This is a genomic window from Streptomyces sp. NPDC017246 (assembly GCF_044331325.1).
Classification (GTDB): Bacteria; Actinomycetota; Actinomycetes; order Streptomycetales; family Streptomycetaceae; genus Streptomyces.
Window position 1 is genome coordinate 1 of the sequence record NZ_JBIRMW010000028.1, and the last position, 41,236, is coordinate 41,236.

34 protein-coding genes and 5 pseudogenes are annotated in these 41,236 nt (G+C 70.3%); 20 read left to right on the forward strand and 19 right to left on the reverse strand.

All coding sequences use genetic code 11. The annotated features are described in order from the left end of the window. Positions 1 to 580 precede the first annotated feature (580 nt). Both ACH4MY_RS37140 and ACH4MY_RS37145 read left to right on the forward strand, forming a co-directional pair. A complete protein-coding gene (locus ACH4MY_RS37140; RefSeq protein WP_398009131.1) occupies positions 581 to 2,824 on the forward strand; it encodes a BTAD domain-containing putative transcriptional regulator in 2,244 nt (747 codons plus the stop codon). A 348-nt stretch (positions 2,825 to 3,172) separates the two neighbouring features. Further along, on the forward strand, positions 3,173 to 3,586 hold the full coding sequence (locus tag ACH4MY_RS37145; protein ID WP_398009132.1) for a transposase: 414 nt from the start codon (positions 3,173 to 3,175) through the stop codon (positions 3,584 to 3,586). Here ACH4MY_RS37145 and ACH4MY_RS37150 read toward each other — a convergent pair. The 5 genes from ACH4MY_RS37150 to ACH4MY_RS37170 form a co-directional block, all read right to left on the reverse strand. Beyond that, positions 3,577 to 3,915: a hypothetical protein gene (locus tag ACH4MY_RS37150; RefSeq protein WP_398009135.1), complete on the reverse strand. Its 339-nt coding sequence runs from the start codon at positions 3,913 to 3,915 to the stop codon at positions 3,577 to 3,579. The two genes, ACH4MY_RS37145 and ACH4MY_RS37150, sit on opposite strands and share 10 nt — an antisense overlap. Positions 3,916 to 4,022: 107 nt before the next feature. Beyond that, a complete protein-coding gene (locus ACH4MY_RS37155) occupies positions 4,023 to 4,301 on the reverse strand; it encodes a hypothetical protein (RefSeq protein WP_398009138.1) in 279 nt (92 codons plus the stop codon). Between the two features lie 1,680 nt (positions 4,302 to 5,981). Further along, a complete protein-coding gene (locus ACH4MY_RS37160; protein ID WP_398009140.1) occupies positions 5,982 to 6,824 on the reverse strand; it encodes an NAD(P)H-binding protein in 843 nt (280 codons plus the stop codon). A gap of 1,007 nt (positions 6,825 to 7,831) precedes the next feature. Continuing rightward, positions 7,832 to 9,013, reverse strand: coding sequence for an acyl-CoA dehydrogenase family protein (locus tag ACH4MY_RS37165; protein WP_398009142.1), 1,182 nt, complete (start codon positions 9,011 to 9,013; stop codon positions 7,832 to 7,834). Positions 9,014 to 9,673: 660 nt separating this feature from the next. Beyond that, positions 9,674 to 11,104, reverse strand: coding sequence for an MFS transporter (locus ACH4MY_RS37170; RefSeq protein WP_398009190.1), 1,431 nt, complete (start codon positions 11,102 to 11,104; stop codon positions 9,674 to 9,676). A gap of 265 nt (positions 11,105 to 11,369) precedes the next feature. Here ACH4MY_RS37170 and ACH4MY_RS37175 point away from each other — a divergent pair, with 265 nt between their 5' ends. Together ACH4MY_RS37175 and ACH4MY_RS37180 are read left to right on the forward strand one after the other, a co-directional pair. Further along, positions 11,370 to 11,801: a winged helix-turn-helix transcriptional regulator gene (locus ACH4MY_RS37175; RefSeq protein ID WP_398009143.1), complete on the forward strand. Its 432-nt coding sequence runs from the start codon at positions 11,370 to 11,372 to the stop codon at positions 11,799 to 11,801. A 628-nt stretch (positions 11,802 to 12,429) separates the two neighbouring features. Next, positions 12,430 to 12,618 carry a hypothetical protein gene (locus tag ACH4MY_RS37180; RefSeq protein ID WP_398009145.1) on the forward strand — a complete coding sequence of 63 codons (189 nt, stop codon included), beginning with the start codon at positions 12,430 to 12,432 and terminating at the stop codon, positions 12,616 to 12,618. A gap of 1,226 nt (positions 12,619 to 13,844) precedes the next feature. On the opposite strand, the gene ACH4MY_RS37185 is transcribed toward ACH4MY_RS37180, so the two are convergent. Next, positions 13,845 to 14,633, reverse strand: a complete 789-nt coding sequence (locus tag ACH4MY_RS37185) for an alpha/beta fold hydrolase (RefSeq protein WP_398009146.1) — start codon at positions 14,631 to 14,633, stop codon at positions 13,845 to 13,847. 301 nt (positions 14,634 to 14,934) lie between these two features. Between ACH4MY_RS37185 and ACH4MY_RS37190 the strand changes: the two are divergent. From ACH4MY_RS37190 to ACH4MY_RS37220, 7 genes and pseudogenes are all read left to right on the forward strand, one after another. After that, positions 14,935 to 15,387: pseudogene (locus tag ACH4MY_RS37190) on the forward strand (transposase); the annotation flags it as partial. A gap of 930 nt (positions 15,388 to 16,317) precedes the next feature. Continuing rightward, positions 16,318 to 16,605, forward strand: coding sequence for a hypothetical protein (locus tag ACH4MY_RS37195; RefSeq protein ID WP_398009148.1), 288 nt, complete (start codon positions 16,318 to 16,320; stop codon positions 16,603 to 16,605). A gap of 2 nt (positions 16,606 to 16,607) precedes the next feature. Continuing rightward, positions 16,608 to 16,817 (forward strand): annotated as a pseudogene (locus tag ACH4MY_RS37200) (TetR/AcrR family transcriptional regulator); the annotation flags it as partial. Positions 16,818 to 16,875: 58 nt separating this feature from the next. Further along, positions 16,876 to 17,295, forward strand: coding sequence for a TetR/AcrR family transcriptional regulator C-terminal domain-containing protein (locus ACH4MY_RS37205; protein ID WP_398009150.1), 420 nt, complete (start codon positions 16,876 to 16,878; stop codon positions 17,293 to 17,295). 384 nt (positions 17,296 to 17,679) lie between these two features. Continuing rightward, complete coding sequence (locus ACH4MY_RS37210; protein WP_398009152.1) at positions 17,680 to 18,240, forward strand: GNAT family N-acetyltransferase; 561 nt, start codon at positions 17,680 to 17,682, stop codon at positions 18,238 to 18,240. 54 nt (positions 18,241 to 18,294) lie between these two features. Next, the gene (locus tag ACH4MY_RS37215; protein ID WP_398009153.1) at positions 18,295 to 19,164 is read left to right on the forward strand and encodes an IS5 family transposase; all 870 of its coding nucleotides are present in this window, start codon (positions 18,295 to 18,297) and stop codon (positions 19,162 to 19,164) included. A gap of 70 nt (positions 19,165 to 19,234) precedes the next feature. Next, the gene (locus ACH4MY_RS37220; protein ID WP_398009155.1) at positions 19,235 to 19,531 is read left to right on the forward strand and encodes a hypothetical protein; all 297 of its coding nucleotides are present in this window, start codon (positions 19,235 to 19,237) and stop codon (positions 19,529 to 19,531) included. 37 nt (positions 19,532 to 19,568) lie between these two features. Here ACH4MY_RS37220 and ACH4MY_RS37225 read toward each other — a convergent pair whose 3' ends face one another. Continuing rightward, positions 19,569 to 20,123: an ArsR/SmtB family transcription factor gene (locus ACH4MY_RS37225; RefSeq protein ID WP_398009157.1), complete on the reverse strand. Its 555-nt coding sequence runs from the start codon at positions 20,121 to 20,123 to the stop codon at positions 19,569 to 19,571. Between the two features lie 57 nt (positions 20,124 to 20,180). Between ACH4MY_RS37225 and ACH4MY_RS37230 the strand changes: the two genes are divergently transcribed. Beyond that, entirely contained in the window at positions 20,181 to 21,086 is a 906-nt protein-coding gene (locus ACH4MY_RS37230) for a S41 family peptidase (protein WP_398009158.1), read from the forward strand. A gap of 343 nt (positions 21,087 to 21,429) precedes the next feature. On the opposite strand, the gene ACH4MY_RS37235 is transcribed toward ACH4MY_RS37230, so the two are convergent. The 3 genes and pseudogenes from ACH4MY_RS37235 to ACH4MY_RS37245 form a co-directional block, all read right to left on the reverse strand. Next, positions 21,430 to 23,391: an NAD-binding lipoprotein gene (locus ACH4MY_RS37235; protein ID WP_398009160.1), complete on the reverse strand. Its 1,962-nt coding sequence runs from the start codon at positions 23,389 to 23,391 to the stop codon at positions 21,430 to 21,432. 1,011 nt (positions 23,392 to 24,402) lie between these two features. Continuing rightward, positions 24,403 to 25,506, reverse strand: a pseudogene (locus tag ACH4MY_RS37240) (SpoIIE family protein phosphatase); the annotation flags it as partial. A 222-nt stretch (positions 25,507 to 25,728) separates the two neighbouring features. After that, positions 25,729 to 26,391, reverse strand: a pseudogene (locus ACH4MY_RS37245) (ATP-binding cassette domain-containing protein); the annotation flags it as partial. A 554-nt stretch (positions 26,392 to 26,945) separates the two neighbouring features. On the opposite strand from ACH4MY_RS37245, the gene ACH4MY_RS37250 reads away from it, so the two are divergent. Both ACH4MY_RS37250 and ACH4MY_RS37255 read left to right on the forward strand, forming a co-directional pair. Next, entirely contained in the window at positions 26,946 to 28,994 is a 2,049-nt protein-coding gene (locus tag ACH4MY_RS37250) for an RICIN domain-containing protein (protein ID WP_398009162.1), read from the forward strand. Positions 28,995 to 29,197: 203 nt separating this feature from the next. After that, the gene (locus tag ACH4MY_RS37255; protein WP_398009164.1) at positions 29,198 to 29,821 is read left to right on the forward strand and encodes a hypothetical protein; all 624 of its coding nucleotides are present in this window, start codon (positions 29,198 to 29,200) and stop codon (positions 29,819 to 29,821) included. A gap of 179 nt (positions 29,822 to 30,000) precedes the next feature. On the opposite strand, the gene ACH4MY_RS37260 is transcribed toward ACH4MY_RS37255, so the two are convergent. The 4 genes from ACH4MY_RS37260 to ACH4MY_RS37275 all read right to left on the reverse strand — a co-directional run bounded on the left by ACH4MY_RS37260 (position 30,001) and on the right by ACH4MY_RS37275 (position 31,024). Further along, positions 30,001 to 30,156 (reverse strand): hypothetical protein, encoded by a 156-nt coding sequence (locus ACH4MY_RS37260; protein WP_398009166.1) that lies wholly within the window; start codon positions 30,154 to 30,156, stop codon positions 30,001 to 30,003. Between the two features lie 152 nt (positions 30,157 to 30,308). Beyond that, a complete protein-coding gene (locus ACH4MY_RS37265) occupies positions 30,309 to 30,566 on the reverse strand; it encodes a hypothetical protein (RefSeq protein ID WP_398009167.1) in 258 nt (85 codons plus the stop codon). Between the two features lie 2 nt (positions 30,567 to 30,568). Beyond that, positions 30,569 to 30,787 carry a hypothetical protein gene (locus tag ACH4MY_RS37270; RefSeq protein WP_398009168.1) on the reverse strand — a complete coding sequence of 73 codons (219 nt, stop codon included), beginning with the start codon at positions 30,785 to 30,787 and terminating at the stop codon, positions 30,569 to 30,571. A gap of 9 nt (positions 30,788 to 30,796) precedes the next feature. Continuing rightward, the gene (locus ACH4MY_RS37275) at positions 30,797 to 31,024 is read right to left on the reverse strand and encodes a hypothetical protein (protein ID WP_398009170.1); all 228 of its coding nucleotides are present in this window, start codon (positions 31,022 to 31,024) and stop codon (positions 30,797 to 30,799) included. Between the two features lie 314 nt (positions 31,025 to 31,338). Here ACH4MY_RS37275 and ACH4MY_RS37280 point away from each other — a divergent pair, with 314 nt between their 5' ends. Continuing rightward, positions 31,339 to 31,842 carry an N-acetyltransferase gene (locus tag ACH4MY_RS37280; protein WP_398009172.1) on the forward strand — a complete coding sequence of 168 codons (504 nt, stop codon included), beginning with the start codon at positions 31,339 to 31,341 and terminating at the stop codon, positions 31,840 to 31,842. Between the two features lie 116 nt (positions 31,843 to 31,958). Here the strand turns inward: ACH4MY_RS37280 and ACH4MY_RS37285 are convergent, their stop codons facing one another. Then, positions 31,959 to 32,354, reverse strand: coding sequence for a DUF4118 domain-containing protein (locus ACH4MY_RS37285; protein WP_398009174.1), 396 nt, complete (start codon positions 32,352 to 32,354; stop codon positions 31,959 to 31,961). A 280-nt stretch (positions 32,355 to 32,634) separates the two neighbouring features. Here ACH4MY_RS37285 and ACH4MY_RS37290 point away from each other — a divergent pair, with 280 nt between their 5' ends. Next, positions 32,635 to 33,351, forward strand: a complete 717-nt coding sequence (locus ACH4MY_RS37290) for a GNAT family N-acetyltransferase (protein WP_398009175.1) — start codon at positions 32,635 to 32,637, stop codon at positions 33,349 to 33,351. 46 nt (positions 33,352 to 33,397) lie between these two features. Here ACH4MY_RS37290 and ACH4MY_RS37295 read toward each other — a convergent pair whose 3' ends face one another. Beyond that, a complete protein-coding gene (locus ACH4MY_RS37295) occupies positions 33,398 to 33,931 on the reverse strand; it encodes a hypothetical protein (protein ID WP_398009177.1) in 534 nt (177 codons plus the stop codon). Positions 33,932 to 34,600: 669 nt separating this feature from the next. Here ACH4MY_RS37295 and ACH4MY_RS37300 point away from each other — a divergent pair. Next, the gene (locus tag ACH4MY_RS37300) at positions 34,601 to 34,990 is read left to right on the forward strand and encodes a DUF427 domain-containing protein (RefSeq protein ID WP_398009179.1); all 390 of its coding nucleotides are present in this window, start codon (positions 34,601 to 34,603) and stop codon (positions 34,988 to 34,990) included. 226 nt (positions 34,991 to 35,216) lie between these two features. Here ACH4MY_RS37300 and ACH4MY_RS37305 read toward each other — a convergent pair whose 3' ends face one another. After that, complete coding sequence (locus ACH4MY_RS37305; protein ID WP_398009181.1) at positions 35,217 to 35,486, reverse strand: hypothetical protein; 270 nt, start codon at positions 35,484 to 35,486, stop codon at positions 35,217 to 35,219. 629 nt (positions 35,487 to 36,115) lie between these two features. Between ACH4MY_RS37305 and ACH4MY_RS37310 the strand changes: the two genes are divergently transcribed. Both ACH4MY_RS37310 and ACH4MY_RS37315 read left to right on the forward strand, forming a co-directional pair. Further along, complete coding sequence (locus ACH4MY_RS37310) at positions 36,116 to 36,721, forward strand: hypothetical protein (protein ID WP_398009182.1); 606 nt, start codon at positions 36,116 to 36,118, stop codon at positions 36,719 to 36,721. A 1,165-nt stretch (positions 36,722 to 37,886) separates the two neighbouring features. After that, positions 37,887 to 39,116 (forward strand): PP2C family protein-serine/threonine phosphatase, encoded by a 1,230-nt coding sequence (locus ACH4MY_RS37315; protein ID WP_398009184.1) that lies wholly within the window; start codon positions 37,887 to 37,889, stop codon positions 39,114 to 39,116. 141 nt (positions 39,117 to 39,257) lie between these two features. Here ACH4MY_RS37315 and ACH4MY_RS37320 read toward each other — a convergent pair. Both ACH4MY_RS37320 and ACH4MY_RS37325 read right to left on the reverse strand, forming a co-directional pair. Further along, positions 39,258 to 39,676: pseudogene (locus ACH4MY_RS37320) on the reverse strand (glyoxalase). A 56-nt stretch (positions 39,677 to 39,732) separates the two neighbouring features. Further along, positions 39,733 to 40,422 carry a DUF4328 domain-containing protein gene (locus ACH4MY_RS37325; RefSeq protein WP_398009186.1) on the reverse strand — a complete coding sequence of 230 codons (690 nt, stop codon included), beginning with the start codon at positions 40,420 to 40,422 and terminating at the stop codon, positions 39,733 to 39,735. Between the two features lie 336 nt (positions 40,423 to 40,758). Between ACH4MY_RS37325 and ACH4MY_RS37330 the strand changes: the two genes are divergently transcribed. Then, positions 40,759 to 41,022: a hypothetical protein gene (locus ACH4MY_RS37330; RefSeq protein ID WP_398009188.1), complete on the forward strand. Its 264-nt coding sequence runs from the start codon at positions 40,759 to 40,761 to the stop codon at positions 41,020 to 41,022. Positions 41,023 to 41,236 lie beyond the last annotated feature (214 nt).

Genomic DNA, 41,236 nt, shown 5'->3' on the forward strand with positions numbered 1-41,236 from the left:
TGGGGGGGGGGGGGGGGGGGGGCGGCGGGGGGGGGGGGGGGGGGCGGGGGGGGCCCCCCCCCCCCCCCCCCCGGGGGGGGGCGCGGGGGGGGCGGGGGGGGGGGGGGGGGGGGGGGGGGGGGGGGGGGGGGGGGGCGCCCCCCCGGCCCCGGGGGGGGGGGGGGGGGGGGCGGGGGGCGGCCGGCCGGCCGCCGGGAGTACGACGGCGGCCGTCCGCCTTGTCGGGCCGGGCCGGCCGCCTTGTCGGGCGAGGGCGGCCGGGGAATTGCCGTGGCGGCGTCGGCTTGTTGTCTTCGGTGTGCTGTCGGCCGACTTCGTTGTCGACCATGGGTTTCACGTTCTTTTTCTTTCCGGGCTTCCCCTTGTGCGGGTGAGGATATTCCTGTCACGCGCTGCTCAAGACTGTTTCAAGGGGCTGGTGAGAGGGTGGGGGAAATCTGCGGGAGTGCCACAGGCCTTCCGGCGCGTCAAGGATCGGCGGCCTGGTTCGGCCCGTGGGTGTTCTTTTCGAATGCACGTCAAACCTTGGAGCGGGGGGGCAATGAGGTTCAGGTTGCTGGGGCCGTTGGAAGCGATATCGGTGGACGGGCCTGTTGCCCTGGGGGGTACGAAACAGCGTGCGACGCTCGGCTATCTGCTGCTGAATTCCAACCGGGTGGTGGCCACGAGTGAGCTCGTGGACGCCCTGTGGGAATCGGAGGATGTGCCGGCCACGGCCCGGAAGATCCTGCACAACGCGATATGGGGACTGCGGACGATTCTGGCCGAGAACGCCGGTCCGGGGGCTTCGGGTGCGCCGGAACTGGTGACGAAGGCGCCCGGTTACATGCTGCGGGTCGACCCCGATGCCGTGGATCTGATGGTTTTCCGTGCGTGGGTGGCCGCGGGCAGGGCCGAACTCGCGGCGGGTGCGCCGGAGGAGGCGTCGCGGCTGCTGCGGAAGGGGCTGGACTTGTGGGGAGGCCCGCTCCTGGCCGATCTCGCGGAGTCGGGTATCGCCTGGCCGGAGCTCGACGCGGCCCGCCGGGACCGCCTCGATGTCCTTGAGGACCTTTTCGAAGCCGAACTGGAGTGCGGTCGCCATCATTCCATCCTCGGTGAGCTGACGATGATGGCCGAGGCGGAGCCCTGGCGTGAGCGGGCCCGCGGGCAGCTGATGCTGGCGCTGTACCGCTGCGGGCGGCAGGCCGATGCCCTGGGGGTGTACGAACGGGTGCGTTCTTCCCTGGTGGAGAACCTCGGCCTGGAACCGGGCCACGGTCTTCGTACCCTGCAGCACGCGATCTTGACCCACGACCCCGCGCTGGCCGCGGAGGCCACCACTCCCCCACGCGAACCCGCCACGACGCCTGCCGCGCCGCGGGCCGGCGCGCCGGGAGCGTCCGGCGCGGGTGGGGGCGTACCAGGAACCCTCACGCCGGGCGCGGCCGGACCGCGCGCCGGGATGCCGCAGACGGCCGGGACGGGGGCCGGGATGCCGGGGACGGCCGGGACGGGGGCCGGGGTGCCGGGGACGGCCTGGGCGGGGGCCGGGGGTGGGCAGTCCGCGGCCCCCGTGCCGGTCGTGGTGCCGCGTCAGGGCGGTGTGGCCGCGGGTGAGCGGATTCCGGTGAGCGCGTTGCTGGTGGGGCTGCGGCTGGGCAGTCTGGACGAGGTGGCGGCCGGGGAGATCGAGACGGCGTTGCTCACGGTCGAGGATGTCATCACCCGGTTCGGCGGCACTGTGGTCGCCGCGATCGGCTCGCTCACGCTGGCGCTGTTCGGTGTCGAGGGGCCCAGGGAGGACGATCCCGAGCGGGCGGTACGGGCGGCGCTGGCGTTGCGGGAGCGGTTCTCGGTCGGTACGCAGAGTGCGCTCCGGGCGGCGGTGACCACCGGCAGGGCGCTGGTGCGGCTGCGTCCGGGGGTGGAGGCCGGGCGGCCCTCCGCCGTGGGGAGTCTGCTGGACGACGGGCGGGCGATGCTGGGGCGGGTACCGGACGGTGAGGTGTGGATGAGCGGTGCGGCGCGGCTGGCGACCGCGGCGTCGGTGGCGGCGAAGTCGGCGGACGACTCCTCCGAGGCGTGGCAGGTTCTGGGGGTGCTGGGGGACGAAGCGGCGTTCCGTACCGATCGTGAGCACGAGCTGGGGGTGCTCAACGGGCTGCTCGACTGGGCCCGGCACAGTTCCGTTCCGCATCTGGTGACGGTCCTGGGGGCGCCGGGGGTGGGCAAGTCCCATCTGCTGGCGGAGTTCGAGCGCAGTATCGCCGTGCAGTCGCCGGCGCCCGTGCGGGTGCTGACGGCCCGGGCCACCGGCGTGGGTGAGCCGCTGTCGGTGGCCGCGGTGATCCTGTCGCGGTACTGCGGTGTGCTGGCCGAGGACGCGGTCGCGGTGTGCCGGGCGAAGCTGGCCACGGCTGTCTGGCGGCTGCCGATGGCCAAGGCGCGGCGTGCGCAGATGTACCGGCGGCTGCTGCCGTTGCTGCCGGCGAGCGGGGCTGTGGTGGAAGCGGGTGAGCGGGAGGAGGTGCTGCATGTGTGGGGGGAGCTGCTGACGGCGGCGGCGGCGCTCGAACCGGTCGTGGTCGTCGTCGACGATGCCCACCGGGCGCCGGATGTGGTGCTGGACCGGCTGGAGTCGCTGTCCGACGGTGCGGGTACGGCGCCGCTGCTGACCGTGGCCACGGCGCGGCCCGAACTCCTCGACCGGCGTCCCGGCTGGGGCGGGGGGAAGCACCGGGCGTCGACTCTGACGCTGCTGCCCCCGCAGACGGACCGCCTGGGAACGGCGGCGCCGGTCCGGCCCCCGGCATCCGCGCGCAGGCGCAGTATCGCCGTGTGAGGCGGACGCCGCGGAGGGGGCCGCCCTGCCGGTGACCGGGCGGGGGCCCCTTCGTCGTATCACCGCCCGTTCCCCGGCAAGCCCGGGATACCGGCCCGGACACGGGCCCGGGCGCGGGCCCGGACACGGGCCGGGGCAGCGGGCAGCGGGCGCGGGCCGGGGCACGGGCAGCGGGCAGCGGGCAGCGGGCAGCGGGCAGCGGGCAGCGGGCAGCGGGCAGGGGTAACGGGCAGCGGGAAAGGGGTAACGGGCCGGGTCCTGTTCCCCTCGTCCTGGGCGCGGTCGCCGGTTTATGGGAAGAGACCAAGGCACAGGGCTGCCCAGACGGCTACGGCAGCGTCCGTACCTGTGTCAGCCGGAACCTACGCGGTGAGCCCCAGCCGGTCGGCCCCGGCCGCCATCCGCCCACGCATCACCCGCTGGACCTCACCCGCCCCGACGCCCCGGCCGAGAGTGGCCGGCTGGCCTGAACTGGACGCGCTCACCGAGCATGTGCGCTCTTTCGCCCACATGCTCACCCAGCCGCAAGGCCACCAGCTGCCGGCATGGATCGAAGCGGCAACCTCCACCGGCCTGCCCGGCCTCCAGCGATTCGCCCGGCATCTGGAACGCGACCTCGACGCCGTCACTGCCGGACTCTCGCAGCCGTGGAACTCCGAAGTCGTCGAAGGCCGTGTCAACCGGATCAAGATGCTGAAGCGTCAGATGTTCGGCCGAGCCGGCTTCGAACTCCTCTACAGGCGCGTCCTGCTCTACTCCTGAGCCTGCCGTTTACCCTTCGGCTCCGGCAAGGGCGGTTCGTCATCGGCGGCGAGGGTGACCTGGGCGGTCCATGACCAGGGCTCCCGGGGCGGATCCCAGCTCACCTCCACGTCGGTGTCGCAAAAGTCGCGCGCGAGTTCCGTCACCATCACCACCGCCGCAGCCCGCGCGTCGTGCGGGTCGGTGTTGATCGGCACGTCGAGCCGGCCGCAGAGATTTCCGCTTCCGGTGAGGACGCTGGTGCGCCAGCCCTCCGGCGTCGCACACAGGAAGATCCCCTTCGGGATGCCCCAGGCGGGCCGCTTCTTCTTCTCCTTCTCGCGTCTCACCATGCCGCCTGTCCCACATCGTCGAGTTCATGGATGATGAGTCTGGGTGGAAGACCAACCGCCACAGCACGGTCGGGTGCCTGCCTTGCACGGCAGGCTGAGATCCTTCAGGGCAGATCGTCGATGAGCCCGAAGCCCTCCGGGAACTCCTCCAGGAACTCACGGCGAGCGGAGCCGGTCTCGGTAGCCGCCATCTCCCCGAGCAGGGCGGTCAGCTCCTGCCGCTGATCACTCGGCAGCGTGCTGACCACGTGGGCGACGCCCTCCAAGACCTTGACCGCGTCGTCCTGATCCGTCTGCTCGTCGTCGATGCCGTCGATGAACCACAGGACATCGACCAGAGCCTCGGCCAAGGCACGGGTCAGGGACCGACTCGAGGACGTCACAACGGTCTCCCAGCGGGTCAACAGCAGAGTCCGGCGATCCCATCACACACCACTGACATCACTGTCCGTGAGCCTCGACAGAAAGTCGACCAGAACCGCTTCTCGTGAACCAAGCCGGATCTGGAACAACAGGAAGCCGGGCGGCCGGGTGAAGGGCCGGGGGGCATGGCGGAGGCCGGCGACGCGTTGCTGTCTCCGGCAGCGCGCAGGACGTCGACGTCCCAGTTCCCCAGGGACGCCAGGCTGCCGGGGCCGTGGACGGTGCGGGTCCTGGAGGCGTCCCCGCGGAAGACGGGCCGCGGACGCATCGGAACCGGTCGCCGGTGATCCACTGTGACCCGACGCGTGGGCCCGGGTGCCGGGGCGAGGCCCGGCGCGAGGGCACGCCGGCATGCACGTCGACGCTCCGGCGGGTGCGGGCGCCGGTTTTCGGGGCCGGTGCGGTGGCGGGCATCGGGCACGGCCTGGACGGCATGCGGGAAGTCCAGCGCGAGGCCGGTGACCGTGCGTCCCTGGCCGGCCCTTGCGGCAGGAAGGTGAGCGGCCGGGCCCTGGTGGCGCCGCCTCGGCCCGCGGGCGGCCCTGCCGTCCACGGCCACCGGGGCCGGCCGGGCGCCTCGGGGAGCGGTGCTGCCGGTGAAGGGCGGCCAGGCCGCCTGGGCAGACACAGCCGGTAACACCTTTGACTGTGAAGGCACTTGGCGGGACGACGTACCCGCCCAGGGTGACGATGGCCCTGGCGCGCACAGCCGGGGCGGCACGCACCTGCGGGGCGTTCACCGGCCCCGGCCCGTTCTCCGCACAGGGACAGGACAGCCGGCCCCTACCGACCGCCGGGGCGAGAAGAACCACCGGCATGGATGAACAGGTTGCGGCACACCCGCACCGCCGAGACGGATCAGGCAGCATCCGCAACCGCTCCACCAGCGGAGGCATCTCACCCCCCTGCCAGCGTGGAGCAGCCCGGCTGAGGCGACACACCGAGGGCGTTCGCGACCCCGTCGCCGACCCCCGTACCGCCGGCGGTTGTCAGTGCTCGCCAGACTGACGGACCCTCAAAACTGGCGCGGCGCAGGCGACTCGGGAAGGCCGTCCGGTTCGGGCGGAGTTCCGTTGATCCGTGCCGGGTCATCCCCCGCCGCCCCGCAGCGCCACGACGTGCAGACCCGCATCACTATCAGGGCTCGGAACCGCCCGTGGCCTTCAGCTCCCGACGATCACGTCCCTGGGGAAGACCGAGGCGCACTTCGACGCTGAAGGCTGCCCCAAGGCCGTTGACCTGCGGCATTGGGGCAGGTCAACAGCCCTGATACCGGCCGGCTTCACCGTCAGGTCCTCCCGATGGACCACCGGTCCCGAAGGGGCAAGAAAACACGTGCCGACCTGGCCGTATGGCAGCCCGGCCGGATGCGGCGACAACGAGCCGGGCCCGATCATGCCGGACCTCGCAACGGCCCCGCCCCCGCGAGGGGATCCCGCCAGGGGATCCCCTCGCGGGGGCGGTCCCGGACACGGGTCCTGGCGGGGGTACCGGGGTGGGGTCCCGGACAGGGGTCCTGGTGGGGGTAAGGACATCCCGGGGTGAGGGTCCCGGGCAGGGGTCCTGGTGGGGGTGCCGGGGTGGGGTCCCGGGGTGAGGGCCCCAGGCAGGGCCTGGCGGGGGGGGTGCCGGGGGTGGGGTCAGACGTTCCAGACGCCGCGTGCGGCGGCGTCGTGGACGAAGTCGGTGAAGTCGCGGGGTTCACGGCCCAGCACGCGCCGGACGGTGTCGGTGGGGGTGGCGTTCTTGTTGTCGCGGATCTGGGCGACGAGATCGGCGACGAAGAGCGCGTAGTCGGCGGGCACGTCGTAGCTCACGAGCTCGTCCACGTAGGCCTGGTGCTCGACGGGCACGTAGCGGATGTCCCGGCCGGTGGCCCGGGCGATCTCCCCCACCGCCTCCTCCAGGGTCAGGGCCCGGGCGCCGCTCAGCTCGTAGGTCTGGCCGGCGTGGCCGTCGGCGAGCAGGGCCTCGACCGCGACGGCGGCGACGTCCTCGGTGTCGACGAACGGCTCACGGCCCGACCCGGCGGGCAGGGACAGCTCCCCCGAACGCACCCCGTCCAGCAGCACGCCCTCGTCGAAGTTCTGGAAGAACCAGTTGGGCCGCAGCACGGTCCACTCCGCACCGGACTCCTTCACAGCAGCCTCGCCGGCTATCAGCGACTTCCCGCCGACCGGCTCACTCACCCGGGCCTGCAAAAGCACCAGCCGGCGGACCTTGTGGGCGACAGCGAGGCCGGACAGCTCACGCAGCGCGGCCTCGGCGTCCCAGACACCGGGCTTGTCCTGCGCGTCCACCAGATAGGCGACGTCGACACCGGCGAGCGCGGGCTCCCAGGTGTTCACATCGTCCCAGTCGAAACGGACGTCACCGGAACGGCTGGCCGCACGCACGGCGGCACCGCGTTCCCTCAGCCGGTTCACAACACGGCGGCCGGTCTTTCCCGTACCGCCGAGGACGAGAACGGTGGTGTCGGTCATGGCAATCGAGCCTTCCTGCACAGAGAGAGATGTACGAAACCGGGCCGCCCACGCGTGCGGGCGGCCCGGCCGGCCGGAGCGGAACGGCAGCAGAACGCCCCGTTCAACCGAAAAGCCCAGCACCCGAAACAACACACCGACCAGAGGGCACCCCGCCAGCCGGAAACGCCCCGCCGGCCTAAGCACCCCGATGACCGCGGCGCCGCAAACCCGCGAGTGCCGCGGCGGCCGCAGCATTGCTACGGGCCGAGGCGCTTTGCCGGCCGGAGCACACCGTTCAGCCGCAGTACGCCGTCGGCCCACGCACCGCGATGACCGGAGCGTTGTGACGAGCGAGGTGTTACGGCGTCGGGGTGTCTGCTGCGGCCGAGTGCTGCGGCGGCCGGGGCGCTCCATTCGACCGGAGTGCCCCGGGGGCCAAAGCACTGTGATGACCGCAGCGTTCCGAAGGCCGGGGTGTTCCGGCGTCCGGAGCACACCTTCAGCCGAAACACTCCGCCGACCCAACCACCCCGGTGACCCGAGCATTGCCGCGGCCGGATGCCCCCGCGGCCACAACACCGCGACGACCACGGCATCGCGAGGGCCGAGTGTTCCGGCCGCCAGGATCCAGTGGCGGCGGAGTACACCGGCCACCGGCCGGAATGGCACGGTCGCCACGATCACTCCGGACGGCCCGGTCGCCCCGGCAGGCCCGGACGGCGCATCACGGACTGTCCGGGCCGGCCGCAGGGATGAGTTACAGGATGTCCGGCCCGGACCTGCCAGAGAAGTGTGTCACGGGGCCCCCGGCCCGGACCGGCCGGAGAGGGGTGCCACGAGGTGCCCGGACCGGGCCGGCCGGAGAGGGGTGTCACGAGGTACCCGGGCCCGGCCGGCCGGAGGGGGTGGGTCACGGGCCGTCCGGTCCGCCCGGACGGCGTATTGGGGCGTGACGCCCGGGCGGAGTATGACGGGTGACGCCCGGGCGGCGCATCACGAGGTGACCGGGCCGCCCGGGACGGCGGTCACAGGAACGGGGTGTCGGGGGCGAGCCCGAGGATGGCCCGTCCGTGGACCTCCTGGTTGGTGTTGAACGCGAACAGGGCGTGCAGGGCCAGGCCCCTGATGTCCCGGTGGTAGCGCTGGAACGGCACATCCCGCATGATCACCGACGCGCCGCTCGCCTCGAACAGCTCGTCGACCGCCTCCTTCGCCAGCTGGATGGCGAACGCGGCCGTACCGCGGGCCGCGGCCCGCTCCTCCACCGACGGACCCGTCCCCGCGTCCGCGTGCTCCTGGAGCCGGCGCAGCCAGTTGTCCTGGAGCGCCTCGGCCGCCGCGATCTTGTTCGCGGCGATCGCGACCTGGATCTGGGTGACCGGAGACTGGCTCTGGTCGGTCCAGGAGGTGTAGGTGATGCCCCGGCCCGGCAGCCGGTCGAGGAACAGCTGGTAGGCGCCCTTGGCGATCCCGATGTAGGCGGACGCGCCCTGGGCCATGAAGAACGGCACGAAGGCGTAGTTACGGCCGGTGGCACCGGTGTTCGAACGCCCGCCGGTGGTGCCGCCGAGGATCTCGATCAGGCTGGCGACCCGGTGCGCCGGAACCGACACGTTCTCGGCCGTCGCCGTCGAACTGCCCGTACCCGCGCCGTACGCGGCGTGCCAGTCGTCGGCGATGGACAGCTCATGGAAGGGAACGAGAGCGGCGAAGGGAGCCGGCGTCCCGTCCGGGCCGACGAGCAGAGCCGACAGCAGGGCCCAGTTCGCGCCACGGGCCCCGGAGAGCCACTTCCACGAACCACTGAGCGTGTACGAGCCGTCCTCGCCGGCCGTCAGCGTGCCCGACGGGGTGAAACCGGTCGAGACACGCACCGCACCACCGGCGTACACCTCCTCCTGGGCCTTGTCGGGGAAAAGACTGGGAACCCAGGCGGAGGACACCCAGATCATCGACACCCAGCCGGTGGCCGTGTCCGCCCGGGCTATCTCGCCAAGGATCCTGACCTGGTCGGCGACCGGCGCCTCAAGGCCACCGAAACGCCGCGGGACCGCCAGCCGGTACACACCGGCCTTGTCCAGGAGCTCGACGTTCTCCTCCGGGATCCAGCGACGCTCCTCGGCCTCGGGCCCGCTCTTGCGAAGCGTGTCGGCGAGGCCTGTCACCTCGTCCAGCACCGCGGTGACGGCACTGTCGGTCGTGGTCATCCTGTCTCCTCAGAAATTTTGCCGCAGCAACTTTACGGCGCGATTCCCTGTGCGCCGACGGGCATTCGTATTCTCTCGGAACCACACTCACGCACAGGTAACCCAGCACTCCCGAAACCCGGAAAACCAACCCGAGCAGCCGATTACCACCCAATGGGCCACCACCCGAAACCAACCGAACCCCCGGCCGGCACCCCAAACAGAACAGAAAACAAAGAAACCAAAAGACCCAGAAACCACAACACCAAAGAAGCCGGAAAAGCCGGAGAAGCCAGAAAAGGCAGGGAAAACGGGAAAGGGTTCACCCCGGCCACACCGGCACACACAACCCACCGGAACCACGAAAAGCACCACCCCGGCCCACCTGAACACACCCCCCGAAGACCACACACAACCCCTGCCGGAAGGCCGGAAGGCCGGAAGGCCGGGAAAGAGCATTGCCCCGGCCGACCGGGGCATGGTGGCCAGGGCAATGCTGCTCGCGCACGTGTCGTCACGGCTTGACGGAACAAGGGCGGCGGCGCGGGACCGCGGATACAGCACCCGCCGGCAGGACGAACCCCGCTCCAGCCACTACCCGTGCGGCCACTACCGGTGCGGCGGCCGCAGGTATCAGCGGCCGCCGCACCTGCGGCAGAACGGCTACGGGCAGGGTGAGGGCTACCTCCCAGCCTCGACCCGCTCGGCCGAACCGGGGACCTCCGCCGGCGCGGGCACGGCGTCCTCGGCGCCGGCCCGGCTGCGCAGACCGAAGGCGCTGATGAACGCGGCGACCAGCGCGGCGACCAGCGGCACGACCAGAGCGGCCTGGTAGCCGTCCAGCAGATCAGCGGGCGACGTGCCGTCGGTGGCCGCGATGTTGACCGCGGCGACCGAGGACAGACCCAGCGCCGCACCGAACTGGAAGGACGTGTACAGCAGACCGCCGGCCACGCCCTGCTCCTCCTCCGCGATACCGTCGGTGGCCACGATCGTCAGCGGCCCGTAGGCCAGGGAGAACGCCAGACCCAGGATGATCAGGCTCGGGAACATCGCCAGATACGTCCAGTCCGCGCCCACCGGCAGGAACAGGGCGTAGGACAGCGCGGCCAGCAGCAGACCGCCGAAGATCACCCGGGCGTTGCCGAACCTGGCCACCAGCTTCGGCGTCAGCGTCGGGGACAGGACCGCGTCCACACCGATGACGATCAGGGCGAAACTGGTCTGCAGCGTCGACCAGCCGCGCAGCTCCTGCAGGTAGAGCACCGCGATGAACTGGAAGCCGAAGAAACCCGCGGCGAACAGCATGCCCGCCAGGTTCGCCCGGACCAGCGAGCCGTTACGGAAGATCCCCAGCCGCACCAGCGGCGAGGACGACTTCCGCTCGACCGCGACGAACACCAGGAACAGCACCAGACTCGCCCCGATCGTCCCCACCGTCCAGGCCGCCGGCACGTGCGAGGCACGCTCCACACCGAAGACCAGCAGCAGGATGCCGCCGGTGACACTGACCGCACCCGCAAGGTCCACACCCTGGCCCGTACGGTCCGGACGCGCCGACTTCGGGATCAGGACCACCGCCGCGATCAGGATCAGCAGCGACAGGATCACCGGCGCGAAGAACACCCAGCGCCAGTTCACCGCCGCCAGCAGACCACCCACGACCAGACCGATCGAGAACCCGCCCGCGGCCGTACCCGAATACACCAGCAGAGCCTTGTTGCGCTGCGGACCCTCATCGAAACTCGTCGTGATGATCGACAGACCCGCCGGCGTCATGAACGCCGCCGCCACACCCGTCACGAAACGGGCCACGATCAGCATCCAGCCCTCGGTCGCGAAACCACCCAGACCGGAGAACAACAAGAACACCACGAGCCAGAACACGAACATCTGACGACGGCCGAACAGATCCGCCGCCCGCCCGCCCAGCAGCATGAACCCGCCGTACCCGAGCACATAGGCACTCATCACCCACTGGAGCATGCCCGTCGACATGTCCAGATCCTCACGGATCGACGGCAACGCCACATTCAGCATCGCCACATCGATGCCCTCGAGGAAGATCGCGCCACACAGCACGAACAGCACGCCCCACGCGCGCCCGCTCATGCGGTCGGTACCGCTGCCCGAGGGGGATGGCAGTGTGGACACAGAATTTCTCCTTGCACGCGAAGGAACAACAAAAGAAAGGGGAACCAGCCGCATTCATAAACCACACCGCTTGACGCCACCTTGAAGCCCGCGTGAGAACCCGCCCAACCACCACCGGAACACACCCACACCACCACAACACCCGGCAGCCCCCGGGCCGTCAACACACCAGCCCCGGTTCCCACTTGAAACCACCCGCATCATGCGGCACCGTGGAGGAACCATGGAAGAACGCACTTTAAAGTCACCAGGTCACTGCACAGGAACCGACCACGACTACGACGTCCTCCAATGGGACACCCGCGAAGGCTGCGAAGTCCGACACATCCTCGACCGCGTCGCCGACAAATGGTCCCTCCTCACCATCGCCCACCTCGAACGCCACACCCTGCGCTTCTCCGAACTCCACCGCAACATCCAAGGCATCAGCCACCGCATGCTCACCGTCACCCTCCGCCAACTCGAACGCGACGGCCTCATCACCCGCACCATCCACCCCGTCATCCCCCCACGCGTCGACTACACCCTCACCCCCCTCGGCACCACCCTCCACACCACCATCCAAACCCTCGTCAACTGGACCGAACACCACCAACACGAAATCACCGCAGCCCGCACCGCCTACGACAACCGCCAACACAACCAACCCACCTAAAACCCAACCCGCCCGGATCACCGGATCGTGGGTTGACACACAACGCCGACTGACACGCAGCCGACGCGGATCGAATCGTCGCCGCCCGACCGGACACCTCAACGGGGCGGCCGTCGGCGTGATCACCATCAGGTGACCGACGCCCTCGCGCTCAAGCACCGCACCGACACGCCCCGGACGAACCCGCCGGAACACCCCGCGTCGCGACAGGACGCCCACACCGCCTGCGGATGTGGGCGGCCGACGGCACCCGGAAAAAGGCCATCACAGCCCTACCCGCCCAGGCGCAGCGGCGGCCACCCGCCGCCTTCGACCGCAAAACTCACAAACAGCAGAACACCGCCGAGCCACACGTCAACAAGCCCACGCACTGACGTGGCCCCGCCACCAGACACAACAAGACCACCACCCTCCACCCCGCAGCCACCTTCACCCGGCCGGCACAGCAACCCCAAAGGAAACGGCCTATTACTCCAGCCGCAGATCGTGATCATGGATACCGAAGCCGCTCGTCGGTAGCCTGCACGTGTGGCTGAGGCCTGGGAGGAAGTACAGCTGATCGCGGACGGCTTCCACCGCGTGTATGTCGAGTTGGAGTGGTACAGCGGGCCCCGCGCCGGCCTCGGCGATGCTGGAGCCCCACCCGGGCCAGGGCGGGATCGACGCCCGGTACGACGAACTGGCCCTGCTGCTGGCGCCGTACCGGCAGGCGCCGGACGACGCGAGGCGGCTGGTGGGCGAAGTCCGCTTCGATGCCAAGGCCCGCTACCGGGTCGAGGGCCTGGACTACTGGATCCGGTGGCGTCCAACCAGGTGAGACCGCAATTGATCATCAGGTGTTGTGCGGACAGCCACTGAACACACAGCGACCTCGAACGCCAGTGTCATGCCTGCTCACTGACAGGAAGCATCCGAGGACCTCACGAGTCGGATCGCGGGCCGGATCTCCCGAGTTGAACCCCGCCGCCGGGTAGGGCAGTTGGTCTCCGGGCTGCTGTCAGCCGCACAAGAACTGCTGGACCCTGGCCGAGCACACCGGCGACACCACTCCGGACGGCATGCAGCACCCGCTCCACCCTGCGAAATGGAACGCCGACGCGACCCGAGACGACATACGCGCCTATGTGGTCGAGCACCTGCACGACACGGAGGCCGTGCTCCTGGTCGACAAGACGGGCGATCTGAAGAAGGGCACGTGGACCGTCGGCGTCCAGCGCCCGCACACGGCACGGCCAGCCGCATCGAGAACGCCAGCCCCAGCTCGCGACCCAGACGGTCGAGCGGACCCCGGACGCGGGAACACCGGCCCGCTGGATCGCGGGATACCAGGTCTACAGCGACAACCCGCACCCGCGGACCGCCCCGGAAAACCGCCGGACCGGCTTACGTCCCAGCCGTCGCCAGCACCCACCCCGTCATCACGCACGCCGGGAAGTTCCGGGCCAAGACGCTGGCCGCACGGATCCCGAAACGGACCCTGGCAGCGACTGTCGGCCGGAGCGGGCGCGAAGGGCGAGCAGTACCACGACCGGGCACCGATCGAGGTTCACGGTCCGCCGGCCGGTTGGTTCGACCAGTGGCGCCTGCCGGTCCACCACAATCGCCGCACCGGGGAACTCGCCTTCTGCCACTGCTACTCACCCCATCCGGTGCCGATGCACGAGCTCGTGCGGATCGCCGGACGGCGATGGACGGTCCAAAAGACGTTCCAAGCCGACAAGGGCCTGACCGGACTGGGCAAACACCAAGTCCGTCGGTGGACCTCCCGGCACCGCCGGGTCGCCCTCGCGCTGCTCGCCCGCGCCTCCTCGCCTCACCGCGGCCGCCGAACGCCGCGACCGACCCATCCCCGACGGTCTGATACCCATGACCGGCAACGAGATCCAGCACCTGTTCGCAGCACTGATCCGCCCAATCCACGGCCACGCCCACCCCCTGCGCCGACCCCACTGACGACGCCGACATCAAGCACGTCCACGCCAGCATCACGACTGCAGGCAGACGACCGCCCGGCCGTGAAGATCAAGATCTACGGCTGGAGTACTAAGCATGCGCACGGCAGAAGGCGCGCACCGCCGCAGTGAAGGCCTCCGGCGCCTCCAAGTTGCTCATATGACCCACCCCGGGAATCGTCACCAGCTCGGCATGCCCAATGGCCTCCTTGAAGGCATAAGCGACCTCCAGAGGAGAACGGACATCCCGCTCGCCCCACAACAACAACGTCGGCACCGTAATCCGGGGCAACACGTCCCTCTCGTCGGCCTCAGCCATCAAAGAGAGCTGCACAGCCATACTCTCCGGCCGAACCTCCCGGCTCATCGCCTCCAACATCACCGCAAAACGCTCCGGCGGACCCGCCGCATATAACCCGGGCAGCGTCGGATCGAACTCCTCCCCAGACACCGCAAGCATCCGCCGCGCCCCCTCCACCCGGGCCGCGACCTCCTCCGGCGCCAGCGAACCCTTCCAGCCGGCATACGTGTCCACCATCAGCAACGACCGCACCAGGTCCGGCCGCCACCGATACAGCTCCAGAGCCACCGTCCCACCCCAGGACAACCCCGCAACCTGCGCAGGCCCCAGCCCCACGTCCTCGATCACCACGGCGAGCGCACGCGCGAAGTCCTCCAGCCGGAAGCCCACCGGCAGCGCACCGGACCGCCCGGCCCCCGGCTCGTCCCAAGCCACCACCGTGAACTCATCCGCCAACGCATCGACCTGCGGCTCCCACATACGCCCATCGACCCCGGCCCCATGAACAAGAACCACCACCGGCCCCCGGCCCCGCCGCGTATAGACAACATCAACACCACCAACCCTGACCACTGCCATACCATCAGGCTAAAGCCCATCCAGCAGAACGAAAGGCCCGCCACGAACCACAAAACTCCCCCGAAGGAACCGCAACCGAGTTCAGGCGAGGCCGACCCGTAATCAGGCTGCCTCCAACCAGCAAGGGCGAAGCTGCACAGGCAGACCGCAGTGTCCGATGACGCCGCCGACCACAGGCACGAGCTCAGCCCACCGAACGCACCGTTCCAGGACGGGGCTCCCGGCGGTAGCGCCGACGGGAAGGCGGACATGATTGTCCACGCCAAGGACGGCGCCAGCGCCCCTGCGCCAACGCACCGGCTGGCGCACCAATCTGACGTTGCGGCAACTCGCTCCGCTGTTCGACGTCTCGAAGTCCACGGCCGGCCGAGTCATCAACCACCTCGGACCCCTGCTCGCACTCCAGCCCCGCAAGCGGTTCGCCAAGGACACCGTGCTCATCGTGGACGGCACCCTGGTCCCCACCCGGGATCACACCATCGCCGAGCGGTCGAAGAACTACCGGTACTCCACCAACCATCAGGTCGTCATCGACGCCGACACCCGCCTGGTCGTCGTGGTCGGCCGGCCGCTCGCCGGGAACCGCAACGACTGCAAGGCGTGGGAGGAGTCCGGCGCCAAGGCCGCCGTGGGCAGCACCGTCACGATCGCCGACGGCGGCTACCCGGGCACCGGACTCGTCATCCCGCACCGCCGCAAGCGCGGACAGAGTGAACTCCCGGACTTATGGCCCTCCCCCACCGGGCCAAGGCATACCGCGACATCGGACACAGCGGGGACTCACGCCGCGGCTACCAGCGGGTCGCTGACGGCGGCGGCCGGCCGGCTCGGGCCGCCCGCCTCGGACTGGCCCAAGCCGCACGCCTCGCCGGAGACTTGCCCACTGCCCTCGCCATCGCCGGCTTCGCCCCCACCAAGCCGTACGAGGACTTCGACGCGCCGACATCCGCCGTGCCCCGGCTGCGCGACCTGAGCTGGGGCGGGGCTCCGCGTACTACACAGACATCGTGTTCTTCATGGCCGGCCTTCCCCTCCCTGTCGAGCACCCGGCGCCCTAATGCCTGGACGGCGAGCAGGCCACCCGCGCGCGGCGGAGCGAGCTCATCACCCCCCTGACGGTCTGGTCCTTGGACTCGGCTTCTGCGGTGCGAGGGGGGCGGCCAAGCAGTGTGGCCGCAGCTAGATCAAGGCGGGCGTCCATGTCGACGTCGACCTGAAATCCGACCTCGAAGATTCTGATTGGTCAGTCGAGTTTACGGCGTATACTTTAGCTTACGCCATATACAACATCGCATCATGGCGGCTTACCTCTGCGAAATTTCACCGGAATCACGGACGTGGCGTTCACGTTCCTGCAGGTCATCGAGGTGCCGCTCTCCTTCGTCCATGACGGGGCACCGCCCGACTCCAACGTGCTGAGCCGCATCATGCTCAGCCTCGTCGTCCTCGTCCTGCTTCTGGGCTTCGTCACCGGAGTTCGCGAGCTCGTCCGCCAGGCGGACCCGGCCTGTGGCTGGGTCGCGGACCTCACCTACGACGCGGCACTGGCCTACATCGCGGTCACCTTCGTTGCACACTCCCTGCAGGCCGGAGAGGTCATCGCCGCCGAAGTGCCCGTGATCCGACCATCACCGCCGAGGGCTCCTACCTCCTGCACGGCTCGATCGGTCGCATCCTCACTGCGGTGTTCCTGGTGGCCGCCGGGTATGCCGCAGTCCGCTCAGGACTGCTGTCGCGGTGGGCGGCCCGGTCCGCGTACGCCATCGCCCTGATCAATCTCGCGTTCGTCCCCTCCCTGTATTTCGGCAACGACACCGGACGGTTCTTCAGCGCCAACGGCTGGGGCACCACGGCCACCATCGCCAACCCCTACGCCTACTGGGTCCTCGCGTTCGGCATCGCGCTGCTCCGGCAGCGAAACGCCCGCCACTGTGCTGGGCAACCGGGATCGGCCTCGGAGATTCGGCGGTAGAAGTGTCAGCGGACAAGAGCGCGGCGGCTACCTTCCGACTCCTGTGGGAGACAAAGGAGAGCGCGCGGTCCTGCCTCAGCGTCGGCGGCATCGTCGAGGCCGCCGTCGCGCTGGCCGACGCCGAGGGCCTGGGTGCGGTGTCGATGCAACGGGTCGCCGGCGAACTCGGCTACACGGCGATGGCCCTGTACCGGCACGTCCCCGGGAAGGACCAGCTGGTCGCCCTGATGGCCGACCGGGCGCAGGGCATCCCCCCAGGCGGATTCGGGGATGGAGTGGCGCACCGAGATCCTGAACTGGGCCGATGCGGCTTGGGACTTCTACCTCGCCCACCCCTGGATGCTGCGCGTAGCGACCACCGGGGCCCCGACCGGCCCGAACGAGCTGGCCTGGTTCGAGGCCCTTCTGCGCCCTCTGGCCCAGTCCGGCCTCGCCACTGAGAACCTGGTCACCACGGCCATGTTCATCTCCAGCGCCGTCCGCGACCTGGCCCGGATCGCCACCGAGATCGTCCCGTCCGGCTCCGACTACGGGCACCTCCTCGCCCAGGTCATCCAGCCCGACCAGTTCCCCACCCTCGCGTCCCTGATGACCTCCGGCGCCATGGAAGACGACGACGGCGATGTCAGGCCCGCACTCGACTTCGGCCTCAATCTCATCCTCGATGGACTCAAGACTCACACCTCCTGACGCCGGCCTGTCACCGCCGGGCCTGCGCCCCCTGCCCCTGTCCGCGGGCAGGTGGGAGCGGCCATGCGACGGTGACCGTGCCGGTCCACCAGTCCCGTTGATCCGGTGCGTGCCAGAGGACGTCGAGCCGGCGGTGGATGCGCTCCCCCCGCTCCGAACCAGGGCTGCTTGCGCGATGTCCTGCTCGGGCGAGAACGGAGGACCGGCGAGCGTGCCGTCGGCGATGCCGGGCGGCCCGGTGACGTGGACGGCGTACCTCCATCCGTACGGTACTGGGGACTCCCTGCCCATGCGGCACGTCCGGCGCCACCGGGGACGGACGCGCCCCGACCGACCGGACAAACGGATGGTCGGGGGCGAGCGTGATTCGGCAGGATGCTCCTCATGACACTCCCCACCCCCGAACTGCACACCGCCCGGCTGCGACTGCGGCCGTTCACCGACGCCGATGCGGCGCCGCTCTACGCGCTGCACAGCAGCGCCCACGTGCTGCGTTACTGGGACTCCCCGCCGTGGACCGACCCGGCCCGCGCCCAGCGCTTCATCGCGATGTGCCGGACGATCGAAGGGGAAGGCACGGGAGCGCGTGTGGCCGTCGACCGCGTCTCCGACGGCTCGTTCGTCGGCTGGTGCGGGCTGACCAGCTGGAACCCGGAGTTTCGCAGCGCCTCTTTGGGCTACGTCTTCGACAGCGCCGCGTGGGGCCACGGGTATGCCACGGAGACGGCGCACGCCGTCCTGCGGTGGGCCTTCGACACCCTGGATCTGAACCGCGTCCAAGCAGAGACCGACACCCGAAACGTGGCGTCCGCCCGGGTCCTGGAGAAGCTGGGCTTCGTCCGTGAAGGCACCCTCCGCGAGGACTGCGTCGTCAACGGCGACGTCTCCGACTCCTGGGTCTTCGGTCTCCTCCGGCGCGAGTGGCCCCCGACCGCCGACCGCTAGGCCGTGTTTTAGGTCGGGGTTCCGGTCCACGCCTCGCGCCGTGATGATCATGGTGTGGGGCGTGGGGATCTTTCTGATGAGCAGTGGTCGGTGCTGGAGTCGTTGCTGCCTGCGGAAGGCGTGAGCCGCAGGTCCGGGAACAGGCGGCGGTTGATCAATGGAGTTCGGTGGCGGGTTCGGACGGGTGTTCCGTGGCGTGATCTGCCGCACGAGCACGGGCCTTGGCAGACCGTTTACGGGCTCTTTCGCCGCTGGCAGCGCGAGGGTGTGTGGGCCCGGATTCTCACCATGTTGCAGGCAAGGGCTGACGCGGCCGGGCTGATCACGTGGGAGGTGAACGTCGACTCCACGGTCTGCCGGGCCCATCAGCATGCCGCCGGTGCCCGCCGGGACGGTGCCGGGCAGAAGGAGCCCCCGGGAGGAGTCGGGACCGAGCCGGAGGACCACGGACTGGGCCGGTCGCGGGGCGGGTTCTCCACGAAGATCCATCTGGCGTGTGAGCAGGGGCAGAAGCCGTTGTCGTTGCTGGTCACGGCGGGTCAGCGGGGAGACAGTCCGCAGTTCGAGCCGGTCCTCGAAGCAATCAGGGTGCCCAAGGTCAGCGGTGGCCGTCCCAGGCGCAAGCCGCTGCGGGTACGTGGTGACAAGGCGTACTCCTCGCGCGCCAACCGCCTCTACCTGCGCAGACGCGGGATCCGCTGCACCATCGCCGAGCCGGCCGACCAGGTCCGCAACCGCAAGCGCCGTGGCCGCTCCGGTGGCCGGCCGCCGGCCTTCGACCGGGAGGACTACAAGGCCCGCCACGCCGTCGAGTGCGGGATCAGCCGCCTCAAGCAGCACCGGGCGGTCGCGACCCGGTATGACAAGCTCGCCGTCCGGTTCGAGGCGACCGTCCAAATAGCGGCGATCCACCAGTGGCTGTGACCAGCGGTCGCCCGCACGGCCATGCCATCCTGATCATGGCATTGGGCAGCACGCGCATGGGGAGAGTTCAGTGGCCGCCAGGTACTACTGCGCCGACAGCGAGAACGGCGACCACGTCGACGACCCGTCCGAGGACGCCCTGTTCATGCTGATCGGCGACCTCAACGACTCCGACAACACCTTCGTCGTCATCCAGCCCGACCAAGACGACCCCGCCTGGTTCGCCTCCGTCGCAGCCCTGGACGAGGGCGGATACGAGATCGTCCGCCGCGACACCACCCGCCGCGAACACGACGTGACCGTCGAAACCAGCACCGACCGCATCGCGGGCGACCTCACCAAGTGGCTGGCCACCCGCGCTTCCTAAAACACTGCCTAGGTGGTGCCTTGTGAGGTTGGTGCCATCAGGCAGGGTTCGTGGGGCTGGTGGGCAGGGCCTGCTGGTAGAGCGCCACCAGCACGCCGTGCAGAGGTTGGTCGTCCGGATTGTCTTCGGCTTCGTCGACGAGTCGGGTGAGGGTCTCGCCGAGTTCTCTCGCCTGCTCGGGGCTGAGATGCAGGTGGCGCAGTGTCAGGTGAGTGTTGGTGGGTGAACGGTCCAGTTCCTGGGCGACGGCGGTGAGCATCGCGGTGGTGCCTGCCGCTTGGGGTTGGGCGACGATCATGTGGCGGGCCGTGCGCTGGTAGTACTGCTCGGTGCCTCCGCGGACCCGGCGGGTCTCGGCGATGTGGATCAGCCCGGCTTCGCGCAGGACTTTGAGGTGGTGGGCGACGTTGCCCTTCTTCGCGTCGAGTTGCGCAGCGAGCTGGCTGGTGGTGGCGGGCCGGTGGCCCAGGGCGAAGAGCAGCCGCTGGCGCAAGGGGTGGGCGAGTGCCGCGAACTGCTCGGGCGCACCGATCTCCAGGACATCCTCGGGGGGCGGCAGGTAGGGAGGCTGGTAGGAGGACTGATCACGCATACCAAAAGTGTCTAAATTCTTTGACGCTTACGCAAGAGTGATGCTGTACTCCCTGCCGTGACAACTTCAACGAAGCTTCTCCCGACGTCGGTTATCGACGACACAGCACGGCTCGTGATCGAGCAGTACGTGTTCCCCGAGATAGCCGAGCAGGTCGCCGGCCTGCTGCAACGACGCCTCGCCGACGGCGCCTACGACGCCTGCAGCGCCGAGGAGCTCGCCGCTCTGGTCACCGCGGACCTGCAGTCCGTCAACGGCGACCGGCACCTGAGGCTGAAACACCACGCCGACCCGGTCTCCCCTCAGCAGGGAGCGGCCACCCTGGACGCGATGCGCAGGGACTTCGACACCTCGCTCGGCGGCGCGCCCCGGGTGCAACTGCTCGACGGTGGAATCGCCGTGGCCGAACTGGCACCCATGCTGTTTCCCCTCGACTGGGCCGCCGAGCCTCTGGCCGCGGCGCTCACCCTGGTCTCCCGCGCCAAGGCACTGATCGTGGACCTCCGCGGCAACCGCGGCGGCGACCCCGACACCGTCGCCTTCGTCTGCAGCTACCTTCTCGACCAGCGCACCCACCTCAACACCATGCACTGGCGCAGCCGCGACCTCAGCGAACAGTCCTGGAGCCTGCCGCACGTTCCCGGCGCACGTTTCGGCGGCAGCAAGCCGCTGTATGTGCTGTCCAGCGCCAGCACCTTCTCCGCCGCCGAAGAGCTCGCGTACAACCTCCAGCAGCTCGGGCGTGCCGTGGTCGTCGGCGAACGCACCCGCGGCGGCGCACACCCGTGCAAGGGCTGGACGGTGCATCCGCACCTGGAAGTCACCGTCCCCATGGGCCGGGCCATCAACCCCGTCTCCGGCACCAACTGGGAAGGCACCGGAGTAGAGCCGGACGTCTCATGCCCTGCCGCTGAAGCCCTGGACCAGGCACACGCGCTGGCCCTGGCCCAGCTGGCAGGCTGACCCGGACCACCGGTCCAGCTCGTCGACAGCACCCGCGCACAGCACCCTTTTCCCTGTCCTGCGTTACGTCTGTGCCGGCCACGACTTCGCGGCACCACGGCGCCCGGACACCAGGGCCTGGACAGTCGTAGTCGCTGTGCTGGCCGCCGGGCTGCGTGACGGGGCCGCGAAACCCTGCGGCTGCGACAGGACCCCACGTTTCGCCCGCGCGACCGGGTCGCACTGTGCGGCGTACGCGCGGCCGGTAACCCGGCCGTCGCCGGGCTGTTCGGGTACGCGTCGGCCGCCAACTGGGCATACGTCGACCTTCACATCACCGCACCCGCCTCGCGCGCCTTCACCCTCAACGCGAGCGTCCCCCGCGCTCGTCCGTCCCATCCCAGGGAAAGACCGGTGTGTCGGCCGGCCTGGCAGGGTCCTCCTGGGGCCGGAGGGGTCCGGTCGTGGTGACGACGATCAGGGTGTCCGCGCGCGACCAACGGCGCGCTCCAGTCTTGGGCGGGTTGAGGAACGGGGTCCCGGAGTCGCCGGGGCGGTAGCCGAGGGCGGTGGCGCCCTGCCGTCCGGCGGCCTCGACGAGCGTCGAGAAGGACGCCTCGGTCCCGGCGGGGACGTAGTCGGTGGCGGGTCGGAGACGGACCGCGTTGCCCGTCGGGGAGAAGAGCTCGTCGAAGGCCGCCGCGAGTTCGACGGTCTGCGAGACCTGGGCCATGAGCAGGCCGACGAGCCGTCCGCCGACCACGAGGTCCGTGTGCGGGCCGGCCGGGGCGAGGGGGCGATGCTGGGCGTCCGCCAGTTCGGCGATGGTGGGGCTCCGGCGGCCCGACGCGCGCTCGGCGGCGCGGAGCCGTAGAAGGGTGACAAGGGTGTGCTCGTCGGGGTCGGGGTGGCCGTCGGGGCCGCCGAGGACGAGGATGCGATGGGCCGGGTAGAGGGCGGGGTCGGGGTCGGGGAGAGCCTTCTCACGGACCGTCTCCCAGCCGTTGCGAGCGAGGCCGTCGACGATCTCCGGGCCGCGTCGGTTCCATCCGAGGACGAGAACACGGCGAGGGGCGGTGCGGATGTCGGCGGCGGTCTCGGCCTTCACGAACAAGGGCGCCGGGAGCGGTGTTTCCGGGGCTGCGGTCCAGGTCGGTGGAGTCTCGTCCTCGGCCAGGACGACGACGGCGTCGGCGGGGCCGAGGGCTGTCTGCGGCGGCGGGTTGAGGAGCGGCGAGCCGTCAGGGCGTACGAGGCCCACCACGCACGCGTCCGCACAGGCCGCCCGTAGCTCGGCGAAGGTCCGGCCGCCGAGCCCGGCTACACGGTGGACGTGCAGCTCGGCACCGGCGAAGTCGAGCAGGTCCTCCAGGACGCGCGACAGTCCGGGTTCGAGGACGCACTGGACGAGGGTCCGGGCCGCGATGCCGTCGACGTCGAGGACGACCGCGCCGGGCCCGGCGGCAAGCCGGGCGGTGGCGACGTGCCGGGTCTGCCGGACCGCCGCCACGACGCGTACGGGGCTCGCGTCGCCGACCACGGCCCTCAGCGCGAGCAGCGCCTTGACGACCTGGGTGTCGGCCTCGGGGGTGTCCGGCGGCAGCACTACGACCGCCCCGGCGGCGGCCGGGCTGACGCGGGCGAGAGCCGCCGGGTCGGAGGGGCGGCCCCGGCGACAGAGCAACCGGACGCGTCGGCCGCCGACGGCGGTGAGAACCGCCCGCAACTCCCGCTCCATGTCGAGCTTGTCACGGTCGGCTAGGACCACGACCGCGCTGTTCCGCCGCTGGGCATGGGCGGCGAGCAGCTCGGCGACGAGCGTCGGGGTCTGTTCGGACCAGCCGAGGACCAGAGAGTGCCCACGCTCCACGACCGTCGACTGTCCGCGCTGAAGCTCGGTCAGCCGGTCGGTGATCGCAGTGGTGACGAGGCCGACGAGAGTGGAGACGTAGAGCAGGGAGACGAGCGCCAGCAGGACGGAGAGGACCATCCGCAGCGGCGGGCCGACCTCGCCGCCGAGCCGGAGGGTCTGGCCGACGGTCCGCCAGACGGTCTCCACCTTGCCCTGGACTGTGTCGGGCGAGCGGCTGTCGGTCCAGACGAGGAGGGCGCTCGCCGGTGCCACCACGGCCAGGCAGACCAGCGCGAGCCAGCCGGCGACCGTGGTCATGCCCTTCACCACGGTCCGGTCCACCCAGTACTGCGTCCGGTCCCGCAGCGAGGGCGCGGGCCGGTGTCGGGGCGGGCCGGGGGTAGGCGGGTCCGGGACGGCTGCGGGACGGGACGGACGCTGGGGCGGGACCGTGTATTCGAGCTCCTTGCGCACGTCAGCAGGGTGACGGCGGCACCGGGGCGAAACGCCGTCGACGGGCGACGTTCATCCTTTCGGGCAGGCGGCCGGGAGTCAGGCGTTCGACTCTCAGGCGCCACCGCGCGCTCTTGCGTGCGCCCGGGCGCCCGGGTGGGGCCGTGGCTCCTCAGATGCGGAGGTACGCGGCTGCGCCGAAGTCGGGGCCTGGGACGGTGCCTGGCCCGTGAGGCGCCGCGGTCCGTTAGGCGGCGGGGCCCGGCGGGCGGCGGCGATGGAACCAGTCGCCGCGCGGGCGCCAAGTGGGTGCCCTGTGATCGGTTCGCTGATCGCCGGGGCGGCTGCTGTCGGGGCCGCGCGCGCCGTTGTCGGGGCACCGTCGTAGGGGGCCCACGGCCGGAGGTCGTGGCGGAAGAGCGGACGGCAGACTCAGGCCTGGGACGGTAACCACGACTCCGGCCACCCGCCCGGTCGGAATGGCGCCACATCTCTACGTCTCTGGCCACCAGAGACTCGAAGGCACCGAAATCGAATAGCCGACAGCCTCCCGCCCTTTCATCCTGGCCCCATGGGAGACAGAGCCAACGTCATCATGGTCCGCGAGAACGGCACACACGAGCTGTACCGGACCGGCTGGGCGGTCGGAATCGACCTCGACCTGCAGGAAGAGCCCACGTCGGTTCTCGCCACGCTGCCCGGCCTCCGTCAGGACGGTGGCCCGGCTGGGAGGTGCGTTGGCTGTACGAGGGCCAGGCCGAACTGCGCGAATACGACGGGTTGGACGGTGGAGTTCTGGCGGGACCACTGGGAACGGCACGTCAGAGCGAGCGACCTCTTCTCCCCAGCGCCGTTCGACGCCGGAGAGAGAGCCAGAAACGCAGTGCTCGCCGAAGCCGCCGATCGCCAGGCCATCCGGGTCCCGGTCCCCAGCCGCGCCCGGAGCACCCGCCTACGGACCGCACCGGCTCGGTCTCAGGCGGGATGACCGCAGCCGGCCTCATCAAGGGCTGACCGCCATCACCCTTGCGATCAGGGCAACTGCTGTTCGGTCCAGATGATCTTCCCGGTCTCGGTGTACCGCGTTCCCCAGCGCTGGGCGATCTGCCCGACCAGGAACAGACCCCGCCCGCCCTCGTCCGTGTCCGCGGCGAGTCGCACTCGCGGCGAGGTGCTGCTGGTGTCGGCGACCTGGCAGATCAGCGTCGTCCGCGCGTAGACCAGGCGTACGCCGATCGGGCTGCTGCCATGGCGGATGGCATTGGTGACCAGTTCACTCAGGATCAGCTCCGTGCCGAGGACCAGATCCTCCAGACCCCAGCGGCGCAGCTGGGCCGTGGCGGCGGCCCGGCTGGCGGCCACCTCCGAAGGGTCGGGCGGGACGTTCCACTCGGCGATCCTGTCGCCGGGCAACGCGTGGGTACGCGCGACCAGCAGGGCGATGTCGTCGGCCGAGTCCGATGGAAGCATCCCCCTGAACACGGCCTGGCAGGTCTCCTCCGGAGTGCGCCCGGGGTGGGACAGGGTCGCGCGCAGTCGCTCCAGGCCCACGTCGATGTCGTGGGTCCGTGACTCCACCAGCCCGTCGGTGTAGAAGACCAGCTGACTGCCTTCGGGGACGTCGAACTCGACCGTGGTGAAAGGCAGTCCGCGCAGCCCCAAAGGCGGTCCGACCGGCGTTTCGGGGATGTCTGTGGTGCCGTCGGGGCTCACGAGCATGGCCGGCAGGTGCCCTGCGCGGGCAAGCTGACAGCGGCAGGTGACCGGGTCGTAGATCGCGTAGAGGCAGGTGGCGCCGACGACGGCGTCCTCGCGGCCGCCGGCCGTCTGCTCGTCGTCGATGCGGGCAACGACCTCGTCGAGATGGGTGAGGAGTTCGTCGGGCGGTAGATCGAGCATGGCGAGGTTGTTCACGGCGGTGCGCAGTCGTCCCATGGTGGCGGCGGCGTGCAGGCCGTGTCCGACGACGTCTCCGACCACGAGTGCGACCCGGGCGCCGGACAGCGGGATCACGTCGAACCAGTCTCCGCCCACCCCCGCATGTGCAGGAAGGTACCGGTGGGCGGCCTCGACGGCGTCCTGCGCCGGCAGCCCGCGCGGCAGCAGGCTCTGCTGGAGAGTCACCGCGAGCGGATGACCGCCGCTGATGGCGGCCGCGAGCTGCTCTTGGCTGGTGTACCGGGATTCGAACTCGCCTCCGTTGCAGCCCAGCCGGAGCACGGTGATGCGATCAGCGACAGCTTGAACGTCGTCGAGGTTGTGGCTGACCATGATCACCGCGTGACCCTCGTCCCGCAGACGACGGATCAGGTCGAGCATCCGCAAGGTCTGATCCACCGTGAGCGTGGCGGTCGGCTCGTCGAGGACGACCAGCTGGGGCCGACCCAGCAGCGCCCGTGCGATGGCGACCGTTTGACGCTGGCCCAGGGTGAGGGCTCTGACGGGGGTTCGGATATGCGGAAGGCTGATGGCGAGCCGTTCGAACAGTGCAATGGACCGCTTCTCTATTTCGATCTGCCGCAGGACACCGAACCTGCGCAGTTCGCGGCCGAGGTAGAGATTGGCCACCACGTCCAGGCGGTCGACCAGCGACGGGTCCTGGAAGACGGTGGCGATGCCGAGCCGTTGGGCATCGACGGGCCGGCGTAGCTCGACGCGGACGCCCTGCCACTCGATGGTCCCCCCATCCGGTGGGACCACTCCGGAAACAGCTTTGACCAGGGTGCTCTTGCCGGCCCCACTGTCACCCACCAGACCGAGCACCTGCCCCCGGTCCACCTGGAGGTCGACCGAGTCGAGAGCGACGACACCGCCGAAGTGCTTGGTGATCCCGCGCAGGGACAGGAGCGGCCCCCTGGGCACTCGCCCACCTCCACCCTCTCCGCAGCCATCGGACGGCACCCGGTCCGCCGCCCGACCGGGCGAGCCTTCCGGGGAGCCTGCAGCAAGGGTTGACCACCCCGGCGCCTGCCCGGTGAACGGTGGTGACGGGACACGCGAGAACGCCCCGTTCGGCGGCATGTTCCTTCCGGCTCCGTCCTGGAGCGGCTCTGGACGAGGCACAGGCGGGACAGAGTACGGAGGATCCCGTCGGCCTCACTGCGGGCGTCGGCGTGCAGGCGCATCACGTCGATGGCTTCGTCGCCCCGGGCGCACCGAGCCAGGAGCAGGGCGAGCTCGAAGGCCGGAGTGGGCCAGGTGCTCACGGGTGGTGATCGAGGGGATTCACGAGGTGAGAAATTAGGTGAATCCTTCACTGAATTCACGTCAATAACCGTCGACGTTTATTTCAATTAGATAACAGGATCGCCGGAAAGGCCTGGACCAATACTCTGCCACACAGCCAACTATACTTAATTCAAAGGCAATTGAGTGTTCATCAGATACGGAAGCGTAGGTAACGGAATGGATTCTTGGAATGCTCTCCCCTTTGTCCGAATTCTTCACCGGGAGGTTCTGACAGGCTTCCGCGCACCCAGTCTTCTGACCAAAGAGTTGAGGTGTGCATGCCTAGACATAGGAAGCCGAAGGAGAGTCAGGCACGCGGGGCAAGGCCTCGCAGACCCTTCATAGGCGTGACTGCCGCGATGGCCATCGCGGCAGTCATAGCCGGGGGGATCGCCTACGGGGCGGGACGCGCGGACTCGGGCAGGACTCCGCTCGCCCGCATCGAGACCCCCGTCACCGACATCGCCGTCCCCGCCGCCGCGCCGGCCAGGAGCGTGGAGCCCGAGCCCATCCAGAAGAAGCCGACCAACGAGCCGGCCAGGGGCATGGTGTACGACGGGCTCAAAGTGGCCCCTGAGGGAGACCGCTGCGCGGGCGTCTACGCCACGGCCACCGGTCTGTGCACCCACGGCCCCGACGCGCCGCCCAAGGGCGTCGACATCAAGAAGGACACGCCACCCGCGGTCAAGTCCGTGACACCCGCGGCCGATCCCTCGAAGCCGGCCGCGCCGCAGCCCGCGCCCCGTAAGAGCCAAGGGTCCTCGCAGGACACGCCCGCCGTCGACGCCGAGGCCCCGCGTACCCCCGCCGCCGCCGCGTCGCCCAGCCCCTCCACCGCCACCGCTCCGGGCGCGACCGGGACCACCACGGCCGCCGCGGGGCCCGCCGGGCAGACCGTCCAGTGCGACAGCGACGGCAGTACCGGCAATCGGATCCAGGTCGTGTACGTCCACGGCCCCGGACGCGACCGGTACTCCGAGTACCTCGCCTCCTTCCGTAAGTGGGCCGCCGACGCCGACCTCATCTACTCGGCCAGCGCCGAGGAGACCGGCGGCGTCCGCCACATCCGGTACGTGACGGCCGCGGACTGCACGCCCACCGTCCTCAACATCGAGCTCCCCGACTCCGCGCTGGCCGAGTTCAGCGCCACCAACCGCGCGCTGGCCGCCAAGGGCCTCGACCGACGCGACCGCAAGTACATGATCTTCGCCGAAGTGCAGGTGTACTGCGGCATCGGCACCTTCGCCGGGGACGAGCGGCCGGGCCAGTCCAACCAGAGCAACTTCGGCCCCTCGTACGGGCGTACCGACAGCGGCTGCTGGGGCGGGCACACCGCGGCCCATGAACTCGGCCACAACCTGGGCGCGGTCAACAACAGCGCGCCCAACACCAGCCGGGGTGCGCACTGCACGGACGAGTGGGACGTGATGTGCTACTCGGACACCCCGTACTACCCGCAGATGCGTAACGTCTGCACCAACCGGGCCTCCGAGAACATCCTCGACTGCAACCACGACGACTACTTCCACACCAGCCCGCGGCCCGGCAGCTATCTCGCCACGCACTGGAACATCGCCGACAACCAGTTCCTCATGCGGACCAAGGGCGGCGGTACCGGACCGGACCCGACACCGAACCCCACACCCAGCCCGACATCCACGCCCACGCCCACGCCCACACCGACGCCGACCGGGCCGCGGCCGGGCGCCGGGCCGGACGTGACGGTCGGCCAGATCCAGGCGGACTCCGTCGTGGTCAGCTGGCCGCGGGTCAGCGGAGCGTCCTGGTACCAGGTACTCCTCGACGGCAGGCACCTGACCTGGGTCCAGGGCACCGCGCTGCGGATCTACAACCTGCGGCCGGGCACCCCGCACACCGCCGCCGTCTCCGTCCGCGACAGCCAGGGCCGTGACAGCGGACCGGGCCGGGCGACGAGCTTCCGTACCGCCGGGGCGGGCGGCACCACCACCCCCGGCACCCGTTATCTGCTCTCCAACGGCAGTACGGGGCTCAGCGCCCAGCTGTGGGGCGGCCGGAGCGCCGACGGCACTGTCCTGGTCGGTGCTCAGAGCAACGGGTACGAGCAGCAGCAGTGGTACTTCGACGACGCGGGCAGTGGTCTCGTACGCGTCCGGTCGGCGGCCTCCGCCAAGTGCCTGCAGCCCGGCGCCACGCCTGCCCCCGGCATGTGGGTGGCCCAGCAGCCCTGTGCCGCCGGCTCCTCCGCCCAACAGTGGCGGATGACGGTCGTGAACGGCGCGGTCACGCTCACCGACCGGAGCGGTACCTACGCCCTGACCGTCAGCAGCCGCCCGTACTACGGGGCCTGGCTGCTCGACCTCCAGCGCGCGGACGGACGGACGGCGCAGATCTGGACGGCCCGCCGGGCCGGCTGAGCCGGCCCGCAGGTCGCCACCGCGTCGCACGCCGGGCGGGCCGCCGATCGGCGGCCCGCCCTCGCGAGCCCCATGCCTCGCAGGCCCCCGCGCCTCACGAGCCCCGCGCGTCGCGAGCCCCCGCGCCTTGCGGGCGCCACGCCTCGTCAGCCCCAGCCCCGCAAGCCCCCGTCTTCACTCCAGCATCGGACCGGAGCACCGCCATGCACACCGCCACCCGACCCGCACTCCTCCTCACCGCAGCGCTCGGCCTCGGCCTCGCCCTGCCGCATCCCGCCGCCGCACACGGTGACACCCTGGACGTGGTCATCACCGGTCACCGAGACGGCCATGTCCTGACCAAGGTGACCTGGGAGAACGACGGCGACGCCGTCGACGAGCAGGTCGCCGCACTGGTCAGCGCCGTCAGCGCGGACGGCCGCCGAACGGCAGGCCCTTGGAAACTCGTTCGCGGCACCCGACCGACCGACTGGACCACCGCCGAGGCCCTGCCGACCGGCATCTGGAAGGTCACGGTCGAAGCCGGACAGCCCGCGCTGGGGCACGCCGAGCGGCAGTTGACGGTAGCGGCGGTCCCCTCGTCTCCCAGTGCCTCGTCGGTTCCGGGCGGAACCGCCGCCACGCCGCCCCACACACCTCCAGGGGAGCGGAAGACATCGCCGGCTCCGGAGGCTTCCCGTTCCCCGTCGACGTCTGGCTCCGCGGCCGAGGCTGAGGACGAGCAGGCCTGGGGTCCCTGGCTGACCACGGTCGGGCTCGCAGTCGCCTCACTCGCCGGAGCCGCCGGTGGGATCTGGATACGCCGCAGGCGGGGCGGGCGGCGCTGACGGCGGCCGGGTCGCCGCGCCCCGCTCGAACCTGTCCGACTGGAGCGCCTCGGTCCCCCGTGTACGACGTCAGGGGGACCGAACATTACGGCCGGGAAGCTCGACAATGAACCTGCCGCCGGGCGCTCCGGGCTGGGGCGGGATGCCGGCGCGCACGCGCGACGGCCGCCCCTCTGCTGTCAGCCCGTGCAGTCGACGGCCTTCTGCGCGGCGGGGAAGTACGAGGTCATGAATCGGACCATGGCTTCCTTGCGCTCGGCGACGTCATCCTTCTTCGGATAGAAGCGCTCGGCGGTGCGGTGCCACGAAGACGTGCTCCTGCCCCTTGACGGCACGCTTCCGCGCGGTGCCGACGACCGTGTCGGTGCTCCGTGCCTCGTCTCCGATGCACACCTCCGCGCCCTGCGGCATCTGCCAGTCCCACGTCGCAGGGTAGTTCTCGGACGGGGCTCCCAGGCGACCCTCGAGGGCGAGAACGCGCTCGCCGTCACCGTCCTTGCTGTTCAGCGGCGTGTCGTCGAAGGTCTGCCGGTCGCCGAGGACGTACTTGGCGTTGTCGTCGGGCTGTGTGGCGTTGAAGAACTCGGTCGCCGCGTTCGGACTGGCGGCCCTCGGGGGTGAGGTCGTCCCCCTTCTTCTTCAGCAGGTTCGCGATCCGCTCGGCGTCCTTCATCGCCTCGGCGGCACGGTCCCGGTTGTAGTAGGCGGCGTCGGAGACGCCGTACGGGGTCTGGCTGACCAGCATGGTCAAGGCTTGCCCGGCGGTGCTGTCGCTCTCGGTCGCCGCTCCAGGATCTTCTGGACCTGGTCGCGCACGGCGTTCACATCGGCCTGGGTGTGCTCCGGCACGTCATGCCCCTTGGCCGCCCGGTCGCGGTGGATGCTCATGGTGACGGTGAACCCGCCGCCACCGGTCCCGACCACCGTCAGGTTCCGGGACAGCGCCTGTTCCAGGGCCGTGTCCAACTGCTGCTTCTAGCCGACGAGTTCACCATGCGTGTCCGTGAGGATGTTGGCGATGCTGGTGGCCTGAGTGGCCGCGTCGCCGACGGCCGCGAGGTCTGCCTGCTCGACCCTCAAGCTGCCGCCCTGCTGCGATCCCCCGCCGCCTCCGCCGCCTCCGTCGAGCTGGTTCAGACGCATCGCCGTCTGTTGCTCGTGCGTCACCGTCTTGATGCCGGCCCACTCGTCGTCGAATGACATCTCGACACCCCCGTGTCTGATCGAAAGGGCTACCCCGACATGTCAGGCCGCCCACGCGGTCCAGGGCGGGCCCACCTCAAGGTCAGGACGGCCTCGACCTTCCCTGAGCGGCGGACGGCCGCTCCCGGGACCAGCCTTGTCGATCATGATCGGAAGAATCCATACGTGCTGACACCACATCTTTCGGCCCGGAGGACGGGTGGCCGGCGGCAACCGGATCCCGTTGCGGTGTGAGCCGCACAGCTTGTACGGCCACGGTGCGTACCAGCAGGTGCGGGTCCGGCCGCTTCCGCGCGCTGCTACGGTCGGGCCCTATGAGCTGGCTTCCCGATGACTTCGTCCATCCCGTCCTGGTACCGCTGCCTGGCGGTGGTCATCACCTGCGGCCGATCCGGGAGACGGACACCGCCCTCGACTATCCGGCTGTGATGGCTTCGCGCGAGCGGCTGTGGACCCTCTTCGGCCCAGCCTGGGGCTGGCCCGCGGCCACCATGACCTACGAGGCCGACCAGGCCGACCTGTTGCGGCACGAGAAGGAGATCGCCGCACACCAGTCTTTCAACTACGCGCTGTTCGACGCTGCGGAGACAGCACTGCTCGGCTGCGTCTACATCGACCCACCGGAGAGGGCCGGCGCGGACGGCGAGATCTCCTGGTGGGTGGTGGACGAACTCGTGGACAGCAAGGTCGAGCAGGCCCTCGACGAGCTGGTGCCGCAGTGGATCGCCGCCGATTGGCCGTTCGAGCAGCCGCGCTTCCTCGGCCGAGAGATCTCCTGGCCGGACTGGCTCGCCCTGCCGGAACACCCCGACGCGTAAGTAGCCTTCGTACTGCCATCAGGCGATGCTGGACGCGATCGGCTCTCTCGTGAACACAACGGCATCAAGTGGCTGGCGAGAACAGGTGGCCGCCGCTCACCATCGCCTGGCGGCCCCTACGGGGTGAGTCGGCGGTGGGCGGCGCGCGCGTTGGTGAGGCGGGCAACGACGGTGCCCGCGGTCGCTGCGGCGAGGAGGCAGGCGAGGCGCGCGACGTCGTAGGGAGTTTCCCAAGTGAGTTCACCGATAGGCGCGGTGGCGAAGCCGTTGAGGGTGAGCCAGCAGAGCAATGCGGTTCCCGGAGCGGCTGTGAGACGGGCTCCGGTGCTCACAGCGGCCACGATGACGCAGATGGCCAGCAGGTCGACGGTGGGATCGCCGTGGCCGTCGAGAAGGTTGAACGCGGTGACCAGGGCGAAGGCCGTGACGGCCGTCACCGCCCACACGGAGGGGGTGGCCGCAGGGCTGGGCACCGGACGCATGCCGGAGCTGATCGGCTTCCATTCGAGCATGAGTCGCCCCCTTCACCTGCCCCGCCGTTGGGGCCCTGGGAAATCATGCACCACCACGGGGAGGCGCCCGAAACCCCCCTGGTCGTGAAACCGGTGCGGGTTCGCGGTCCCGGTGTGCGGCCGGGCGGTCTCCGCGCCGTGCTCGCGGAGACTTCGCGGACCGTCCGCCCTGTCGCAGGGTCGGCAGCGGGCGTGAAGCCGGCGGTCTGGGTGGCCCGGTGCCGTTCAGAGGGGCGCAAATCCGGTGCGGGAGCGCTCCCATTCTGGGATCGTCGGACGAATGACGACAGCACCGTTCATCCGCCGCTACCGGCCCTCGGACCGCGCCGAACTCGCGGACATCTGTGTCAAGACGGCCCACGAGGGCGGTGACTCCTCCGCCCTCTACCCCGATCCCGAGCTGATGCCCGTGATCTTCGCCTACCCGTACGTGGAGCTCGAGCCCGACTTCGCGTTCGTTCTGGACGACGGCTGCGGGCAGGCCGTCGGCTATGTCCTCGGGGTGCCGGACACCGCGGGCTTCGTCGCCCGGTTCCGTGAGGAGTGGCTGCCTCGGGTGGCGGAGCGTTTCCGGGCGCCCGTCGGCGCGGCCGCCACAGCCGCCGAGTCGATGGCTGTCCTGCTCCATACGCCGGAGCGCATGGTCCTCGACGAGCTGGCCGGACATCCCGCGCACCTGCACATCGACCTCCTGCCCTCCTGGCAGGGGCGGGGGTACGGGCGCGCGCTCATGGCCACTCTGCTCGCGGCGCTGCACGTGCACGGTGTGCCCGGCGTGCACCTGTGCATGGTGCGGTCGAACACACCGGCCCGGGCGTTCTACGACCGGCTGGGGTTCGCGCAGCTGGATGTGCCCGACCCCGGACCCGTCTGGTACCTGGGCCGCCCGACGGCCCAGGACGCGCGGTCCAGGCCCCCGGCGGCCGTGGAGCTGGACGCCGGGGGCCCGGGCGGTCCTCAATCGAGCCGCAGGGCGAGCCAGTCGAGTTCGGCGTAGCCATTGCCCTTGGCGAGCCGGACCCGGTTGACGCCCTCGCGCAGGGTCACCCGGAGGGTCGCCGTGCGGGCGGCCGCGTCCTGGCGCTCCGTGTCCAGCCAGGCCCCGTGGAGGGCAACGCGATCCGGCCGGCGGCGGCACCGTCGACCGTCATGACGTGGTCGGCCGGGTCGGGGGTGCCGTTGGCGTAGCCCGCGTCCAGGAGGTACGAGCCGCTCCGCGGGGCCTCGACGGCGAACTCGACCGAGCCGTCCGCCCGGTCGATGCCGCCGACGTAGTCGGGGAACTCGTTCCACCGGTAGTGCCGGAGGCCAACGTCGGTGACGGCGGCGAGCTCGGGCTCGTAGCGGTGGGTGTCGGGCCGGACGTCGACGTAGTCCAGCTCGGCGTGTCCCGCGCCCTTCCCCAGGGTGACGGTGTTCGCCCCGGCGGCCAACGCGATCCGCTTCGTCGTGGTGCGCATCGTGGTGTTCGCCCAGCCGCCGGTGGGCGGGTAGACCACCTCCCCCTGGTGCCCGGTGCCGACCCGGACGGTGTGCCGGGACTCGGCGCCGGTGCCGTTGGCGTACCGCACGGTCATGACATGGATGCCTGGTCGGGTACGGGGACGGGGCACCGGTCGGCTGGACGGTGATCCGGTAGCCGTCGAGCCGCTCCATCCGCCGGACCGGCACGGTGATGTGGCCGTCCGCGTCGAGCGCCAGGACCTTGTACACGTTGTAGGTCCCGGCCTGCGGATCGCCCGCGCGCTCGGCCCTGCGGTCGGTGGCCAGCGGGTCCGTGGTCCAGTCGGCGTAGTCGATCCCGGTGTTCCCCGGAGATCGTCCGAAGGACTCCGGATCCGGCCGGGACGCGGGATCCGGCCCCGTCACGCGGGGCGGCCGCCCGCACAGGTGCCTGCCGTACCCGGCACCACAGGAGGTGAGCCAGAGCCGACACGCGCCTACGGGGACAGTTAGGTGTCGGCCGCCCCTCGGACACGCCACCCGATGGACCCGTCGCGTCGATTCACTGTCCGCCCGGACATCTCCTGTGCGATCCACACTCCTGGCCCGACTCCGCTGATCGCCGTCATTCGGTTCAGCTCGCTTCAGCCGCATCCGATCCCCTGACCTTCAGCGAAGTCCTAGTGGAGCGAGAAGAAGGTACGGAGATGTACAGGAACACTTCCACACCTCATCAGGAGTCCGTCTGGGACTATCCACGTCCTCCGCGGCTGGAAGCCGAAAGCCGTCGATTGTCCGTACAGGTGGGATTCGTCGTCGTAGCTGAGACCACCGACGGCCTGCGCCTCCTGGAAACGAGCCATCCCCCGGTCTTCTACTTCCCCCGGAGCGACGTGGCCATGGAGTTCATACGCTCCAACCCTCGCAAGACCATGTGTGAATGGAAGGGCGCGGCAACGTACTGGGACATCGTCATCGGTTCCTCCATACTGCCCAGCGCAGCATGGAGCTACGAGAACCCTTCAGACCCCTACCAGGCCATGCGCGGCCACCTGGCCTTCTACCCGGGTAGAGCACTGTGCATGGTGGACGAGGAAACCGTCCGGGCCCAGGAGGGCGACTTCTACGGCGGTTGGATCACGAACGAGATAAAAGGCCCGTTCAAAGGCTCGACGGGCAGCTCGGGCTGGTGAATCGCGGACCACCCGGCCCCTGATCCGTGACACCTTCGATTCCCGAGCCGGACGAGGATGGCCACAACACTGGAGAGCATGGAGCGCGGCCGGCCAGGACGGTGATGAATCTGCGTTCAGGTCGTGCCCGGAAGGGCTGAGGCGAGCATGCCCGTCAGCCAGTCCTCGTAGGTGTCGGCGTCCCAGCCGCGACCGGCGGTGAGCTGGGTGAACAGGTGGGGCCCGGTCAAGGCCCACCAGGAATCCGCCAGGCGTGCCGCTCCGCGGGCAGGATGCCCACATGGGTGAGGTGGACGACGAAGGCGGTCACGCCGGTCATCCGCTCCTCCTCGCTGAGGGCGAGGACCTGACCGACGTCGGGACCGGCCTGGGCGAGAAGGTCGAACAGGGCGGCAAGGCGTTCGTGGACGCCCCGGACGAACGCGGCGTACAGGCGCAGCTTGGCGCGCGCGTCGAGGGTTGCCAGGACGGCCTGGAGCTGGGGCCGCTCGGCCATGGCAAGGGGTTCGTCGTCCCCGGCCAGGGTGACGTCCCACAGCGCCTTGACCAGCCCGGGTTTGCCGCCGAACGCCTTGTAGACGGTCTCGGGCGAGACGCCGGCGAGCTCGGCTGGTCTGCCGCGGCTTCACACACGACAGCCCCACCGCCCTGACCTCCCTCGACCGGCTGGACGAACTGACCGGCGCCATCCTGCTCCTGCCCGGCCACGGCCGACCCGTCACCGGCGACCTTCGCACCGCGACACACCAGGCCCGACAGACCGGCGCGCGCTGACCACACTGCCTCGAAACGCCCTCCCGGCAACGGTGCGCCCCGGCACCGTCGACAACGGCGTCGTCAAGGGGGCCCTCGCTGCCTTCCCTGCCGGGTGCGTCATCAGACCACGGGTCTTGGCGATCCGCCCGTACTCCACGAATGCCTCGCCCAGCGGAGTCGGGCGGCCCTCGCGGCCGAACAATCCTTCAGCCCCGCGCGCCCTCCACGCTGCGCCTCGCGGCGTGCCGCGTGTGTCGCACGTTTGCTCGTGAAGCGCGGTGGAAGAGTTGAATCGGACGACCGGTCGGCCGCGTCGCGGCCCGGGCGGTCGCACCACCTCGACGCCACGACTCGAACGGGAGTCATCCGTTGCGCTTGTACGCCCAGACACCCGCACGCCGGAACCGCCAGGTGCTCGTCGACCTGATCGCCGTGGCCCTGATCGCCGCCGCGGTCTGGACCGCCCTCGTCGTCCGCGAGACGATCATGCTGCTGGCCGAACCTGGACGGAAGGTGGAGAGTTCCGGTGACCGCCTCGCCGAGGAGCTCGGCAACGCGGGAGACGCGGCGTCGGACATTCCGCTCATCGGCGGCGTCCTCAAGAAGCCGCTCGAGTCCGCGGCCGATGCAAGTTCCGGGTTCGCCGACGCGGGAGTGTCGCTCCAGGAGACCGTCAGCCAGATCGCCAACGTGGTGACGACGGCCCTCATCGTCATTCCGGTGTTCGTCGTCCTCCTGCTGTGGCTCCCACCGCGCCTGCTCTGGATCCGGCGCAGCAGCACCCTGCGCCGCCTCGCCGAGGCTCCCGGAGGCGCCGACCTGCTCGCTCTCCGCGCCCTCACCGGTCCTCCGCGCGCACTCGCCAAGCTGCCGATCCCGCCGGGCGGATGGGCCGACGCCTGGCGTCAGGGGGACCGGCAGGCCATCACCGAACTCAGCGCGGTCGCCCTCAAACACATCGGGCTACGCCCTTGAGCGCTCATGCCCGCCGAACCCCGACGCACCCACACGCACATGCGCCGGCTCCGGTTCGGTGACCGCCGCTCCGCCGCGAGCCGGCCCCATCTCGCCCGGGCCGCGAATCTCCGCCGCCTGTTCCACAACCGCCGCCTCCACGCTCGGGTGGTGTCCGGTCAAGCGGGACTGGCGTGGTGGAGAGAGCGCAGGGTCTTCCCCAGGGCCCTGGGGCCTCACCATAGTCCGGTCCGCGCCGCCCACGCGGCACGCGCCGACACTCCGGGCTGCGCACCTGGCGGTGGGAGGACCGCTGCGGCGATGGCCGGCCGTCCGGGGTCGTGACTGCGTAGCGGAGTGAAGAAAACGGGGCGAACCAACCGACCACGAGCGGCACTTCGAGCCAGAACAGGTTGACCAGGACGGCGGCCATCAGGGCACCGCGCACTGAAGTCCCGACCATGCGTGCCAGGCTCCGGAGCTCCGTATCCCGGCGGCGAGGAGCAGAGCGCATGTGGTGAGGCCTGCGATCTCCACCGCCGACTCGGAACGGGTCTTGCCCGGGCCCATGAACCGTTCCACGCGGCCGGCGAACCCGAGCGGGGTCTCGGGTATGTCCTGGACGACCTCGACGAGCGCCAGAGCCGTGCGCCCGCCTCACCTTCCTGGGGCTCCGGGGGCGTCGGCGTCACCTTCATACGGGCGAGTGCCCAGATGTCAGCGGCTCTGACGACACCCGCGGTCACCGTCACCGTCACCGGGAGCTCGTGGTCCACGTCGACACGGATCACCCCCAGCCCCTGTCCGTCCGAGACCAGATCGCCGAACCACGCCACCCGCGGTCCGCTCTGTTCCCGCGTGTGCCCGAGGGCGGCGTCGGCGAGGGCGAGGTCGTCCGGGTGCCCTTGCAGATGTGCGGCGAGTGCGGAGGCGCTCGCGTCGAGGCGGGACCGGAACTCCGCCTCGTCGCGGACCGCACCCCAGGAGCCGAGCGCGCCGAGCAACCGGCCCAGCACGGGCCTGCACGTGGGAACCGGCAGCTCACGGCCGCCGCCCCACCGTACCCCCACAGGGCCGATCGGGTGACGGTCCGAGGCCGTAAAGCGCAGGACTTCGGACGCCTCCGGACGTTCCCTCCTATCGTGGAACAGCACACGTTGGCGGTCGGCGTCGGGACGGCAGGGGAATGAACGAACAGCAGGTCGACTACGGCGCCGTGTTCCAGGCACTGCCCGGCATGGTCGCGCTGCTCACGCCCGAATTGGTGTACGTCGACGTCAACGAGGACTTCGCACGCCTCGCCGGGCGCTCCCGCGAGGAGCTGGTCGGCCGCTACATCTTCGACGCCTTCCCCGAGAACCCCCACGACCCGGCGGCCGCCGGCATGCGGGAGACCGAGGCGTCGATGCTGCGGGTGGTCGCCACCGGCGAGCGCGACACCATGGCCCTGCTCCGCTACGACATCGAGGACGCCCAGCGGCCGGGCCACTGGCAGGAGCATTTCTGGAGCCCGGTCAACGCGCCCGTGATGGGCCCCGACGAGCAGGTGGTGCTCATCGTGCACCGGGTGGAGGAGATCACTCCGCTCATCCGGGCGCGTGGCGGTCTGGGAGGCACCACTCGGGCGGCCCGACTCGAGGCGGAGCTCTACACACGCTCGCGCGAACTGCAGGAGGTCAACGAGCGCCTCCGCAAGGCGCACGCCAGGGAGCGCAAAGTGGCCCTGGCCCTCCAAGGCGCGATGCTGCCCTCCCCCGGCCCCGTCGGACACCACAGGGCAGCCGTGCGCTACCGTCCCGCGGTCGGCGGCCTCAACGTGTGCGGCGACTGGTACGACCTGGTCAAACTCCCCGGGGACCGCATGGCGGTGGCCGTGGGAGACGTGGTGGGCCACGGCCTCACCGCCGCCTGCGTCATGGGGCAACTGCGCAGCGCGCTGAGCGCGGCGACGCTGGTCGCCGAGGGCCCGGCCCAGGCACTCGAGGTCCTCGGGCTCTACGCCCGCTCCGTCGAGGGCGCCGAGTCGTCCACCGTGGCGACGACCTTCATCGACTGGAGCACCCATACCCTCACTTACAGCAGTGCCGGCCATCCTCCGCCCGCGCTGCTGACGCCCGACGGCGACGTGACCTTCCTCGACCAGGCGACCGACCCGCCGCTCGGCGCCCGGCCCGAACACGTCTCGCGGCCCCAGGCGTCCACTTCCTTCAGCGAGGGCGCGACGCTGGTGCTGTACACCGACGGCCTGATCGAGCGCCGCACGGAGGACATCGACGTCGGCCTCGCCCGGCTCGCCGACTCCCTGCGGCGGCGCAGGCGCGACAAGCCCGAGGTCATGGCCGACGCCCTCCTCGCGGACCTCCTGAACACCGAAGGCAATTCCGACGACACGGCGCTCGTCGTCATCCGCTTGTGAACCGGGGCCACGGCCGGATCAGCCGCCGGCCCGGTCACCGTCATGACACATCCCGTGGGCGACCGAGGCCCGGCCTGCGGGGTCGCACTTCACGCACCAGCGGGTGACGAGGCTGCCGTGGCAATGGGCGACGACCGGCTCTCAGACGCTACGCACCGGCTCAAGGAACTCGAGTCGGTTGCCGAGCTTGTCGAAGGCGTAGAAGCGATCGTGCCCGGGGAAGGTGTCGTCCCAGGTGACAGCGACCCCGTTGCCTTCCAACCGCTCGGCGAGCGCGCGGAGCGAGGTCACCAGGATGCCCGGGTGTGCCTTCTCGCTCGGGCGGAAGTCCACTTCCACCCCCAGATGGACCTCCAGCCCCCCGCCCGGAACCAACATCCACCGCGAGCCGCGAGCACCGGAGGTTTCTCGATCTCCGTCATCCCGAGCACGCCTCCCCAGAAGTCCCGGCAGAGCGCTTCGGAGCCCGGAGGAATGGCAAGCTGCACGTGATGAAGGCCGCCCAAGGCGTATGCGGGTGTCTCCTGACAATAAGGGCGGAGCGATCCTGGCAAGGGCATGGAGCCGACGGGGAGACCGTCGAGCCCAGGCATGGCGTTGAGCCCAGACAAGCCGTTCAGCGGCCTGCGGCGACCTGGATCCGGGTCAGCCGGACGGCGAAGTACGCGGCCGCGCCTGCCGCGAGGACGTTCAGCATGTCACCCACCATCCCCACGGTCACAGCGTCCAGCATCTCCGCGAGACCCTCGGCCCGCCGGTAGCTCAATCCGGAGTACCAGCGGAGCAGCAACGAACCGGCGAAGGAGCCCCACCAGAGATTCACCGGCCAGAAGGAGGGTGCGGCGCCCACCCCACGAGCTTCCCCACGCAGGCAGGCGGCCCACATCTCGACGGCGATCCGGTAGGGCATCCACAGGCATGCCACCGGCACGAACCAGGCCCCGATCGCCCAGCCCGGACCCAGCCGGAAGCCGTCCGGCGCCAGTGCTCCGACGGCCCGTCGCATGCGATGGAACCAGGCGACGAAGACGGCCGCGCACGCCAGCAGAGCCGGGGCGCCGAAGCGGTCCACCATCGTGAACAGGGCGTCGGCACGGTCCAGTTCGGCCTGCTGGGCGAAGAGGAAGTCCCCGTCCCCTTGCACGGCGGAGTGGGTCCGAAAGCCCGCGTACAAGGCGAGCAGGTCGCAGACGGCGACGGCGAACAGCAGCACACACACCGCGAACAGGACTGCGGGCCGGGGACCACGCACCCGCGCGGGCAGGTCCGGGCGCGGGCGCAGAGTACCGAGACGGGAAGAAGACATGATGGTGCGGCCCCCACAGGCATGGAATCGACGTCGGCCCACAACAGAAGTGCGCGCAGAGGGAAGTTACGTCAGGGAGCGACGCCCCGTCCACGACGAATCTCCGTGCCGGGGGGAGGAGGAGCTGCGGCGCCCAGCCGGACCGCGGCTGACGAGCCCACCCACCTGGCGTGGCGCACCACAGGTGGCAGCCGATGCCGACGAGGGCCATACCGACTAGCCCGTCGCACCCCGTCAGCCTCGTCGGCCCCGAGCCACGCCGACTGTCAGTGCCCGGTCGTAGCTTCGTGAGTACGAGGACGGGAACGACCCGGCCCGAATGAATGGGAGCAGGCCATGGGAGAGATCTCCCTCAGCGCACGGCACATCGACCACCTCCTGCCCGACCCCTCCAGCTCGTACGGCGTCCCGTACCATCGGGTCTACACCACGCTCGCCCGCTCGCACCGCGGCCGACCGATCCCCGAGATCGTGCCGCTGCTCCGCGCGGCCACCGCCGCCACGCTTCTCGGTTTCACCGACGCCGACCTCGCCGAACAGGCACAGGCCATCAGCAGCGGCACACCGTACGAGCTCCGCGTCCGCGTCACCAATTCCTGACACCGAATACCCGTGCGCTGCCCTCCCTGTGCATGGCGGATCCTCGCTGTCCAAGGCGGCCGCGCCCTACGAACCGATCACACGCCTTACCGCTGCCGCCCGCGATCAGTACCAACGCCCTAGCTTGACTCTGTCGGGGATCTTGGAATTCCTCGGTGCCAGCATGATCAACGGGCATGCTCGGGTAGTTCCGCCGACCGATACAGCTGTCGAG

Coding starts and splice junctions, on each gene's coding strand:
- ACH4MY_RS37305 (WP_398009181.1), bottom strand. CDS start 35,486: ATGGCCGAGCGGCCCCAGCTCCAGGCCGTCCTGGCAACCCTCGACGCG.
- ACH4MY_RS37225 (WP_398009157.1), bottom strand. CDS start 20,123: ATGCGTGATCAGTCCTCCTACCAGCCTCCCTACCTGCCGCCCCCCGAG.
- ACH4MY_RS37180 (WP_398009145.1), top strand. CDS start 12,430: ATGCTGGAGCCCCACCCGGGCCAGGGCGGGATCGACGCCCGGTACGAC.
- ACH4MY_RS37165 (WP_398009142.1), bottom strand. CDS start 9,013: ATGACCACGACCGACAGTGCCGTCACCGCGGTGCTGGACGAGGTGACA.
- ACH4MY_RS37205 (WP_398009150.1), top strand. CDS start 16,876: ATGGAGTGGCGCACCGAGATCCTGAACTGGGCCGATGCGGCTTGGGAC.
- ACH4MY_RS37210 (WP_398009152.1), top strand. CDS start 17,680: ATGACACTCCCCACCCCCGAACTGCACACCGCCCGGCTGCGACTGCGG.
- ACH4MY_RS37185 (WP_398009146.1), bottom strand. CDS start 14,633: ATGGCAGTGGTCAGGGTTGGTGGTGTTGATGTTGTCTATACGCGGCGG.
- ACH4MY_RS37325 (WP_398009186.1), bottom strand. CDS start 40,422: ATGTCTTCTTCCCGTCTCGGTACTCTGCGCCCGCGCCCGGACCTGCCC.
- ACH4MY_RS37255 (WP_398009164.1), top strand. CDS start 29,198: ATGCACACCGCCACCCGACCCGCACTCCTCCTCACCGCAGCGCTCGGC.
- ACH4MY_RS37295 (WP_398009177.1), bottom strand. CDS start 33,931: ATGACCGTGCGGTACGCCAACGGCACCGGCGCCGAGTCCCGGCACACC.
- ACH4MY_RS37280 (WP_398009172.1), top strand. CDS start 31,339: ATGAGCTGGCTTCCCGATGACTTCGTCCATCCCGTCCTGGTACCGCTG.
- ACH4MY_RS37265 (WP_398009167.1), bottom strand. CDS start 30,566: ATGCTGGTCAGCCAGACCCCGTACGGCGTCTCCGACGCCGCCTACTAC.
- ACH4MY_RS37290 (WP_398009175.1), top strand. CDS start 32,635: ATGACGACAGCACCGTTCATCCGCCGCTACCGGCCCTCGGACCGCGCC.
- ACH4MY_RS37285 (WP_398009174.1), bottom strand. CDS start 32,354: ATGCTCGAATGGAAGCCGATCAGCTCCGGCATGCGTCCGGTGCCCAGC.
- ACH4MY_RS37275 (WP_398009170.1), bottom strand. CDS start 31,024: ATGTCATTCGACGACGAGTGGGCCGGCATCAAGACGGTGACGCACGAG.
- ACH4MY_RS37315 (WP_398009184.1), top strand. CDS start 37,887: ATGAACGAACAGCAGGTCGACTACGGCGCCGTGTTCCAGGCACTGCCC.
- ACH4MY_RS37160 (WP_398009140.1), bottom strand. CDS start 6,824: ATGACCGACACCACCGTTCTCGTCCTCGGCGGTACGGGAAAGACCGGC.
- ACH4MY_RS37175 (WP_398009143.1), top strand. CDS start 11,370: ATGGAAGAACGCACTTTAAAGTCACCAGGTCACTGCACAGGAACCGAC.
- ACH4MY_RS37170 (WP_398009190.1), bottom strand. CDS start 11,104: ATGAGCGGGCGCGCGTGGGGCGTGCTGTTCGTGCTGTGTGGCGCGATC.
- ACH4MY_RS37330 (WP_398009188.1), top strand. CDS start 40,759: ATGGGAGAGATCTCCCTCAGCGCACGGCACATCGACCACCTCCTGCCC.